This window comes from Microcystis wesenbergii NRERC-220 (assembly GCF_032027425.1).
Lineage (GTDB): Bacteria > Cyanobacteriota > Cyanobacteriia > Cyanobacteriales > Microcystaceae > Microcystis > Microcystis wesenbergii_A.
In genome coordinates this window covers 4,454,552-4,511,367 of sequence record NZ_JAVSJA010000001.1, presented here as the reverse complement: position 1 = coordinate 4,511,367, position 56,816 = coordinate 4,454,552, and the positions used below count along the sequence as shown (strand labels likewise).

53 protein-coding genes and 8 pseudogenes (2 of these 61 running past the window's edge) are annotated in these 56,816 nt (G+C 43.6%); 47 read left to right on the top strand and 14 right to left on the bottom strand.

Translation table 11 applies throughout. The features are described 5' to 3' along the window. From RAM70_RS21890 to RAM70_RS21865, 6 genes are all read left to right on the top strand, one after another. Positions 1–234, top strand: partial view of a DUF427 domain-containing protein gene (locus RAM70_RS21890; protein WP_045360724.1) — the 3' portion only. It extends 51 nt beyond the left edge of the window; 234 of the gene's 285 nt are visible here — the last part of the coding sequence; the start codon falls outside the window, past its left edge; its stop codon occupies positions 232–234. Beyond that, positions 231–704, top strand: coding sequence for a pantetheine-phosphate adenylyltransferase (gene coaD, locus RAM70_RS21885; protein WP_002779868.1), 474 nt, complete (start codon positions 231–233; stop codon positions 702–704). Before RAM70_RS21890 ends, coaD begins: the two co-directional genes overlap by 4 nt. Positions 705–740: 36 nt before the next feature. Next, positions 741–1,400: a F0F1 ATP synthase subunit B gene (locus tag RAM70_RS21880; RefSeq protein ID WP_045360727.1), complete on the top strand. Its 660-nt coding sequence runs from the start codon at positions 741–743 to the stop codon at positions 1,398–1,400. 396 nt (positions 1,401–1,796) lie between these two features. Then, entirely contained in the window at positions 1,797–2,594 is a 798-nt protein-coding gene (locus tag RAM70_RS21875; protein ID WP_045360728.1) for a hypothetical protein, read from the top strand. A 94-nt stretch (positions 2,595–2,688) separates the two neighbouring features. After that, a complete protein-coding gene (gene folP, locus RAM70_RS21870) occupies positions 2,689–3,531 on the top strand; it encodes a dihydropteroate synthase (RefSeq protein ID WP_045360729.1) in 843 nt (280 codons plus the stop codon). Positions 3,532–3,579: 48 nt separating this feature from the next. Next, on the top strand, positions 3,580–4,038 hold the full coding sequence (locus tag RAM70_RS21865; protein ID WP_002758047.1) for a cupin domain-containing protein: 459 nt from the start codon (positions 3,580–3,582) through the stop codon (positions 4,036–4,038). Between the two features lie 17 nt (positions 4,039–4,055). Here the strand turns inward: RAM70_RS21865 and RAM70_RS21860 are convergent, their stop codons facing one another. The 3 genes from RAM70_RS21860 to RAM70_RS21850 all read right to left on the bottom strand — a co-directional run bounded on the left by RAM70_RS21860 (position 4,056) and on the right by RAM70_RS21850 (position 6,365). Further along, on the bottom strand, positions 4,056–4,256 hold the full coding sequence (locus tag RAM70_RS21860; protein WP_045360731.1) for a hypothetical protein: 201 nt from the start codon (positions 4,254–4,256) through the stop codon (positions 4,056–4,058). 315 nt (positions 4,257–4,571) lie between these two features. Further along, positions 4,572–5,432 carry an Rpn family recombination-promoting nuclease/putative transposase gene (locus RAM70_RS21855; protein WP_045360732.1) on the bottom strand — a complete coding sequence of 287 codons (861 nt, stop codon included), beginning with the start codon at positions 5,430–5,432 and terminating at the stop codon, positions 4,572–4,574. Between the two features lie 96 nt (positions 5,433–5,528). Beyond that, a complete protein-coding gene (locus RAM70_RS21850) occupies positions 5,529–6,365 on the bottom strand; it encodes an Rpn family recombination-promoting nuclease/putative transposase (RefSeq protein WP_312675619.1) in 837 nt (278 codons plus the stop codon). A gap of 58 nt (positions 6,366–6,423) precedes the next feature. On the opposite strand from RAM70_RS21850, the gene RAM70_RS21845 reads away from it, so the two are divergent. The 14 genes from RAM70_RS21845 (at position 6,424) to RAM70_RS21780 (ending at position 18,911) form a co-directional block, all read left to right on the top strand. After that, positions 6,424–7,314: a S66 peptidase family protein gene (locus RAM70_RS21845; protein WP_190381725.1), complete on the top strand. Its 891-nt coding sequence runs from the start codon at positions 6,424–6,426 to the stop codon at positions 7,312–7,314. Between the two features lie 61 nt (positions 7,315–7,375). Next, complete coding sequence (locus RAM70_RS21840; RefSeq protein ID WP_190381726.1) at positions 7,376–8,353, top strand: SDR family oxidoreductase; 978 nt, start codon at positions 7,376–7,378, stop codon at positions 8,351–8,353. A 23-nt stretch (positions 8,354–8,376) separates the two neighbouring features. Next, positions 8,377–9,294, top strand: a complete 918-nt coding sequence (locus RAM70_RS21835) for an NAD(+) kinase (RefSeq protein WP_045360739.1) — start codon at positions 8,377–8,379, stop codon at positions 9,292–9,294. Between the two features lie 79 nt (positions 9,295–9,373). Continuing rightward, a complete protein-coding gene (locus RAM70_RS21830) occupies positions 9,374–10,162 on the top strand; it encodes an ion transporter (protein ID WP_045360740.1) in 789 nt (262 codons plus the stop codon). Positions 10,163–10,682: 520 nt separating this feature from the next. Beyond that, positions 10,683–11,045, top strand: a complete 363-nt coding sequence (locus tag RAM70_RS21825; protein WP_002739749.1) for an ATP synthase subunit I — start codon at positions 10,683–10,685, stop codon at positions 11,043–11,045. 58 nt (positions 11,046–11,103) lie between these two features. Then, a complete protein-coding gene (gene atpB, locus RAM70_RS21820; protein ID WP_002739857.1) occupies positions 11,104–11,853 on the top strand; it encodes a F0F1 ATP synthase subunit A in 750 nt (249 codons plus the stop codon). 230 nt (positions 11,854–12,083) lie between these two features. Continuing rightward, complete coding sequence (gene atpE, locus RAM70_RS21815; protein WP_002740068.1) at positions 12,084–12,329, top strand: ATP synthase F0 subunit C; 246 nt, start codon at positions 12,084–12,086, stop codon at positions 12,327–12,329. A 230-nt stretch (positions 12,330–12,559) separates the two neighbouring features. Next, on the top strand, positions 12,560–12,991 hold the full coding sequence (locus RAM70_RS21810; protein ID WP_002769600.1) for a F0F1 ATP synthase subunit B': 432 nt from the start codon (positions 12,560–12,562) through the stop codon (positions 12,989–12,991). A gap of 126 nt (positions 12,992–13,117) precedes the next feature. Then, positions 13,118–13,660 carry a F0F1 ATP synthase subunit B gene (locus RAM70_RS21805; RefSeq protein ID WP_002800069.1) on the top strand — a complete coding sequence of 181 codons (543 nt, stop codon included), beginning with the start codon at positions 13,118–13,120 and terminating at the stop codon, positions 13,658–13,660. After that, complete coding sequence (gene atpH, locus RAM70_RS21800) at positions 13,661–14,209, top strand: ATP synthase F1 subunit delta (RefSeq protein ID WP_045360743.1); 549 nt, start codon at positions 13,661–13,663, stop codon at positions 14,207–14,209. It begins immediately after the preceding gene. A 68-nt stretch (positions 14,210–14,277) separates the two neighbouring features. Beyond that, the gene (gene atpA, locus RAM70_RS21795) at positions 14,278–15,786 is read left to right on the top strand and encodes a F0F1 ATP synthase subunit alpha (protein ID WP_002750072.1); all 1,509 of its coding nucleotides are present in this window, start codon (positions 14,278–14,280) and stop codon (positions 15,784–15,786) included. A gap of 237 nt (positions 15,787–16,023) precedes the next feature. Next, positions 16,024–16,971, top strand: a complete 948-nt coding sequence (locus RAM70_RS21790) for a F0F1 ATP synthase subunit gamma (protein WP_002739849.1) — start codon at positions 16,024–16,026, stop codon at positions 16,969–16,971. Positions 16,972–17,684: 713 nt separating this feature from the next. Continuing rightward, on the top strand, positions 17,685–18,323 hold the full coding sequence (locus RAM70_RS21785) for a MotA/TolQ/ExbB proton channel family protein (RefSeq protein WP_080754329.1): 639 nt from the start codon (positions 17,685–17,687) through the stop codon (positions 18,321–18,323). A gap of 18 nt (positions 18,324–18,341) precedes the next feature. Then, the gene (locus tag RAM70_RS21780) at positions 18,342–18,911 is read left to right on the top strand and encodes an ExbD/TolR family protein (RefSeq protein WP_045360745.1); all 570 of its coding nucleotides are present in this window, start codon (positions 18,342–18,344) and stop codon (positions 18,909–18,911) included. Here the strand turns inward: RAM70_RS21780 and RAM70_RS21775 are convergent, their stop codons facing one another. Continuing rightward, positions 18,912–19,262, bottom strand: coding sequence for a hypothetical protein (locus RAM70_RS21775; protein ID WP_002793181.1), 351 nt, complete (start codon positions 19,260–19,262; stop codon positions 18,912–18,914). Positions 19,263–20,203: 941 nt separating this feature from the next. On the opposite strand from RAM70_RS21775, the gene RAM70_RS21770 reads away from it, so the two are divergent. Then, positions 20,204–21,397, top strand: a complete 1,194-nt coding sequence (locus RAM70_RS21770) for an NAD(P)/FAD-dependent oxidoreductase (protein WP_312675607.1) — start codon at positions 20,204–20,206, stop codon at positions 21,395–21,397. A 216-nt stretch (positions 21,398–21,613) separates the two neighbouring features. On the opposite strand, the pseudogene RAM70_RS21765 reads toward RAM70_RS21770, so the two are convergent. Both RAM70_RS21765 and RAM70_RS21760 read right to left on the bottom strand, forming a co-directional pair. Continuing rightward, a pseudogene (locus RAM70_RS21765) lies at positions 21,614–22,201 on the bottom strand (IS630 family transposase); the annotation flags it as partial. Continuing rightward, complete coding sequence (locus RAM70_RS21760; RefSeq protein WP_312673188.1) at positions 22,186–22,581, bottom strand: helix-turn-helix domain-containing protein; 396 nt, start codon at positions 22,579–22,581, stop codon at positions 22,186–22,188. The gene RAM70_RS21760 and the pseudogene RAM70_RS21765, both read right to left, overlap by 16 nt. Before the next feature lie 108 nt (positions 22,582–22,689). On the opposite strand from RAM70_RS21760, the pseudogene RAM70_RS21755 reads away from it, so the two are divergent. Together RAM70_RS21755 and RAM70_RS21750 are read left to right on the top strand one after the other, a co-directional pair. Next, positions 22,690–23,924 (top strand): annotated as a pseudogene (locus tag RAM70_RS21755) (RNA-guided endonuclease InsQ/TnpB family protein). 24 nt (positions 23,925–23,948) lie between these two features. Next, the gene (locus RAM70_RS21750) at positions 23,949–24,719 is read left to right on the top strand and encodes an FkbM family methyltransferase (RefSeq protein WP_312675606.1); all 771 of its coding nucleotides are present in this window, start codon (positions 23,949–23,951) and stop codon (positions 24,717–24,719) included. Here the strand turns inward: RAM70_RS21750 and RAM70_RS21745 are convergent. After that, positions 24,716–25,129: a GAF domain-containing protein gene (locus RAM70_RS21745; protein WP_312675605.1), complete on the bottom strand. Its 414-nt coding sequence runs from the start codon at positions 25,127–25,129 to the stop codon at positions 24,716–24,718. The two genes, RAM70_RS21750 and RAM70_RS21745, sit on opposite strands and share 4 nt — an antisense overlap. A gap of 299 nt (positions 25,130–25,428) precedes the next feature. On the opposite strand from RAM70_RS21745, the pseudogene RAM70_RS21740 reads away from it, so the two are divergent. The 3 genes and pseudogenes from RAM70_RS21740 to RAM70_RS21730 all read left to right on the top strand — a co-directional run bounded on the left by RAM70_RS21740 (position 25,429) and on the right by RAM70_RS21730 (position 28,645). Further along, a pseudogene (locus RAM70_RS21740) lies at positions 25,429–26,574 on the top strand (RRXRR domain-containing protein). Positions 26,575–26,633: 59 nt separating this feature from the next. Next, on the top strand, positions 26,634–27,968 hold the full coding sequence (locus tag RAM70_RS21735; protein WP_312675603.1) for an AAA family ATPase: 1,335 nt from the start codon (positions 26,634–26,636) through the stop codon (positions 27,966–27,968). Then, complete coding sequence (locus RAM70_RS21730; RefSeq protein ID WP_312675601.1) at positions 27,965–28,645, top strand: Rho termination factor N-terminal domain-containing protein; 681 nt, start codon at positions 27,965–27,967, stop codon at positions 28,643–28,645. The genes RAM70_RS21735 and RAM70_RS21730 overlap by 4 nt, the downstream gene beginning before the upstream one ends. Before the next feature lie 404 nt (positions 28,646–29,049). Here the strand turns inward: RAM70_RS21730 and RAM70_RS21725 are convergent, their stop codons facing one another. Next, on the bottom strand, positions 29,050–29,766 hold the full coding sequence (locus RAM70_RS21725; protein WP_045360752.1) for a lysophospholipid acyltransferase family protein: 717 nt from the start codon (positions 29,764–29,766) through the stop codon (positions 29,050–29,052). Between the two features lie 153 nt (positions 29,767–29,919). Between RAM70_RS21725 and metG the strand changes: the two genes are divergently transcribed. From metG to RAM70_RS21695, 6 genes and pseudogenes are all read left to right on the top strand, one after another. Beyond that, the gene (gene metG / locus RAM70_RS21720) at positions 29,920–31,533 is read left to right on the top strand and encodes a methionine--tRNA ligase (protein ID WP_045360753.1); all 1,614 of its coding nucleotides are present in this window, start codon (positions 29,920–29,922) and stop codon (positions 31,531–31,533) included. Between the two features lie 98 nt (positions 31,534–31,631). After that, the gene (locus RAM70_RS21715) at positions 31,632–32,237 is read left to right on the top strand and encodes a LabA-like NYN domain-containing protein (protein WP_002743578.1); all 606 of its coding nucleotides are present in this window, start codon (positions 31,632–31,634) and stop codon (positions 32,235–32,237) included. A 318-nt stretch (positions 32,238–32,555) separates the two neighbouring features. Continuing rightward, complete coding sequence (locus tag RAM70_RS21710) at positions 32,556–33,260, top strand: transposase (RefSeq protein ID WP_312675596.1); 705 nt, start codon at positions 32,556–32,558, stop codon at positions 33,258–33,260. 36 nt (positions 33,261–33,296) lie between these two features. Further along, on the top strand, positions 33,297–33,737 hold the full coding sequence (locus RAM70_RS21705; RefSeq protein ID WP_312672026.1) for an IS630 transposase-related protein: 441 nt from the start codon (positions 33,297–33,299) through the stop codon (positions 33,735–33,737). Then, a pseudogene (locus tag RAM70_RS21700) lies at positions 33,683–34,168 on the top strand (IS630 family transposase); the annotation flags it as partial. The gene RAM70_RS21705 and the pseudogene RAM70_RS21700, both read left to right, overlap by 55 nt. A 12-nt stretch (positions 34,169–34,180) precedes the next feature. Next, on the top strand, positions 34,181–34,699 hold the full coding sequence (locus RAM70_RS21695) for a transposase (protein WP_312675594.1): 519 nt from the start codon (positions 34,181–34,183) through the stop codon (positions 34,697–34,699). A 313-nt stretch (positions 34,700–35,012) separates the two neighbouring features. Here the strand turns inward: RAM70_RS21695 and RAM70_RS21690 are convergent, their stop codons facing one another. Together RAM70_RS21690 and RAM70_RS21685 are read right to left on the bottom strand one after the other, a co-directional pair. Beyond that, a complete protein-coding gene (locus tag RAM70_RS21690) occupies positions 35,013–36,209 on the bottom strand; it encodes a DNA double-strand break repair nuclease NurA (protein ID WP_045360755.1) in 1,197 nt (398 codons plus the stop codon). A 108-nt stretch (positions 36,210–36,317) separates the two neighbouring features. Beyond that, positions 36,318–37,481: a HigA family addiction module antitoxin gene (locus RAM70_RS21685; RefSeq protein ID WP_312675592.1), complete on the bottom strand. Its 1,164-nt coding sequence runs from the start codon at positions 37,479–37,481 to the stop codon at positions 36,318–36,320. 91 nt (positions 37,482–37,572) lie between these two features. On the opposite strand from RAM70_RS21685, the gene RAM70_RS21680 reads away from it, so the two are divergent. Next, positions 37,573–38,760, top strand: a complete 1,188-nt coding sequence (locus RAM70_RS21680) for an RNA-guided endonuclease InsQ/TnpB family protein (protein ID WP_312675590.1) — start codon at positions 37,573–37,575, stop codon at positions 38,758–38,760. A 38-nt stretch (positions 38,761–38,798) separates the two neighbouring features. Here the strand turns inward: RAM70_RS21680 and RAM70_RS21675 are convergent. Beyond that, positions 38,799–39,122: pseudogene (locus RAM70_RS21675) on the bottom strand (type II toxin-antitoxin system RelE/ParE family toxin); the annotation flags it as partial. Positions 39,123–39,540: 418 nt separating this feature from the next. Here RAM70_RS21675 and rpsL point away from each other — a divergent pair. From rpsL to rpsJ, 5 genes are all read left to right on the top strand, one after another. After that, positions 39,541–39,924: a 30S ribosomal protein S12 gene (rpsL, locus tag RAM70_RS21670; RefSeq protein WP_002740176.1), complete on the top strand. Its 384-nt coding sequence runs from the start codon at positions 39,541–39,543 to the stop codon at positions 39,922–39,924. A gap of 156 nt (positions 39,925–40,080) precedes the next feature. Then, positions 40,081–40,551, top strand: a complete 471-nt coding sequence (gene rpsG, locus RAM70_RS21665) for a 30S ribosomal protein S7 (RefSeq protein WP_002758831.1) — start codon at positions 40,081–40,083, stop codon at positions 40,549–40,551. 143 nt (positions 40,552–40,694) lie between these two features. Beyond that, positions 40,695–42,770 carry an elongation factor G gene (gene fusA / locus RAM70_RS21660; RefSeq protein ID WP_045360758.1) on the top strand — a complete coding sequence of 692 codons (2,076 nt, stop codon included), beginning with the start codon at positions 40,695–40,697 and terminating at the stop codon, positions 42,768–42,770. A gap of 152 nt (positions 42,771–42,922) precedes the next feature. Then, entirely contained in the window at positions 42,923–44,152 is a 1,230-nt protein-coding gene (gene tuf / locus RAM70_RS21655; protein ID WP_190381438.1) for an elongation factor Tu, read from the top strand. A 92-nt stretch (positions 44,153–44,244) separates the two neighbouring features. After that, complete coding sequence (gene rpsJ, locus RAM70_RS21650; RefSeq protein WP_002740287.1) at positions 44,245–44,562, top strand: 30S ribosomal protein S10; 318 nt, start codon at positions 44,245–44,247, stop codon at positions 44,560–44,562. A gap of 159 nt (positions 44,563–44,721) precedes the next feature. On the opposite strand, the gene glyQ is transcribed toward rpsJ, so the two are convergent. Beyond that, on the bottom strand, positions 44,722–45,597 hold the full coding sequence (gene glyQ, locus RAM70_RS21645; RefSeq protein WP_190381437.1) for a glycine--tRNA ligase subunit alpha: 876 nt from the start codon (positions 45,595–45,597) through the stop codon (positions 44,722–44,724). Between the two features lie 197 nt (positions 45,598–45,794). Then, entirely contained in the window at positions 45,795–46,718 is a 924-nt protein-coding gene (locus tag RAM70_RS21640) for a serine/threonine protein kinase (protein ID WP_312675586.1), read from the bottom strand. Between the two features lie 189 nt (positions 46,719–46,907). On the opposite strand from RAM70_RS21640, the pseudogene RAM70_RS21635 reads away from it, so the two are divergent. Next, positions 46,908–47,727, top strand: a pseudogene (locus tag RAM70_RS21635) (Uma2 family endonuclease). 844 nt (positions 47,728–48,571) lie between these two features. Here the strand turns inward: RAM70_RS21635 and RAM70_RS21630 are convergent. Next, positions 48,572–50,938: an SUMF1/EgtB/PvdO family nonheme iron enzyme gene (locus RAM70_RS21630; protein ID WP_312675584.1), complete on the bottom strand. Its 2,367-nt coding sequence runs from the start codon at positions 50,936–50,938 to the stop codon at positions 48,572–48,574. Positions 50,939–51,513: 575 nt separating this feature from the next. Here RAM70_RS21630 and hemC point away from each other — a divergent pair. The 8 genes and pseudogenes from hemC to RAM70_RS21595 form a co-directional block, all read left to right on the top strand. Next, the gene (hemC, locus tag RAM70_RS21625) at positions 51,514–52,473 is read left to right on the top strand and encodes a hydroxymethylbilane synthase (RefSeq protein WP_045360767.1); all 960 of its coding nucleotides are present in this window, start codon (positions 51,514–51,516) and stop codon (positions 52,471–52,473) included. A 628-nt stretch (positions 52,474–53,101) separates the two neighbouring features. Continuing rightward, entirely contained in the window at positions 53,102–53,311 is a 210-nt protein-coding gene (gene thiS / locus RAM70_RS21620) for a sulfur carrier protein ThiS (RefSeq protein WP_190381410.1), read from the top strand. Positions 53,312–53,344: 33 nt separating this feature from the next. Further along, the gene (locus tag RAM70_RS21615; protein WP_312675580.1) at positions 53,345–54,481 is read left to right on the top strand and encodes an anhydro-N-acetylmuramic acid kinase; all 1,137 of its coding nucleotides are present in this window, start codon (positions 53,345–53,347) and stop codon (positions 54,479–54,481) included. Continuing rightward, positions 54,478–55,248: a peroxiredoxin-like family protein gene (locus RAM70_RS21610; RefSeq protein WP_312675579.1), complete on the top strand. Its 771-nt coding sequence runs from the start codon at positions 54,478–54,480 to the stop codon at positions 55,246–55,248. The genes RAM70_RS21615 and RAM70_RS21610 overlap by 4 nt, the downstream gene beginning before the upstream one ends. A 291-nt stretch (positions 55,249–55,539) precedes the next feature. Next, entirely contained in the window at positions 55,540–55,833 is a 294-nt protein-coding gene (locus RAM70_RS21605) for a ferredoxin (RefSeq protein ID WP_045360774.1), read from the top strand. A gap of 211 nt (positions 55,834–56,044) precedes the next feature. Next, a pseudogene (locus RAM70_RS21600) lies at positions 56,045–56,422 on the top strand (MBL fold metallo-hydrolase); the annotation flags it as partial. Between the two features lie 63 nt (positions 56,423–56,485). Beyond that, positions 56,486–56,542: a helix-turn-helix domain-containing protein gene (locus RAM70_RS23120; RefSeq protein ID WP_072024880.1), complete on the top strand. Its 57-nt coding sequence runs from the start codon at positions 56,486–56,488 to the stop codon at positions 56,540–56,542. An 89-nt stretch (positions 56,543–56,631) separates the two neighbouring features. Further along, a pseudogene (locus RAM70_RS21595) lies at positions 56,632–56,816 on the top strand (RNA-guided endonuclease InsQ/TnpB family protein) (its annotated part continues 915 nt past the right edge of the window); the annotation flags it as partial.

Below are 56,816 nucleotides of genomic sequence, written 5' to 3'. Positions count from 1 at the left end.
GAAATTGTCGAGGGAAACTACTATTTTCCCCCCGATACCATCAAAGCTGAATATTTTCAATCCAGTAACACCCATACCATTTGTTCTTGGAAAGGAGAGGCTAGTTATTATACTCTCAGGGTAGATGGACAGGACAATAAAGATGCCGCTTGGTATTATCCCGATCCTAAACCAAAAGCCCAAAATATTAAAGGATATATCGCTTTTTGGCGAGGTGTGCAGGTTGAGAAATGATCGCCATCTACCCCGGCAGCTTCGATCCAGTTACACTCGGTCATTTAGATATTATCGAACGCAGTGTGCCACTATTCGAGCGAGTAATCGTGGCAGTTCTCTGCAATCCCCATAAAAACCCCTTATTTAGCGTCGAAAAACGCATAGAACAGATCAGTTACTGTACAAAACACCTGAAAAACGTTGAGATAGACAGTTTTTCAGGATTAACAGTTGAATATGCCAGATTAAAAGGAGCTAAGGTACTTTTGCGGGGGTTGCGGGTTCTCTCAGACTTTGAAAAAGAACTGCAAATGGCACATACCAATAAAACTCTCTGGGAAGGGATTGAAACGGTTTTTTTGGCCACCACTAAAGAATATAGTTTTTTAAGTAGTAGCGTGGTTAAAGAAATCGCTCAATTCGGTGGCTCTGTCACCCATCTAGTCCCAGAAAACGTTTCTAGAGATATTTACTCATACTATAGTTAACATACTAGAATACAGGAATGAGGACGATCTGAACCTATGGCGCGCCGAGAACCTAATGATCGCAGAAAAGCAGTACCTAACACTTCTAATAGTGGGGTTCCCAGTCCACCCGTCGATTTCGATATCTATCAGGATTTGGCGCGTCTGCAAGAGATGATTTTTGAGAGTTTCCATATCCCTCTCACCCGTTGGACAATGATCGATGAGGGACAGATATCCGAACAGATCGAGATCATCTATGAAACCGTGCCACCAGCAGTACAGAAAGCTTTAGCAATTTTGCAGGAAGAAGAAGAAATTATTACTAAAGCGGAAGAATACGCTCAACAAGTCCTTCGTTCCGCTCAACAAAGGGCAGCCCAAATTCTCGATCAGTCCGGTATTATTCAACAAGCAGAACGGCAAGCAGCCCAAATTCGTCAACAGGTTCAGCAGGAGTGCGAATCTGTGCAACAACAAACCCTCGATGAAATCGAACAGATGCGTCACAGCGCCCTACAGGAAGTGCAACAGTTACGACAAAAAACCCAAGCTGAATGTCATGAAATTCAAAAAGGCGCTGACGACTATGCCGAAGCGGTTTTAGAACATCTCGATCGACAATTAGGGGAAATGTTACAAATTATCCGCAACGGTCGTCAACAGGTAAGATCGAAACCAACATCGTCAAAAAATCTACCCGGAGAACGTCCTTAATCAGTGATCAGTGATCAGTTATCAGTGATCATACTAAATCCGTTGAGTATAGGCTACATATCAGGACAGGCACTCATGCAAGAGGCACTCATGCAAAAGGGAGAATAAATAATCAGTTTTTAATAACCGGATTTAGTATCAGATGTAAGTTTTAAGTTAATTAAGTGGTCGGACAAAAGTAAAGTTAACCGTGGGAGTCAGGAGTCAGGAGTCAGCAGGAATTGCCAGAATTACATTTCTTAAGACAGACGACAGAATTTATGTCCGACTACTTAGTTAGTTAGTTATCTTCATCTTTATCCCTGATTACTGTTTACTGATTACTGTTTACTATTTACCGCTCACTGAAAAGCCAGCAACCTCCAATCCCTCACTGATAACTGATAACGGAATTTCATGAATAACCCCTCCTCGAATTACCATCTATTCGGACGCTTTCTTAGCGGGTTATTCAGCTGGAAAATTTGGTTATTTGTCCAGATATTTCAAGGCAGTAAAAGCTTTTATCGATTCCTGTATCATTATTTATATCGTCGTCCTAAAATCGATCGCATTCTCAGTAGCGATGTCATCTATATTCCTGAGAAAAAACTTTATAGCATTCCCCTCGATGTGCTGAAAATGGAGCAGCAAATGGTTAATAGTGATCGCCAGCAGTTGACTTCTATTACTACTTGGAAAGTTAAAACGATTCATCCCACCATAACCGAAACCGAGATACAATTCCACGATATTACCGTCGATTTACAACAGGTACACCTGATTAAATCAGACCTTAATAACTACGATTATACTAATACTCGCCGCTTGGCTCCTCTGGTGAAAACCTTACTTTTTGAAATTAACCCCAAAATTGCCAGTTTAGTAGAAAAGAAAAATCAATTACATAGACTGCGAAATCTAGCCGCATCTTCCGAAATTTTTCATTCACAAACTCCATTATATGATCGAGCAATTAATCAAGTCCAGCTAATTATTGCTCAAGCGGAAGCTTTGAGACAGGAATGTTTAAAATTTATCCGAGAAACCCTAATCGAACGGGAATTATTGCAATCCGATATCGATAGCAATCTCGTTGATTGTAACCTCGATTTTGCCAGTCAATATCAACTAATTCAAGAAAAATATCAACTCTGGAAAGAAGAAGTACAAGCTTATTTTGAATTAAAAGATTCTTCCCTACCTAAAAATTAACTATGGTTATCAGTAATCAGTTATCAGTTCACTGTTTACTGTTCACTGAAAAAACTTCCCACTTTCCCATACTTTTTCAACAGGATTTAGTATTATGTCTAATTTAACGGCAATTCGTGAACATATTTTTGCTTGGGGAAAACGCACCTATATCATGGGTGTTTTGAACGTTACTCCCGATAGTTTTAGTGATGGGGGAGAATTTGACACCGTTGAAAATGCCCTGCTACAGGCGATGAAAATGATCGAGGCCGGGGCTGATATAATCGATATCGGTGGTCAATCCAGCCGTCCAGGGGCGCAAGAAATTAGCCTAGAAGCGGAATTATCGCGAGTTATCCCCGTAATCACCGCTATTCGACAACAAAGTTCTATTCCTATCTCTCTCGATACCACTAGGGCGATCGTAGCAGCCCAAGGTATCGCCGCCGGGGCCGATTTGATCAATGATATTTCTGGGGGAACCTTCGATCGCCTATTATTGCCCACGGTGGCTAAATTGGCTGTTCCCATCATCCTCATGCACCTGCGGGGCAATCCGCAAACGATGCAATCCCTAACACATTATGATGATTTAGTCAAGGAAATTAAAGAATTTTTACAGAATCGCGTTAAGGAAGCTGTACAGTGGGGCATTGCTAGGGAAAATATTATCATCGATCCGGGGATTGGTTTCGCCAAAACCGGGCGACAAAATCTTGAGTTATTGCGAGAATTAGGGCAATTTCGGGATTTAGATTTACCTATTTTAATTGGATTGTCGAGAAAACGCTTTATCGGCGAGATTACAGGCAAAGATGACCCAAAAGAACGAGTTTTCGGAACGGCGGCGGCCTGTGCTATAGCGATCGCTAAGGGGGCCGATATCCTGCGCGTCCATGATGTGGCCGCGATCGTAGATGTGAGTAAAGTGGTGGACGCAATCGAGCGAAGTTGAAAATTTTTGCTAGTCTTAGAATCATCCACAGTTCGATCGAGATCAGCGATGAATAGCCAACTAACCAGCGATCATTGTATGTTACCCGTGATTCGATCTCCCCGGGATTATCAAGTTTTTCGCATTAGCGCTGGGGATACGAATCGTTTAGCGATCGTCTTTGATTCTACCGTAGCGGGGGATTCCTTGACCGTCTGTGTGGAAATTTTCGATCCCCACGGTCGCACCCCTACCCATCGTCATCATTTTGCCGTAGAAATGTTTTTTATCCTCAAAGGGGAAGGAATGGCTATCTGTGATGGTAAACCAATTCCCCTAGGTCCAGGGGATAGTTTATTAGTCCGTCCCACGGGTATTCACGAGATTAGAAATGTGGGGGACGGAAGACTGTATGCACTATGTTTTATGGTTCCCAATGAGGATTTTTCGGAATTAATTCGTAATGGTATCCCAGAGGAGTTAGACGCGGAAGATTTAGAGGTGTTGATGGGAACTATTAAAGGATAATCAAGCCATGTTATACCTTAAATTTTGGCCTTTTTTTCTAGAAAGAGGGCGATAAAAAAGGTAAAGGTTCCTCCCAGAAGTCCGAAGATTAGCCAATTTAATCTTGGATAGCCTTTATTGATAGCGATGACTGTAGCAATGCCACCGATGAGACAATGCCAGAAAAAAAGCAACAAGAATAAATCCAAGCTCGGGGAAATATCACCAATTAGTTTCATATTTTATCAGTAGAGCGATAGAGTTAATTATTTAGATAGCAAATCTCTAGAATCTTTCCAATGACCGAATCCCTGACCCTATTTTATGTTTATTAACCTCTATAAGTATTTCTATTTTTTTGTCCAAGGCCATTTTGTTCCCATCTCGGTTAAAGCTGAAAAAACTAGATAGAGAATGAGAAGGGCAACACAAACGAGAAAAGTCAATAAGTCGTTATTCATCGAGTTATCGCTGATAGCTTAAAGGTCACTAATTCACTACTATCCATTCTACTTAGCAATTGCTGCTTTTCTAGACTGTTGAAACAGGATTGATCATTGTTGCTGTTGTGCCAAATAGTTAAGCACTGTTTCTAGAGTCAAGTCTAAGTGTTCCGAGATTTGTTGCGGGGTTAAACCGAGGTCTTGTAGTAGCGGAATTGTTTTCAATTTTTGCAAGTTTATTCCCCGTTCAATTCCCTGTTCAATTCCCTGTTCAATTCCCCGTTCAATTCCCTGTTCAATTCCCTGTTCAATACCATCTCCAAAAGCTTCTTGATAGAAACGAGTTTGTTTTAGGTCTTGTAGTTCCAACATAGCTTCAATTTCCTCTCGACTTTTTTGGGGTAATTTATAAATGATGATCGTTTCGATTAAATCAATGACATTTTTCTGTACTAAGCGATCGCTGAGTTCTCTTTGAGCCTGTTTAATTAAAATCTTAGCAGAATTAACAGCTTGACTCTCACTTTCCGTAACCAATTTGATCAGGGCGATCGCTAAGGAAGGAGTCTCATCATTTGCCAATTCATCCAGATAGATTCTTTTAATCCTGTCCAAGGCTAACAAATCTGCAAATTGCTGGGGATGTTCTCGCTCAATTTCTCGACTAGGATAAATAACAACTATCTGCCAGGGTGACAAAGGTTTATACTGTCTAAGATACAGGAAAAGTTCCGAAAATAATCGATAATATAGGTCTTCATCCTTTTGAAACTGCACTTCTACCAGATAAAAAGGCAAATTTTCCAGATTATCGAGCGGCAAAAATAAACCATCCAATCGAAAAGCTAGTTGTTTAACTTCTTGGGAAGTAAATCGATAATTGCTTACGATAACATCGGGTCGTTCGATTAATTCAAAGAACGAATCGGGAAAATCGAGAAACATTCGATAAAATATGCTGTCAGTTTTCATGTCATCGCTGATAGCTTAAAGGTCACTGATTCGCTACTATTCATTTGCCCACTACTTAGCAATTGCTGCTTTTCTAGACTGTTTAAACAGGATTGATTATTGTTGCTGTTGTGTCAAATAGTTAAGCACTGTTTCCAGAGTCAAGTCTAAGCGTTCCGAGATTTGTTGCGGGGTTAAACCGAGGTCTTGCAGTAGAGGAATTGTTTTCAATTTTTGCAAGTTTATTCCCTGTTCAATTCCCCGTTCAATTCCCTGTTCAATTCCCTGTTCAATTCCATCTCCAAAAGCTTCTTGATAGAAACGAGTTTGTTTTAGGTCTTGTAGTTCCAACATAGCTTCAATTTCCTCTCGACTTTTTTGGGGTAATTTATAAATGATGATCGTTTCGATTAAATCAATGACATTTTTCTGTACTAAGCGATCGCTGACTTCTCTTTGAGCCTGTTTAATTAAAATCTTAGCAGAATTAACAGCTTGACTCTCACTTTCCGTAACCAATTTGATCAGAGCGATCGCTAAGGAAGGAGTCTCATCATTGGCCAATTCATCCAGATAGATTCTTTTAATCCTTTCCAAGGATAACAAGTCAGCAAATTGCTGGGGATGTTCTCGCTCAATTTCTCGACTAGGATAAATAACAACTATCTGCCACGGTGACAAAGGTTTATACTGTCTAAGATACAAGAAAAGTTCCGAAAATAATCGATAATATAGGTCTTCATCCTTTTGAAACTGCACTTCTACCAGATAAAAAGGCAAATTTTCCAGATTATCGAGCGGCAAAAATAAACCATCCAATCGAAAAGCTAGTTGTTTAACTTCTTGGGAAGTAAATCGATAATTGCTTACGATAACATCGGGTCGTTCGATTAATTCAAAGAACGAATCGGGAAAATCGAGAAACATTCGATAGAATATGCTGTCAGTTTTCATGCTGTCACAAAATTACCTGTAATTTCCGCTTAATCCGCCAACAAAAGAGAATTAATCTATGATCATCCCATCGTTTCTGCAACCCGGTGCTAAAGTTTCTCTGGTGGCCACCAGTGGAGCCGTCAAGGAATTAGCCGCCCTAGAAAAAGGCGTAGAAATCTGGCGATCGAGGGGTTATCAAGTGGAATTTAGCGAGAATTGGGCCAATCGTCTCGGTTATCTCGCTGGTAGCGACGAGCAACGTCGTCAAGCTTTAGCCCAAGCATGGCAAGATGCCGATTGTCAAGCAATTCTCTGCGCTAGGGGGGGTTACGGTAGCGCTCGCCTCTTGGAAAATTGGACATGGGCAAAAACTAACCCCAAATGGTTAATCGGTTTTTCCGACGTGACGGGGATTTTATGGAGTTTAGCGAAACAGGGCATTTGTAGCGTTCACGGGCCAGTTTTAACCACCTTAGCCCAAGAAAGTCCCCAATCAATCGATCGCCTCTTTTCTCTCCTGGAAGGTCGTCCTTTAGCCCCTCTTGTCGGTCAAGGTTGGGGTGGGGGCAAAGTGCGGGGACGCTTATTACCAGCTAATTTAACCGTAGCCACCCATCTCCTCGGAACCTCGGTTCAACCCACCCTAGAGGGGGTAATTTTAGCCCTAGAGGACGTAACCGAGGCCCCCTACCGGATCGATCGAATGTTAACTCAGTGGCGAATGCTGGGCATTTTCTCCCAAATTAAAGCCATTGCTCTCGGTCGTTTTAGCCGTTGTCTGGCGGCCCCCGGTAGTGATAGTCAAACCGTAGAGGAAGTCTTAAAAGAGCGTTTGGGCGATTTGGGTATTGCGGTTATTGCTGAGTTACCTTTCGGTCATGATGGCGATAATGCCGCTTTACCGGTGGGAACAATGGTAGAACTGGACGGGGATCGGGGAATCTTAGAATTTTTCTATCCCCAATGATCCACTTTTTTGATAGTATCTTAGAGAAGTGTTAACAAATGTAACAAAAAATTAATTATAGATGAAAGTATTAGTTGTCGGTGCGACAGGAACCCTAGGGCGACAGATCGTGCGTCATGCCATCGATCAGGGACATCAAGTGCGTTGTTTGGTCCGCAGTCAGAGAAAAGCGGCTTTTTTGAAGGAATGGGGCGCGGAATTAGTCGGGGGAACCCTGCGGGATAAAAGTACGATTATTACTGCTTTAGAGGGAATGGACGCGGTGATCGATGCCGCTACTGCCCGGGCGACGGACTCAGCCAGCATTAAACAGGTGGATTGGGATGGTAAAGTTAATCTGATTCAAGCGGCCAAAACTGCCGGAGTTGATCGCTTTATTTTCTTCTCGATTCTCAATGCCGAAAAATATCCCAACGTGCCTTTGATGGAGATAAAACGCTGTACCGAGAAATTTCTAGCAGAATCGGGTTTAAAATATACAATTCTCCGTCCCTGTGGCTTCATGCAGGGGTTAATCGGTCAATACGCCATCCCGATGTTAGATAATCAAACGGTCTGGATCACGGGGGAAAGTACGGCGATCGCCTACATGGACACCCAAGATATCGCTAAATTCGCCGTTCGCGCTTTAGAAGTCCCCGAAACCGTCGGTCAATCCTATCCCGTAGTCGGCAGCAAAGCTTGGAAAGCTGAAGAAATTATCGAAGTTTGCGAACGCTTATCGGGTAAAGAGGGGAAAATTTGGCGTTTACCCATGGGATTACTGCGTTTTATGCGAGGAATAAGCCGTTGTTTCCAATGGACTTATAATATATCTGACCGACTAGCTTTTGCGGAAGTTCTCGCTAGTGATCAAGCTCTTGATGCCCCCATGGCAGAAGTTTATCAAGTATTTGGCCTTGATCCGAGTCAAACAACTACTTTAGAATCCTATTTACAAGAATACTTTAGCCGCATTCTCAAGAAGCTCAAGGAAATCGACTTCGAGAAACAAAAAGCTCAGAAGAAGAAGAAAACTCCTTTCAAAAAGAAAGCGTGATTCAGCAGTAGGAAAATTTGTCAATGCCCAAAATCGGCATTATTTACAACGATATTAAGCCTATCGCTTGTAAAACAGCCCATCAGATACAAGATCAGCTACTTTCTTTAGGTTGGCAGGTGTTTATGGCCACCGGCAGCGGTGGCCTGCTAGGCCATTCTAAACCCTCTCGTCCAGTTTGTTTTACCCCGATCGATCAGTTAGTCCCCCCCCACTTCGAGCAAGATTTAAGTTTTGCGATCGTGTTGGGGGGCGATGGTACAGTCCTATCGGCGGCCCGGCAGTTGGCCACCCTCAATTTGCCCCTGTTAACGGTCAATACGGGACACATGGGCTTTTTGACCGAAATTTACCTAAATCAGCTTGAACCCGCCTTAGAACTGGTTCTAGAGGGGAATTACACCATCGAAAATCGCTCGATGATCACGGTGCGACTGTTTCGCGAAGATACCCTCCTCTGGGAGGCACTTTCTCTCAATGAGGTGGTCGTCCACCGGGAACCCCTCACCAGTATGTGTCATTTTGAGATTCAAATTGGTGAACACGCACCCGTCGATATCGCTGCCGATGGGGTGATTCTCTCCACTCCTACCGGTTCTACTGCCTATGCTCTCAGCGCCGGTGGCCCGGTAATAACTCCCGATGTGCCGGTATTACAATTAGCCCCCATTTGTCCCCATTCTTTAGCTTCCAGATCCTTGGTATTTTCTGACAAGGAAACTGTGAATATTTTCCCAGCAACTGCCAACAGGATGGTGATGGTAGTGGACGGTAATGGCGGTTCTTATATCTTGCCAGAAGATCGAATTAATGTGCAGAAATCGCCCCACCAAGTCCATTTTATTCGTCTGCAATCTACGGAATTCTTCCGCATCCTCCGGGAAAAATTGGGTTGGGGTTTGCCTCATATTGCTAAACCAACTTCGGTGGAATTACCTTAATCAGTGATCAGTGATCAGTGATCAGATGGTATTTTTCATTTCACTGATTACTGGTTACTGTTTACTGATAGCTGAATTTATGCTCTCTTTTCGTGCCAAGATAGCTTTTTATTTAGAGGATGTCACCACGGCGATCGGACTGACGGTAAATCTGCTTATCTTGGCATTAATTTTACTATCTTTGGGGATTTATGTGGCTCAAACCTATCCCTTATCCGCCATTTGGCAAATGTGGTTACGTCAGCTTGATTGGGGAATTTTAAGCTTATTTTCCCTAGAGTATTTAATTCGGTTTTGGTGTGCGGAATCAAAACTAGGCTTTGTTTTTAATATTTTTTCCATCCTAGATTTATTGTCAATTCTGCCTCTATTTTTTGGATTTTTTGATATTAGGTTTTTTAGAATTTTTCGCTGGTTTAGAATTTTGCGAGTGATTCGTTTTTTTGGTTCCGATCTTTCTATTTTTCGGATTAAAACTTCTGATCAAATAGTATTTACTCGCATATTACTAACTCTATTTTCGATTATTTTTGTCTATGCGGGTTTAATTTATCAGATCGAACACCCGATTAATCCTCAAGTCTATCGGACATTTTTTGATGCTTTTTACTTCGCCGTTGTGACTATGACTACCGTGGGGTTCGGGGATGTGACCCCCCTTTCTGATGGGGGCAAAATGGTGACAGTTTTAATGATTTTAACGGGAGTTTTGTTAATTCCCTTGCAAATTAGCACTCTGACTAAACAAATATTAAAATCTGGCACTCAAATTGATTATCCTTGTCCAGATTGTGGTTTACCCCGTCACGATATAGATGCCAATTTTTGTAAAAACTGTGGCGCAAAACTCTTAAAAAAACCTGATTGAGAGTAATTCTGGACAAAGGGAGGGTGGGGATCTTTTCAGTGATCAGTAAACAGTAATCAGTAATCAGTGAACTGAAAAGGCTCTCTTGGATATTGGCTGAAAAATGTTCACATTGTTACATTATGGGCGCAAGCAGTTCGATAAACTCACTGACCACGTTGCGCCCCTACATTGCACCTGTGTGATTGGTAGAGACCTATAGCCTACGCCCTTTCTTCGATAAGATTTGCTCATCACTATAACCCCAAGAGAGCCACTGATAACTGATAACTGATAACTGTCTCGGAGTCTCCTGACTCCTAACGACCGACGACCGATGGCCGACGGAATCATGACAATTTACAATTGCTTAATAATTGTTGCCACTGCCGTGATAATATGTCTTGTGGCTCACCTGAGCGTCATAGCTCGGAAAGCAATCCAGATATTGAGATTAGTCTATCGCTGATTTAGGTGTACCTTGTCTGACCCATCGATCGAATCTCCCCCAACCCCAGAAACCAACCCGCCGTCAGATCCGATGCGGGAATACTATCAACTACAAAACACCTTATTGATCACCACCCTGATCTTAAGCGGTCTGATCTTTATACCCGTGTGGCTGTTTTATTCCCTCAATACCGCCCTTAATTACCTATTAGGGGCAATGGTGGGAGTTGTTTACCTAAAACTCCTCGCCGGGGAAGTGGAAAAATTGGGGGTAACGAAAAATCGCGTGGGCAAAAAAGGATTAGCCCTATTCGCCGGATTAATCATCATCGCCAGTCGTTGGCAAGAACTGCACATAGTGCCAGTTTTTTTGGGGTTTTTGACCTATAAAGGGGCGATCATCGTCTATACTCTGCAAACCATCTTCAAGCTGGAGCAGAAAGCCGATTCCTAAACCCTTTGACCGTTAAAAATAACCCTGATTTGCGAACCCGAATCTCTCTAAGGTAGAAATGTTAGACAGTTTAAGTGTGCTTAATTTTTATAGCCTCGCTTCCCTGGAAGTGGGACAACACTGGTACTGGCACATCGGCGGACTAAAAATTCACGGGCAAGTGATCGCGGTCTCCTGGATCGTCTTCGCTATCTTAATCATCGCCTCGATCGCCGCTACCCGCAAAATCCAGAAAGTCCCTAGCGGTATTCAAAACCTCATGGAGTACGTTCTGGAATTTCTGCGCGATTTAGCCAAAAACCAGCTAGGAGAAAAGGAATATCGACCCTGGTTGCCCTTCATCGGCACCCTATTTTTATTTATTTTCGTTTCTAACTGGTTAGGGGCCTTGATTCCTTGGAAGTTAATCGAACTGCCCGAAGGAGAATTAGCCGCCCCCACTAACGACATCAATACCACGGTGGCGTTAGCCCTACTGACTTCCCTCGCCTACTTCTACGCAGGCATCAGTAAAAAAGGACTCGGTTACTTCGCTCACTACCTAGAGCCGATTCCCGTGCTATTACCGATCAAAATTTTAGAAGACTTTACCAAACCCCTCTCCCTCAGCTTCCGTCTTTTCGGAAACATCCTCGCGGACGAGTTGGTAGTGGCCGTATTAGTCTTCCTTGTCCCCCTAGTCGTACCCCTACCCCTGATGGCTCTCGGTTTATTTACCAGCGCTATCCAGGCCCTTGTCTTCGCCACCCTTGCTGGGGCCTATATCCATGAGGCCCTGGAATCGGAACACGAAGAAGAACACGCTTAAAAGCGAGGGACGAAAACAGAAAAATTTCTTAGGAAAAAGTGTCCAAATAATAGGATAATAACTAAGAAATTATTGGTCGAATTCAGGATGAGCAACTGAATTCTAGGATCGTTCTTTCCCAAAAACTCTTTCGGGAGTTTTGAGCAGAAAACCAGCCATTTTTTGAGGCTGAGAACGCGCTCTGTAAACAACAGATTGAAATTGATTAGTAAATAGAGGAAAAAATCACCATGAACCCCACAGTAGCTGCCGCTTCCGTTATCGCCGCCGCCCTCGCCGTTGGTTTAGCCGCTATCGGCCCCGGTGTTGGTCAAGGTACCGCTTCTGGAGAAGCTGTTTCCGGTATCGCCCGTCAACCCGAAGCTGAAGGAAGAATTCGTGGTACCCTTCTCCTCAGCTTGGCATTCATGGAATCCTTAACCATCTACGGTTTGGTTATCGCTCTCGTTTTACTGTTCGCTAACCCCTTCGCCTAATTAAAAAAGCAGTGGGCTATCAGCCCCCAGTCCCCAGCTTGGCAGCGGAGTTTTCAAAACTCTCAAAAAACGCCCAAGCAGCCAACTAAAAAATCTAGTTTTTGGGACGGAAGGCTGATAGCTAATTAAGGGAATTTTAGTGATTCCCCCTGACTGTTTATTGTTAAATCAGGGGGATCGTCTTCCTTTTTTGAACCTGCCTATAGCTTCTATTTATCAGGAATAAATCAATGTTTGATTTCGATGCCACCCTGCCAGTGATGGCACTACAGTTTATTCTTTTGGCAGTGATCCTGAACGCCGTTTTTTATAAACCCCTCAGTAAAGTTTTAGATGAACGGGCGGAGTATATTCGGCAAACGGAAGGCGGAGCCAAAGAACAACTAGCCAAAACCGAAGCACTGGTACAAGAGTACGAATTGCAATTAAGTTCAGCGCGTAAACAATCCCAAGAGATTATCGCCCAAGCGCAAGCCGAGGCCCAAAAACTAGCCAGCGAACGAGTTGCCGCAGCCCAAAAAGAAGCGATCGCTCGTAAAGAAGCCGTCGCCGCCGAAATTGCCCAACAGAAAGAAGAAGCCTTTCGTTCTCTAGAAGGACAAGTGGCCTCTCTTTCCCGTCAAATTCTCGAAAAACTCCTCGGCCCCGAACTCGTTCGCTAAACCCCAGCCATTGGTTAATAACAGTGATCAGTAAAAAGATAGAACTCAGTCATCAGGAGTTAGAAGACTGGAAACTTACCTCCGATAACTGATAACTGAACAACCTACTCCCCGCCCTCAATAATCATGATCATCGACACAATTTTATTATTAGCCACGGAGGCGAAGGAAGCGGCAGCAGAGGGATTCGGCATCAACACCGATATCTTAGGAACTAACCTATTTAACCTCTCGATTCTGCTCGGTTTAGTCATCTTCTACGGCCGCAAAGTTCTCGGACAAATCCTCGGAGAACGTCAGTCGAAGATTGCTGAAGCTTTAGCCGAAGCTGAAAACCGGAAAAATATTGCCGCTACCGCCCTCGCCGAAGAACAGAAAAAACTCGCCCTGGCAAAACAAGAGGCGGAAAAAATTATCGATAACTCTCGATCTAGAGCTAAAGCTGTCACCGCCGACATCGCCGCCCAAGCCGAACTCGATATTCAAAGAATGCGCGAAAGTGCCGCTAAAGATCTCTCGGCGGAACAGGATCGCGTTTTAGTAGAATTACGCCAAAGAATTACCGCTTTAGCCTTAGCTAATGTGGAATCCCAATTAAGCGCCGGCCTGGAAGAATCGGTACAACAAACCCTAATTGATCGCAGTTTGGCCAACCTAGGAGGTAAATAGATGCAGGGAAGTTTAATCAGTTCAGAAATCGCCGAACCCTACGCCCAAGCATTACTTTCCGTCGCCCAAAGCAGCGGACAATTAGAAGCGATCGGCGGCGAAATTAAATCCCTCTTAGAATTGTTGGAAAATGCCCCCGATCTAAGAGCTTTTATCGGCAATCCCGTCATCAAAGAAGAAGCTAAAAAAGCCGTTCTTTCCCAAGTAATGGGGAGCAGCGCCAACCCCTATTTAACTAACTTCATGATGTTATTGGTCGATAAACGTCGGATTCAATTTTTAGAACCCGTTTGTCAACAATATCTCACCCTGGCTAGAGTGCTGACTAACACCGTTTTAGCGGAAGTTTCCTCGGCCACCGAATTGAACGATAGCCAAAAACAAATCGTCATCGACAAAGTGAAAACCCTAACCGGGGCAAATGTGGTCGAACTGAAAACTAAAGTTGATGCCAGCCTCATCGGTGGTGTGGTGATCAAAGTCGGTTCTCAGGTCTTTGATGCCAGCATTCGCGGTCAACTACAACGCCTCAGCCTCTCCCTGCGCTAAGGTCATCTAATCTCCCTTTTTTGCCGTTTTTTCACCTCCCAATTTTTTACCTTTTCCCAGATTAAACTATGGTAGCTATCAGACCCGACGAAATTAGCACGATTATTCGTCAACAGATCGAATCCTATAACCAAGAAGTACAGGTCTCCAACGTGGGAACCGTCCTACAAGTAGGTGACGGTACTGCCCGCATCTACGGCCTACAACAGGCCATGTCGGGAGAACTATTAGAATTTGAAGATGGAACCGTCGGTATCGCCCTTAACCTCGAAGAAGATAACGTCGGCGCGGTGTTAATGGGTGACGGTTTCGGGATCAAAGAAGGCGGTACGGTGAAAGCTACCGGTAAAATCGCTCAGGTTCCCGTGGGTGAAGCCTTAGTCGGCCGCGTGGTTGATGCTCTCGGTCGTCCCATCGACGGGAAAGGGGACATCCTCGCCAGCGAAACCCGTCTGGTGGAATCCCCCGCCCCCGGTATTGTCGCTCGCAAATCCGTCTGTGAACCGATGCAAACCGGCATTACCGCTATCGATGCCATGATTCCCGTCGGTCGTGGCCAACGGGAGTTGATTATCGGTGACAGAAAAACTGGTAAAACAGCGATCGCCATTGACACGATCATTAACCAGAAAAGCGAAGACGTGATCTGTGTCTATGTCGCCATCGGTCAAAAAGCCTCCACCGTCGCCCAAGTAATCGACACCCTCACCCAAAGAGGCGCCATGGATTACACCGTGGTGGTGGCCGCTAACGCTAACGACCCCGCCACCCTCCAGTATATCGCCCCCTACACCGGAGCTTCGATCGCCGAATACTTCATGTATAAAGGCAAAGCGACCCTAGTTATCTATGATGACCTCACCAAACAGGCTCAAGCTTATCGTCAGCTATCCCTGCTCATGCGTCGTCCTCCCGGTCGGGAAGCTTACCCCGGCGACGTTTTCTATCTCCACTCCCGTTTACTAGAACGTGCCGCTAAACTCAGCGATGCCCTCGGTGGTGGTAGCATGACCGCCCTGCCGATTATCGAAACCCAAGCCGGTGACGTTTCTGCCTACATTCCCACCAATGTAATTTCGATTACTGACGGTCAGATATTCCTCTCCACCGACCTCTTTAACGCTGGTTTCCGTCCCGCAATTAACGCTGGTATTTCCGTATCCCGCGTCGGTTCGGCGGCCCAAACGAAAGCAATGAAGAAAGTTGCTGGTAAATTAAAACTCGAATTAGCCCAGTTTGACGAATTAGAAGCTTTTGCTCAATTCGCTTCTGACCTTGATGCGGCCACCCAAGCACAACTCGCTCGCGGTCAACGTCTGCGTCAAATCCTGAAACAGCCCCAAAACTTCCCCCTCTCCGTTTGGGAACAGGTGGCGGTGGTTTATGCCGGTTTAAACGGTTATCTCGACGATATCGCCACCGATAAAGTTATCGATTTCTGCACCGGTTTACGCGAATACCTGAAAACCAGCAAACCTCGCTACGTTGAGATCGTCAGCACTGAAAAACAACTCAACGACGAAGCAGAAGGCCTGCTCAAAGATGGCATCAACGAGTACAAACAGGCTTTCAAGTAAACTTCTGTGAGCTTTAAGCTGTCAGCCTTTTCAGTTATCAGTGACCAGTAAACAGTGATCAGTAAACAGTGATCAGTAAACAATGAAAAGATGGCAAGAAACTGCTATTTAATACTGCTCACTTAACACATACTGCTCACTTAAAACTCCAATCTGATAACTGATAACTGATAACTGATAACTGATAACTGATGACTGATAACTGATAACTGATAACTGATAACTGATAACTGAATTATGCCTAATCTCAAAGCGATTCGCGACCAAATTCAATCGGTCAAAAATACCAAAAAAATTACTGAGGCCATGCGTCTGGTGGCGGCAGCAAAAGTGCGCCGCGCCCAAGAACAAGTTCTCTGTACCCGTCCTTTTGCCGATGCCCTCGCTCAGGTACTTTATAATCTTCAAGGTCGTTTAGCCTTTAGTGATGTTAATTTACCCCTGCTGGCCCAACGGGAAGTAAAAACCGTGGCTCTGTTGGTAGTCACAGGAGATCGAGGCCTTTGTGGCGGTTATAATACTAACGTCATCCGTCGTGCCGAACAACGGATGAATGAATTAAAAGAGCAAGGGATTAACTATCAATTAGTTATTGCCGGCCGGAAAGCGGCACAGTATTTCGAGCGCCGCAATGCTCCCATTGCCGCTAAATTTATTAACCTCGAACAGATTCCCACTGCTGATGAAGCTGGCACTATTGGGGATGAATTGCTTTCCTTATTTTTATCGGAAACAGTTGATCGCGTCGAGTTGGTTTATACTCGTTTTATCTCCTTGATCAGTGCCACTCCGGTGATTCAAACCCTGTTACCTTTAACTACCCAAGGTTTAGCGGTACAGGATGACGAGATTTTCCGTTTGGTGACTAAAGAGGGAAAATTTAAGGTACAACGGGAAAAAATGGCCAGCCAACCAGCGCAGGTTTTTCCCCAAGACATGATTTTTGAGCAGAATCCGGTCCAAATCCTGGATTCTCTCCTACCTTTGTACTTAAATAACCAATTACTGCGCGCCCTCCAGGAATCGGCAGCTAGTGAATTAGCAGCCCGGATGACGGCGATGAGTAACGCCAGCGAGAACGCCAGCGAGTTAATTGGGACTTTAAGCCGTACCTACAACAAAGCGCGTCAAGCCGCTATTACCCAAGAATTGTTAGAAGTAGTAGCGGGGGCAAACGCTCTCTAGATTTAAGCCAGTTTTTCTTGTGATTATCAGTAGGAGTGATTATTTTCACTCCTTTTTTTTATATTAGCTGGCGTAATACTAAATCCGGTTATTAAAAACTGATTATCTATTCCTCCTAAGTATCTAAGCACAATTAATTACACATCTAAGCCACTACTCCGTCAGACTTCTGATGTGAGGAAACAGTGAACTGAAAACTCAAATCCGATCCCTAATAGCTGTATCCCGTCTCCCGTCTCCCGTCTCCCGTCTCCCGTCTCCCGTCTCCCGTCTCCTGACGACCGTCTCCGTTCGGACCTCGGCGTGAGCTTTTGTCGAACGCAAAAGCTCACGGCCGAAGCCTGTCTCCTGTCTCGACTAGGAAATTAATTTTGCACGACTACTTATTGCCTATTGCCTATTGCCTATTGCCTATTGCCTATTGCCTATCCTGATATGTAGCCTATACTCAACGGATTTGGTATTAGATAGCCGTGGTTTAGACTTCTCAGGCCAGAATTAGGTTCAAATGGAGTCAGGGCAATCCCTTTTTTGACATCTTCTGGCCCCTTGAAAAGCCCCATCTCATCCTGTATTGTAAGTCAGCGTAAGGACGATAAATGTCAATCTATAAACCTAAATCCTAAACTATAATCATTACCCGATCGCCCGGTATTGGAGGGACAAAACAACTCGTGAGTATAACTGATTTAATCCAAAAAGGCGGAGTGGCCATGTGGCCGCTGCTTTTTCTGTCTATTTTAGCTCTTAGCACTATTATCGAACGAATTTGGTTTTGGAGTCGCACCCTCCTCAGTGAAGGCCAGATTTTAAACCGGATTATGGAATCGGCCATCCGTAATTGGGATTTGGCGACAAAAGTCGCCAGAGATTCCCGCAATCATCCCATTGGTAGTTATCTTTATGCACCTCTTCGCTTAGAAAATCCAGATCCAGAGGTTTTTCACTTTGCCCTCGAATCGGCTGCCGATGAACAGTTATCCCTAATGAAACGGGGCGATAAAATCCTTGAGGCAGTCATCGCCCTTTCCCCCCTGTTAGGATTATTAGGGACGGTACTCGGTTTAATTACCTCTTTGGCCAATATTCAATTAAGTGACCTGGGAACTTCCTCTACAGCTGGGGTAACTTTAGGTATTAGTGAAGCTTTAATTTCCACCGCTACCGGCTTAATTGTCGCTATTTTTAGCCTCGCTTTCTATCGCATTTTTCAGGGACTCTGGTTCAATCAAGCTAGAATTTTTCGCAAGGCCGGCAGTGATTTAGAAATTATCTACCGTCAACGTTGGCTAGATGGAGAAGACCAACAATACGCCCTCAGTGCTAACCTAGAAAAACCGCTCGATCGCTAAATCTCTCCCTTATCAGCCATGGCCGAAACTAAAATCCAGCAACCCAAAACAACAAAAAGCAGCCATATTACGGCTCGTCCCCTGAAATTATGGCATGATCAACACCGCATTCAAGAGGATGTGCAGGTTAATATCATTCCTCTGATCGATGTAATTTTCTGTATTCTCACTTTCTTTATTCTCGGTGCAGTGGGATTATCTCGGCAACAGGCGATCAGCCTCGATTTACCGAAAGCTAGTACCGCCACCACCCCGATGCGGGAAATGTTGGTGGTTAGTCTCGATGATTTCGGACAACTCTACGTCGAAAAGCAGATGGTGACTCGCCCCCAGTTATTCGAGGCAATCAAGAATTATCATCAATATAGTCCCAATGGACTGATGGTACTGAATGCCTCCAGAAATGCCAGTTATAACGAAGTGGTAGGGGTTTTAGACCTGCTGCGACAGGTGGGCGGCGATCGCGTGGCTTTAGCGACTCTATCGGGGGAGGCTAACAATCCCACCCTGGAAAATAGCAATCCTTTGCCCAATTTGCCGACTAATCCCACCTCACCCGGTTTACCCAATCCTCTGGGCAGAAATTAACTAGGAATGGATGCGATAGCTGAGTAATTGTTCTTCGAGAGCAGCAATGCGATTGTAGGCCGCCGTCAATTGTGCCGTTAATCGGCGAATTTGGATTTCATCGGAAAAAGAATTTTCTCCATTGACAGCCGGGGATTGTTTGCCACCGTGATCTCGGAGAATATCTTTATGATCGTAGAGGCTATTATCGGATAACTCGGAAAAACCGACCATTTCCAAAGATTCACGCGGAGAACGACTCGATTTATCCCCAGCTAGGATAGCAATTTGCCGGCTGAGGCTCTCGACAATATCCTGTAGATGATCGACTTTCCGATCAAGACTGATAATCTGTTGTTGTAGTCCATTCATGCAATTACCTGGGTATAAAGGAGGCTTCCCCTCTATGCTAGGCTCTGGAGGAAATGGACTATGACAATTTATGATTGATTTAACGATTCCTTTACTGCCCTTAACTAATCTTAATAGATTGGCAGAGTCAACCAGCCATAGCACTTCTAAGTATATCTGGCTGCATAAATCTAAAAACCTTGTTGGGTAAGACTTTTAGACCTTTTGTCAATCAAAAAGTACCGGACATGGGAGTGATCGGGGGGAAAATTCAGGGACTTTTTCCCTGAAAATTAGGTAATTGACCCCCTCAAAATCGCTAAAACCCCACACCCGTTCGGCTGAGCTCACGGCCGAAGCCCACACCCCACACCCTACCCCCACGAAAAACTTTTTCAGCCAACCCTAAGTAGGGAGGCACAATTATTTGTAGGATGGGTTAGCGGTAGCGTAAACTATGCGGGCGTTGGGTTTCATACTTCAACCCAACCTACGTTTAACTAATCTTAATATATTGCCAGAGTCAACCAGCTGCAGCCAATAGCACTTCTATCAGAAATTAAGGTAAGCTGTTGAGCGGTAAGCCTCGATTTTAAGGAACTAAATATGTTTAAAAATTGGTCTTTCGACGATTGGATGAATCATATCCTTTTTCTGGCTACAATTGTGGCTTTGTTGACGATTTGGCTGGGTAGATAAATATAAAACTATTTTTCTTTCCTCGCTTTGCCGAAAATTTGGGTTTAAGTTTCCCCGTCCATTTTACGGCTCTCTTAGGTTTGGTGGGTAAAATGTATTCTAAGATACAGTCTTGCTGGCGAGTGCGTGGAACGAACCACAAAGGCACAAAGGACACAAAGATTGATCGCTTCTATATCAGTTAAACTGATCACACAAAGAATAAGAGAGCCATTTTACGGCAGGGAGTGTCAAAATAAGAAACAAAACCCTCAGCGATCGATATGACTGACTCAATCCCAAAAATTTGTATTCTCGGTGGTGGTTTTGGTGGACTCTATACTGCTTTACGTTTGAGTCAATTGCCTTGGCCCGATCAACACCCCCCTCAAATTACCTTAATTGATAAAAACGATCGCTTTTTATTTTCTCCCCTTCTCTACGAATTAGTCACCTCAGAACTGCAATCCTGGGAAATTGCTCCCCCTTTCAGCGAATTGCTCGCTAATACCCCCGTTGACTTCCAACAGGGAACCGTCACGGCGATCGATGTTAATAATCATAAAATAACCCTTGACAATCAAAACGATATATGCTACGACCGCCTCGTGATCGCCCTCGGTGGTCAATCTTCCCTTGACTTCCTACCCGGGGCCAGAACCCACGCTATCCCCTTTCGTAGTCTAGAGGATGCCTATCGTCTTCGGGATCGACTCAAAACCCTAGAACAATCCGATCGCGATAAAATTCGGGTCGCCATTATCGGGGGCGGTTATAGCGGCGTAGAATTAGCCTGTAAGCTGGCCGATCGCCTCGGAGAAAGGGGAAGAATTCGTCTGATCGAAAGAAATAGCGATATTCTCGGACCTTCAACCCAATTTAACCGCGACACCGCCAAAAAAGCCCTAGAAAAACGTCTGGTTTGGTTAGACCTAGAAACCACCGTCGCCGATATCCAAGCGGATCGCCTCTCCCTTGACTACAAGGGACAGATAGACAATATCCCCGTTGATCTAATTCTCTGGACCGTTAGTCCGATCGCCTCCCCACTGCTCGCTAATTTGCCTTTAGCACATAATGAGCGCAAATTACTAAAAGTTAATCAATATTTACAAACTGTCGAAAACCCCAGTATCTACGCGATCGGCGATGCGGCCGATAGTCGCGATCAAGAGGATAAACCCTACGCTGCCACGGCCCAGGTCGCCCTTCAACAGTCCGACTACTGCGCTTGGAATATTTGGGCGAGTTTCCACGATAAACCAGCTTTACCCTTCCGTTATCAACCTTTAGGCGAAATGTTGACCCTCGGAGTCGATGAAGCTACCATTAGCGGTTTAGGACTAGAATTAGCCGGTCCCCTTGCCCATCTTACCCGTCGCTTAGTCTATCTCTACCGTCTGCCCACCCTCAACCATCAAATCGCCGTAGCATTCAACTGGATTACCCAACCGCTTCTATCCCTCATTTCTGAGTAACAGTTGCAGGGACAGAGGATAATTAAAGTGACTTTTTTTACTCTAGTTACTTGTCCCTTCGACTGCTATATTGGCTGTATCAATTACCCTCCTAATTTACCGAAATTTTGGGTTAAAGCCCCGTCCTTTTAGGACGGCTTTTTAAACTATATCTTGTTAACTTAACTTTTATTGTGCTATAGCGGGTTTCAGTTGAATGAGGTACAGCATGGATGACTAGGTAGGCTCTTTAAAAGGGGTATCGCAATAGCAACAATGGGTAAACCAGTGATGGATGTCTCGCAATGTAATCTGACTAAAGGCTTGAACGAGCGCTTTTTCTAGATCAGCATAGGTACGAGGTGACATAGAACGAATCAGTATTTTCACTTTCGACCAACAGTTTTCAATGGGAGAAAAATCGGGAGAATAGGGAGGTAAAAACTCCAGTCTAGCACCGACTTCTTGAAGAATTGGTTCGAGGGTTTCTTTTTGATGAATCGAAGCATTATCCATTAATACACAAGCTCCTTTCCACAAGTTTGGAACTAATAATGTAGCAATAAATGCTTCAAATATTAAACCATTTGCGGCTCCAAATACATTGATAAAAGCCAGCAAGCCTTTGAGCGCTATCGCTCCAATTATCGTGACGTTTTTTCCTCGGTTTAACGGAACTGAATCATACACTCTCTGACCTTTTTCAGCCCTGCCATAAAGTCTTGTCATCCCTAGATTAGAGCCAGACTCGTCAACGAAAACCAAATCTTCCGCTCTAACATCTCGGATTTTCTCCCAATATTCTTCTCTTAATTTTTGCACTCTTTCCGTGTCTCTTTCCCTAGGGTGTAAGCTTTTTTTTTTTGAGTTAAATTTAGCCGTTTTAAAATTCTACTGATTGTTGAGTTACTCACCACCGTCTGTGTTTTTTCCTCAATTTGTTTTCTTAACTCGTCTAAGGTGGCATCTTTCTTTTCTTGGACTAAATCGCCCAGCAAGATAATTTCGTCGCTCTTAAGCTTGAGTTTTTGTCCTCCACCATGCGGTCGGGGATTTAGATTTCCTGTTTCACGCCACTGCTTGATTAGTTTCTGGATAAAGCTTAAAGCTACTCTAAATCTTTTGGCTAACTCACGTTGTGAGAGGTTATTCTCCTCGTAGGTCTCGATGATCTTTTGTCGCAAGTCTAAAGAATAGGGCTTCATCGGGTCGTGGCTCCTGCCTAGGTCTATAATTTATTGTCCTCTTCTATTGTACCTCATGCAAGTGCATACCGCTATATACTGATTTTGTCTAAGTCCCCCCTGCGTAAAATGTTTGTCTTAGAGTTTAAAGTTAAAGCTAAAACTCAACAGTATCAAGCCATAGACGATGCTATTCGTACTGCTCAATTCATCCGTCACAAATGTGTAAGGTTATGGATGGATACAAAAGGTACGGGTAAGAACGATTTATACCGATATTCTCAAGAATTAGCTCAGGACTTTAAATTTGCCGATGAACTTAATTCAACTGCTAGACAGGCAAGTGCTGAACGTGCTTGGAGTTCAATTAGTCGTTTTTACGACAACTGTAAACGTAAAGTATCAGGCAAAAAGGGGTATCCTCAATTTAAAAAATCTCGCTCTGTTGAATACAAACAATCAGGATGGAAGCTTCTTAGCCCTAAAACTGTTAAGTTCACTGACAAGAAAAACATTGGTGTTCTTAAGTTGGTAGGAACTTGGGATTTAGGGTACTTTCAAGAATCCGATATTAAACGGGTTAGGTTGATTCGGAGAGCGGACGGTTATTATTGTCAATTTGTCCTTTCTTGTGACGTTAAAGAAGATGTTAAACCATCAGGTAAGTGTATTGGCTTAGATGTAGGTTTGGCTTCTTTCTATACAGATCACAATGGCGACAAGGTTGATAATCCTCAATTCTTGAGAAAGTCTGAGAAACGATTAAAACGACTTCAAAGGCGATTATCTAAAAAGAAAAAGGGAAGTAAAAATCGTCAAAAAGCTAGACAAAGATTAGCTAAAGCTCACCTTAAAGTAAGTAGGCAACGTAAAGACTTTGCTGTGAAATTAGCAAGGCTTCGGCCGTGAGCTCAGCCGAACGGTGCGTAGTTCACTCTAGCGATGTGATAGCCTACGAGGATTTAAGAGTTAAGAACTTAGTCAAGAATCATTGTCTAGCTAAATCGATCAATGATGCGGCCTGGTATCAGTTTCGGGAATGGATAGAGTATTTTGGGGTTAAATTCGGCAAGATAACGATTGCTGTCTCACCGAATTATACAAGCCAAAACTGTTCAAACTGTGGTGAAATTGTTAAGAAATCTTTATCGACTAGAACCCATCAGTGTAAATGTGGGTGTGTTTTAGATAGGGATGAAAACGCCGCTATCAATATCCTTAAAAAAGGGTTAAGTACCGTAGGGCATACGGGAACTTTCGGGCTAGATCCGATAAACGCTTGGGGAGAGAATACCTCTACTTTTTCAGAAGCGATTCTGTCTAAGCAAGTAATCTCTTTGAACCAAGAATCCCCGTCGCTTTAGCGCGGGGAGTGTCAAAAAACAATTATGAGCATTAAAAGCCGGCTGAAAAATTTGATTCATGAATTGAGTCTTCAGACTTACAAGAAAGTTTCCCCCGATTCCTTCCCTGCTGGTTGGGATGTGGCCTCAGATATAGAAAGAATTTGTCATCACCAGCAACCAAGGATTATTTTTGATGTCGGGGCCAATATTGGACAAACAGGTAGTTACTTTCATCAAAAATTTCCTCAAGCTGATATTCTTTGTTTCGAGCCAATCAAGGAAACTTTTGCCCAATTATCTCAAAAATTTGCTGATAATCAGCGAATTCGCTGTTTTCCGATCGCTTTAGGCGAGCAACCTTCAGAAAAAACAATTATCTTAAACTCTAATTCTCAAAAAAACTCCCTCACCGATGCCTTAAACCGGCCCATAGGCGAGAATCAAGGCCAATCCACCGACAAAACAGAAGCAATTACAATTGATAGCTTAGATAATTTTTGTCAAGCTCAGGGGATAGATAGGATAGACCTGCTTAAAATGGATACAGAGGGTTATGAGCTACAGGTTTTAGCTGGAGCAACCAATTTTCTAGAAGAGAGAAAAATTGCCATGATTCTTTCAGAAGTTGGGTTTCGTCCCTCCGATTTTCGCCATACATTTTTTACAAAAATTTACGACCAATTGTATCAAAAAGGCTTTCGTTTTAATGGTCTATACGATTTATCCTATTGGTCTCCCTATCCCTATGAAGGACTAATTTACTGTAACGCTTTATTCGTCAATGCCAATCTGATCAAAAATCGCTTTTACTAAGAATCTGGCCAAGAACAAAGATATTCCTCCACTAACAAACTATCTCGATCGGTCAATTCCTGACCATCGAGACGGTTTAAAAGCATTACTGCGCCAAATAACTGATTATTAACCCTAATTGGCACAGCTAAAGCCGTTTTTATCCCCAAAGCCACCGCTATATCCTGACGAATGCGATTATCTCCTAGGGTTTGTCCCACCACCACCGGACAACTACCCTGGTAAACCACCGTACACAATCCCGACGTGGCAATATCACCCCTTTTGCCGACAATTGCCCCGGTGTTTTTACCCGCACCCGCGCAATAATCAATACTATCACCGTCAAATAGGGCAATGATAACCGTTTCTGTTGGAATTAAACCTAAAATTTCTTCAGCCAAGCGATCGAGATTAGTTAATTTTTCCATAATGGGTTAGGGGTTGAGGAAATAGAGTGTTATACTCAAAAAAACAGCAATTCATTAACTTTAGTCTATAGTTTGTGAACTGAAGTCACTAACCCCGCCCTAAAAGGGACGGAGCTTGCCTAAACCAATTTAGGCGACGCAAGTAGAGACTACCGCACCGAGACACAATCTGGCACAGACTTCCGAATGCTTCCCTAGTTCGGATTCCCTCTCAGCTTTATTGGTAAAGCGTTGTTAGACAAGACATCTTGATTGTGTTGCGGTAAGGGACATTAACTTCACTCTTAAGGATTATCTCCATGGCAAGAGTTCCTGTTATCTCAAAAGACGGAAAACCGTTAATGCCCACCAAACCTAGTCGGGCCAGACGGTGGATTAAGGAAGGAAAAGCTATCGGTAAATTCAACGACTTAGATATTTTCTATGTCCAGCTAACCGATGAACCTTCCGATAGTAAAACCCAACCGATTGCTATTGGTATTGACCCGGGTAAATTATTCTCTGGAATTGGCGTTCAATCCTCTCTTTTTACTCTTTGGAAGGCTCACTTAGAACTTCCTTTTAAACGAGTAAAAGAGCGCATGGACAATAGACGGTTAATGCGAAGAGGACGTAGAAAAAGACGGATTAACCGCCAACTTTCTTTTAATCTAAGAGCGCATCGACAAAAACGATTCTCAAATAGAAGAACAGGAAAATTAGCTCCCTCAATCAGAGCTAATCGTCAACGTCTCGACTTCGCTCGACGTTGACCCTGAGCGAAGCCGAAGGGTCAACTTGAACTTCGAGTCGTTTCCGAACTAACCAAAATCTATCCAATTACCGATATTTACTTTGAGTACATCAAAGCCGATATTGATCTAACTTCTGGTAGAAAAGGAGCTAAGTCTGGAAAAGGTTTCTCGTCGGTTATGGTCGGACAGAAATGGGCTATTGAGCAACTATCTCAATTGGCAACAGTCCATACTCGCTTTGGTTGGCAAACCTCTAATCTTAGAAAACATTTGCGACTAGAAAAGTCCAAAAATAAAGCAGAACAATCACCAGAAAGTCATGCTAACGATGGAATTGCTCTTGCCTGTTTTCAGTTTTTAGATTATTGGCCATTTCATGCTTCTAATAGTCATGGATACGATTGGAAGGGTTCTGTTAAAGTAACGAACGCTCCCTTTGCTGTCATCAAACGTCCTCCTATTAGTCGTCGTCAACTTCACCTGATGGTTTTTTCTAAAGGTGGTAAACGACGTAAATATGGTGGCTCTACCACAAGACATGGGTTCCGTAAAGGAGATTTAGTTTCTTCTCCCAAAGGGATTGGTTATGTAAGTGGAGATACCGAAAAACAGCTATCTGTAAGCGATACCAGTTGGAAACGATTGGGACAGATAGCTGTTAGTAAGATTCAGTTAATTCGTCGTTCTAACGGTTTAATTGTTTCTCGCTAACTCATATAAAGCTGCCCTCCGCTATCGCTAAAGGGCGGGGTTTCAGACCCATTTTTTCGATGAAAGATAACACCCCCAAAGTAAAAAGTCTCAAATCTTATCTTCAGCATTTGCCTCAAAGTGCGTCTGAAGCGATTGTTAGCACAAACTTTGCACCTTACCTGATATCATATTTAGGATTTTCAACCACGGAGATAATTCCACAGTACGACACGGGAGGCGGTGGGATTACCGACTTTGCCACTCGGAGAAACCTAGGAAACGATATTTTTTTACAGACAAAGAGTAATCCTTTTCTGCTGATAGAGTTAAAGGGTAGAGAGATTAACCTAACTGAAAATAGTCCAAAGTATGCGTCAACTGTCAATCAGTTAAAGCGTCAGTTATTAGGGACTAACTGTAAAGCATCCCAATGGGGAATTATCACTAATAGTTTACACATCCAGTTATTTAGAAAACACGGTAAAACAATTTTTCCTGCTACTACTTGCATACAGCTAACCCCTGATAACATTGATGATACTATAGCTCTGATCAAGACAAAAATTGACAAGACTCCCAAAGCATTAACGGTTACTGTTTACAATAATAAAGGCGGTGTAGGCAAAACCACCACAACCATAAATCTTGCGGCTATTCTTGCTTTTTTAGGTAAAAAAGTTTTAGTTTTAGACTTTGATTTTAATCAACGAGATTTAACTAGCTCTCTCCTAAATATAAAACCACAAAATGGACTACTAGAAAAGGCTTTAACTGATAAGAATATTGATCTAAAATCAGTGATTATTCCTTATATTTTTAAAAATACAAAACTCCAAATCACCTTCGATGTTGTTCCTGCTGATCCTAAAATAGCAGGGCTGACGGAATTTGAATATCATTCTAAAATGAAAATATCCACTCTCCATAGAAAATTAGACTTAGCTAGATATGAATATGATTACATCTTTATAGATGCAGCTCCCAATTGGCGATTTACTAGCCAGCTGGCTGTTTATGCTGCCGATGTTGTCCTCTTACCCACAAAACATAACAATTCATTCTCCCTTAATAATGCAGCCACTGCCATCAAGGAGTTTCTGCCGGAAATGCAAAAATCAAAAAAAGATGGGACTCCCATAGCCTTACCAATTTTTTTCAACGGTGAGAAGATTACTCAACCACAGTTACAGCTTGCCCAAAAAGAAATTAATCAAATACTAAAAAATGACAAAAACCTTGTACCCTATTTTTATCCCAAACTCGCTCCTGCCAAAAAAGATTTACATATTCACCACCTGCCAGAATACGCTATTATAGCCAGTGCTGCTTTTGAGCGCGTGCCTGCCGTTTATAAACATATTTCCGTTTATTACTACTACCAAGACTTAGCAAAGGAGTATTTTTTACAATGATGGAATATACCGATATTGGTACTTTAAAGTATCTATACCTAGATGAAATAGAAATTACCAATGGGACCGATGCTGATAGTTTTTTAATTGAAGTTACTGCCAAACTATTACAGCAGACAGGTGGACGCAATTGGCTGCCTGTAATCGTCAAAGAATTATCAGAGGATCGCTATGAAGTTATCGGCAACTCATTTGTTTATGCTGTGGCTGAAAGGGCTGGACTAGAAAGAATTTGGTGTATTATTGCCGATGGAACAGAAGATGCTAGGAATATATCCAGAGTTTTGGCAAGAGAAGAAACCCCAAAACTAAATCTTTCAACAGCTTCAAGAGAAGAAATTAAATCTGCTTTACAGTTCTTAATTGAACAACCGAATAGCCCCCTAAAAACAGTTAAATTAGCTACTGCTACTGCTAGGATTGATGAGGCTCCCCGTCAATTCTGGAAGAGTTTAGACTCAATTGTTGCCCTCAAGTGTGGAATTACAAAAGGGAAGGGATTAGATTTACTCAAAACTGTCTTTTATCTCACTCCTCAACCAGTGATTGAGGAATTTTCAGAAGAAACTCTCAAACTCAAGACTGTTTCTGAATTAAAGACTCTAGCCAAAGAAAAGGGAATCGTTGGTTTAAGCAAGATGAAGAAAGCAGAGCTAGTCAGAATATTAGCGCAATAAGAAAAAGGATTATGAATTATGAATTATGAATTATGAGTTAGGAAGTGGGAAGTATTTTCAGTGAACAGTAAACAGTCGGGGTAGGGTTGATTCATGAATCAACCCTACCTTGAATCAACCCTACCTTGAATCAACCCTACCTTGAATCAACCCTAGAACGTAGGTTGGGTTGAAGCATGAAACCCAACGCCCGATCATGTTAGGCTACCGCTAACCCATCCTACAAATAATTGTGCCTCCCTACTTATAACAAATCACTCCAGTATCAATTATGAATTATGAGTTAGGAAGTGGGAAGTATTTTCAGTGAACAGTAAACAGTAATCAGTGAACTGAAAACTCACATCTGATAACTGATAACTGATAACTGATAACTGATTCAAGGCTGTCTCCTGTCTCCTGACTTACCCTTTCAGCAATAAATCGCTAATTTCCGACTGACAATGACCAATTAAACGATTAATCGCTTTTTTTCCTTGTTTACCTTGATAATCTGAGCGATCGCTTTCAGTAATTCGGTAGGGACGACCGATCGCCACCTTGACACGATGATAAAATACAACGGGATGCCAACCATCTTGATCGAATAAAGGTTCCGTGGTATCTAACCAGCGTAGCAAACGCACGGGAAAAGGACTAATAGCAGTTTCCGACTCAGAGAGAATAGCCACAGGTAAGACCGATAGATTCTCCACGGGACAACGCAGAGCTAAATGGGCAAATCCGCTTTGAAAACGGCTAATTTGACGAGGAGGAGTCAAATTTAACATCGGCGAGCCACCTTCTGGAAATAAACCGATCCATCGTCCGGACTGTAAAAAATCCGTTGCTTGCCGAAAAAAAGTCTGGTGGCGTTTTTCGGGGGTATCAAAGGGAAAACAGCCCAATTCTCCGATTAATTCCCGCAAAAGCGGCGTTTTTCCCATGTAGTGATGACAGGCGATCGGGAGAGTTTTGCCCAAAGCTTGAATTAAGATCGGCGCGTCCAAAAAGCTGCGATGGTTACTTACCACGATCGCCACTCCTTGGCTGGGTAGATTTTCTTGACCGACGGTAAACAGGCCCGTGCGTGTGGTATCAAGAATTAAACGAGAGGTAGATAGGGGGGTAAGCAGAGTCATAAAAAAAAAATCGGCCTTAAGATTGTTTTTATTGACTTAGACCACAATTAAAGGATAAAACGGAATTAAAGTATCATAAAATATGGACATTATGTCCTAATCATCCACAGATCAGCCTTAGGGCAGCCTCATCTATTTAAAAAAATAAATTTCATGAATGATTTAAATGAGCGAAAAACATTTGCTTTAACAACACCTCTTTATTATGTCAACGATATCCCTCACATCGGTAGTGCTTACACAACGATCGTAGCGGATGTTATGGCACGATGGCAGCGGTTACAGGGCAATTCTGTCCTCCTAATTACAGGAACCGACGAACACGGACAGAAAATCGAACGGACTGCGGCAGCCAAAGGACTCAATCCCCAGGAACACTGCGATCGCATCGCCACCAGTTTTGCCAATCTCTGGGCAAAGCTACACATCCAGTACGATCGCTTTAGTCGCACCACTGCCCCCCGTCATCAGGCAATTGTTAACGAATTTTTTGAAAGAGTCTGGGAAAAGGGCGATATCTATCTTGATCGCCAACAGGGTTGGTATTGCGTCGCCTGTGAAGAATTTAAGGAAAAAAGAGAACTGTTAGATAATGGCTGTTGTCCCATTCATACTAATCTGGCCGCCGAATGGCGCGACGAGGAAAACTATTTTTTCCGTCTCTCTAAGTATCAGGCACAACTAGAACAACTTTACCAAGAGCAACCCGATTTTATTCAACCAGAAAGCCGACGTAATGAGGTTCTCAACTTCGTCAACCAAGGACTACAGGACTTCTCCATCTCTAGGGTTAATGTGGCTTGGGGGTTTCCCATTCCCCACGATGGTCAGCATACCATCTACGTTTGGTTTGATGCCCTTCTTGGCTATGTTACCGCCCTTCTCGACCCCGAAGACGAACCCACCCTAGAAAATGCCTTGGCCAAATGGTGGCCGATCGATCTGCATCTGATCGGTAAAGATATATTAAGATTCCATGCCATTTATTGGCCGGCTATGCTAATGTCGGCGGGTTTACCCTTGCCCAAAAGAGTATTCGGCCATGGCTTTTTGACCAAAGACGGGCGGAAAATGGGCAAAAGTCTCGGTAATACCCTCGATCCCTTCGATTTGGTTGAGCGCTATGGGGCCGATGCCGTCCGTTACTATTTCGTCAAAGAGATTGAATTAGGACAGGATGGCGATTTTCAGGAAACCAGATTTGTTAATATTCTTAACGCGGATTTAGCCAACGATTTAGGCAACCTCCTCAATCGCACCCTAGGCATGGTTAAAAAATACTGCCAAAATATCCCCCCCCAGTTGACTGGCGTAGATATCCCCAACGATAATCGTCTTAAGAATATGGGGATCAATCTAGGGGGCATTGTTGAACAGAAGTATGATGCGCTACAATTTAATCAAGCCTGTGAGGAAATACTGGCGTTAATTCGTGCTAGTAACAAGTTTATCGATGAAAGTGCGCCCTGGAGTTTATTTAAACAGAAACAACAGGCAGCAGTAGAACAAGTCCTCTACGCAGTTTTGGAATCCGTAAGACTCTCTGCCTACCTACTCTCACCGATAATACCGACCTTGAGCAGTAAAATTTATCAACAACTAGGTTTTGTTATTGATTTTAATACTTTCAGGTCGGAGGACGGGGAAAACTCCCCTGATCGTGTCTCTTTTTCCAAACACTGTCAATGGGGATTACCCACAAATCCACAACTAGGAACACCTGAACCGATCTTTTCTAAACTAGAACTGCCGTTAAACGATTCCTAAAGGAATTTTTTAATAACTCTATTTTTTAAGGTCTGTTGTCCTTTGGGATACAACTGGCAAACACTCAACACTAAACTTTTAACAAACGAGGGAAAAAAATGTTTGATGATTATGACACAGCCCCAGTCTTCACCCCCGAACAAGTGCTAGAAAATCGCGGTCGTGTGGCGATTTTTATCGATGGTTCCAATTTATTTTATGCGGCTCTGCAATTAGGTATCGAAATTGACTACACCAAATTACTTTGTCGTTTAACTGCCGGTTCTCGTCTCTTGCGCGCCTTCTTTTATACTGGAGTTGATCGCACTAACGAAAAACAGCAGGGATTTCTCCTCTGGATGCGTCGCAATGGTTATCGAGTCATCGCTAAAGACCTAGTACAATTACCCGATGGTTCCAAAAAAGCCAATCTCGACGTGGAAATTGCCGTAGATTTAATGGCGCTAGTGGGTTCCTATGATACCGCAGTAATTGTCAGTGGTGATGGGGATTTGGCCTATGCTGCCGATTCCGTCAGTTACCGTGGTGCGCGAGTGGAAGTGGTTAGTTTGCGATCAATGACCAGTGATAGTTTAATTAATGTAGCCGATCGCTATGTTGATCTAGATCAAATCAAAGAAGAAATTCAAAAAACTAGCAAACATCACGTTAGTTATAATAATTTCCCCGTCAGCGTCTTAGACCAAGATCGGAGCAGTCGCTAGAAAAATTCGGCAAAAATCAAGTTTAAGGTGGGTAATTCCCACCTTTTTCAGTCATCAGTTATCAGTGACCAGTTATCAGTTATCAGTGACCACTCCCCCCGCAACGCGCACGAAGTGGTCTCCCATCTCCCCGCTCCCCTGCTCCCTGACTTGAAAATAGAAGCTGAAATAACGCAAATTCGTCAATCATACTAAATCCGTTGAGTATAAGCTACCTCAAGGGGTGACAAAGGGGTTCAAAGGTAATCAAGATAAAGACTCTAGCCAAATGAACCCAAAAGAAATAGAGTGGTTGAGACAACCACCCAAAATTTCAATATGTTACCATCATTCTATCAGGCCTGTTTACAAGCTAGCTTGACACAAGCACAATATCTGACTCTACAAATTCTTATACTGCTCCTACAAAGCCATAGAACAGTACAATTGGAGAGATTGGCCGCCTTATTTCCCCAACCAATTACCTTTGAAAGCAGAAGAAGAAATTTACAAAGGTTTCTCAAGTTACCGCAATTAAGTGTAAAATTGTTATGGTTTCCGCTAATTAAACACATTATTAAGCAAGAGTTTAGCGAAAAAAATAAAAATCGACATCAAAGAAGAAAACTGAAAAAACTTAAGCATCTGGGACATCTATTATTGGTAATTGACCGAACAGATTGGAAAGGAAGAAATTTGTTTGTAGCTAGTGTTATTTGTGGAAAAAGGGCGTTACCTGTGTACTGGATATTGTTAGATAAACAAGGAAGCAGTAATTTAGGGAACCAAAAAAACTTTCTCAAGCCGGTATTAAAATTTTTGAAATCCTACCCAGTTGTCGTGATAGGCGACCGAGAATTTCACAGTGTTCAACTAGGAAAGTGGCTAGACGAAAAGGGGATAGCCTTTATTCTGAGACAAAAGAAGGGAACATCTTTGCTATTATCAGGTGAAGAAAACTATCAACCTCTAAAAGCTCTAGATATTCAACCGGGGACTCAGCATTTTTTTTCGGATATTTATAGCAAAGAGCGGGATAGTTAGGACATAATAGAGAAAAAGAAATGAGGAGAAGCTTTCATGGCAGCACCCTATAGTGATGATTTAAGACAGAAAGCAGTGAGTGCCGTAGAGCGAGGGGAGAAAAAAAGCCATGTCTGTCGCACCCTCAATATTAGTCGTAATACATTAGACCTATGGCTGAAACGGAAGAAACAAACTGGGACGGTGGCCGCTAAAACTAACTATCGTCGAGGGCCGAAGCCCAAAATTGACGATTTAGAAGCCTTTCAAAAGTTGGCCGAACAATATGGGCATTTGACCCAAGAAAAAATGGCGCAAAAATGGGCTAACCCAGTCAGTAGGATGAGAATTGGTCAAGCGCTCAAAAGAATTGGATTTACTAGAAAAAAAAAACTTATGGCTACAGAGAAAGAGATGAAGAAGCCCGAAAAGAGTTTCTCCAAAAAATCAGAGGTTATGCCCCGGAAAGATTTGTCTATATTGATGAAGCTGGAATAGATAACACCATCGATTATCCTTATGGATATTGTCACAAATCAGAAAGATTTGAGGCTTTAAAGTTAGGTCACTGTAGCGAACGAGTTAGTGTGATCAGCGGTTGGTGGCGTGGTTCCACGATCGCGCCAATGGTGTTTGAGGGGTACTGTAATACAGAGTTGGTGTGTGAGTGGATAGAACAATTGCTATTACCCGAACTACTACCCGGTCAAATTATCATCATTGATAACGCCAGTTTTCATCCCAAAGAGAGAATCAAAAAATTGTTAGCTAAAGCGGGATGTGAAGTGCTATTTTTACCCGCCTATTCTCCAGACCTCAACAAAATTGAAAAGTTCTGGGCTAGATTGAAAAACTATGTTAGTCAGATTATCAATGATAGTGAAAACCTTGTGGATGCTGTGAGTAAAGCCTTCAGGCATCTGTCCTAACTAACTCGTTCTATGCCATATCATACATCTGCTCATAAACTTGGCCCTTTTAATTTGGCCACTCGCTGGAAAAGACGCTACCGTAGTAAACAAGCCGAAGCTCCTTGGTATCTTCTTACTAATCTTGACTCTTTGGATGAGACTTTAAATTTATATGAATCTCGTTTTGGCATTGAAGCAATGTTCAAAGATTGTAAAACGGGAGGTTATAATATCGAGAAAACTAAAGTTAGCGAACCGCGTTTTTTAGCTCTTGTTTTATTAATTGCTATCGCCTATTCTTTAAATACAATACGGGGTCAACAACTCAATATTTTACCCCACCGTGTTTATATTTGTCGCCTCAAAGAATCTAATCGTTCTGCTGAAAGACATAGTGATTTTTGGATAGGGACTTATGGTACTTTTTGGGTTGAGTCGATGGATATTTTTTCGGAACTTGCCCTTTCTTTGATACGCCTCAAACCCCAGAAAAACCCTTATTTCTCCAAAGGGTTAACGGCTATGAGCCTTATCAAGCAAGCTCTTTAACCTTTCTGTCACCCCTTGAGATAAGCTACATATCAGGAGAGGCACTCCTGCAAGTGGAGTGACTGTTAAATTGTGACAGATGTATTAGCAGCTGCGTGTAAGCATCCCACCGAAAAACTAATGCGCGGGGGGTTTGGGGGCGGCGCCACGCCCCCAACGGGGGGTTTGGGGGGTAGAACCCCCCAAAGACTTGGATTGAGTGATCAAGTGGGAAGTAATACGGCCATCCGTTGAGTATGGGCTACATATCAAGAGAGGCACTCACGCAATAACTGGATTTAGCATAACCACTCCCCACTCCCTGTCTCCTCAATTAAGCGATACTACTGCGCTTTCTCGCTTCCTTATAAGATGTTCCCACATCCTGTAAACCGACTTTAATCATCTGTTGTTCCAAAAGGGCAAAAAAACGCAAGCGATCGCCACCTTTAATCACCGCTAAATTGTGCGCTTCCGCTAAGGCGATCGGATAACCATAACCTTTTAACACCTGGGCCAGTAAAATACTCAAAGAGCGATCGAGTAATTCGCGCTCCTCCACCACCCAAGCAGGAACCTCTACCCTAGCGATTTCCGTCCCCACATGGAGATAACAGAAGTAAATGCGATGCTCATCCCCATAAAAATCGAGTATCTTCAAAGAACTGCGCCAAAAAGGACTTCTTTGCCCCGGTTCCAATAAATAACCCCAGAGAGAAGCATCCCGGAGAGGATCGACAACGCGACAAGGGGTTTTTTCTGGGTCTAAATCACCGCAATTGATCAAGCAATTGGGAGTATCATGGGGACAAGATTGTAAACGCAGGAAATTTAAACTTTCCGTGCTACGAGAAGCACTAATATAACCTATAAGCGGGATTCTAGCTGATTTTAAATCGTCCCAAGACTGAAAAATCGGTGGCAAAATTAAATCTTTTGCTTCCGGGGGGAGACTATCGATAAACCAATAGATCAAAGAACCATCCACGAGGGCTAAATTTGGCTCATAATGGGCCCCGGGGGGTTTTACCCAACGAGTAGCCATTTCCGCTAACATTTGGCTTTCTAATACCGTCCGACGATAACTCATCCACTCATCCACGCGAATACCCCACTGTTTAGAAATGTAGAGGTCTTCTGATTTGTAATAGACTTCGGGAATGCTATCGAGGAGAGGGTGCAAATTTTGACCATAGTGCAACATAATCCTACCGATATTAATTAGATAACAGTAGGCGATTTCGTGGTGAGAAGGGGCAATTTGGGAACCATCCGTGGCAAAAACGCTATGACTTTCGGGAGGGGGAAGGATACTAACGCGGGTGTCGAGAGGTTCGATCGGTAGCGCTACGGAGAAAATTAGGCGATCGTGCCAGTTATGATAGAGTTCTAGCAGTTTTTCCTGTTGCTGTTGAGCTTGTTCTAAAAGAATTTTAGCCCGTTGCACTCGCTCGCGACTAGCTGTCACTTCCTGTTGAAAATGTTGACTGATCCCTGGCATTTTTGCCGCTAATTTCGCAAGATCAAGCATAGCTATCCTCTCCCTGACTTTTTTTGATGTTATCGCAATTTCCTGTCTCTAAGGCTAATTTTGTCAATTATTGCCAAATTTATCCTTAGTAATCTCCGCTTACAGCAGTTATCTTAATGGTGAGATAGGAAGTTTTCCTTTTGGGGAGTCGCTCGTCAATACCAAAAAGGAATCCTGCGTATTTAGACAATATTTCTCCTTAAGATCATTATAGTTTTGATAAGAAGTAATTTGCTCATGTTGCATTCTACCAACAATAATACCAGGGTGTATTCCTAGTTGTTCGGCAAATTGATTAATAGCTTTTCTATTCAGAGAATTATTGGCGATAAATCTCTGCCAATCTCCAGGATCAATTAAGAAATTAGCCGCAAAAACATCCGCCTCTTTTTCTTTAATTTTATCTCGAATATCTTTATCTTGCCCCTCTAAAAATAAAGTTCGTTTCCCATGTAATAAAATATGACCAGCTTCATGAAAAAAAGAAAACCAAAAATGATCATTTGTTTTGTATCGATCGCTCAATTGAATTAAAGCTCTGTGAGAACCTAACCAACGGGTAGCACCGTGTACCCTTGTTTTCGGAAGTTCAGGGACAAAGGCTAAGGCAACCCCCGCTGCCGCACAAAGCTCGATCATTTGCGGTTGAAATACCTCGATAGACTTAATAGTTAACGAACGAATTTGTCGCAAGGCATCTCTGAATTTCAACTCGTTGTAATCAGCACAATTAATTTTCGATGCTTCTATTTCTCCTTGACGTAACCATGCCGTTATTGCCCCTCGATCGCTATCAAATGCTTGAGACTTTCTAAAATCAATCGATAAATTTCTCCCCCAAATCTCCTCCCATTGCTCAGGGGAGACAACGGCAAAAAAATTCAAGCTCTCTCGTAATTGCTCTATTTTATCCTCATCAAACTTGAGCCAGCCTAATTCAGTCATCTGCCGATAAGGAATTTGTTTTAACCAGCCTAAATAACCTTTTAATCTTTGATTCTCATTTTTTCTCGCTAAATATTCCCGATAAAGTCTTTCGCGCTCTATCCAGAAACTGGCGGGAGTTCCTAACACTAACTCTATCTGTAAGGCGGTATCGATAGTAATCTCCGCTTTACCTTTTATGATCTCATTGATAGTCTTTTTTGGTCTGCCCATGCGTTGGGCGAGTTCCGATTGAGACATATTTCTTTCTTCTAGGATTTCGGCAAGGGTTTCTCCCGGTGGAGAAATAAAATCCGGTGCATATCTGTTCTCAATAGTATTAGTCATCGAAAATTTGGGTCTGAAACCCCGTCGTTCTACGACGGCTTTACTGTTAAATATGAGCATCGTTTACGAAATATATGCTAAAATGTGAGGTATGGAAAAAGCCTATTCGTTTCGATTTTACCCCACACCAACACAAGAGTCGCTATTGCGGCGCACATTGGGCTGTGTAAGATTAGTTTACAACAAAGCTCTCCACGAACGAACACAAGCTTGGTACGAAAAGCAAGAAAGAGTATGCTACGCTCAAACTTCTTCAATGTTGACCGATTGGAAAAAACAAGAAGAATTAGACTTTTTAAACGAAGTTAGCTGTGTACCTTTACAACAAGGGTTAAGACACCTACAAACAGCTTTTACTAACTTCTTTGCTGGTCGGACTAAGTATCCTAACTTTAAGAAAAAACATCAGGGAGGAAGTGCCGAATTTACCAAATCTGCTTTTAAGTTCAAAGACAAACAAATCTATTTAGCCAAATGCACAGAACCTTTACCTATTCGATGGTCAAGACAAATACCAGAAAGCTGTGAACCAAGCACAGTAACAGTCAGATTACATCCTTCTGGACGTTGGCATATTTCAATAAGATTTGATGACCCAACAATCCAGCCATTACCCCCAACCGATAAAGCCATCGGAATTGACTTAGGAATTAGTAGCCTAGTAATTACCAGCAATGGCGATAAAGTATCTAATCCTAAGCACTTTAAAAAGCATTATCGGAGACTGCGAAAAGCGCAAAAAAATCTTTCTCGAAAACAGAAAGGGTCAAAAAATCGGGAAAAAGCAAGAATCAAAGTAGCCAAGATTCACGCTCAAATCACCGATAGTAGAAAAGACCATTTACATAAGCTAACCACTCAATTAGTTCGTGAAAACCAAACGATTGTGGTTGAGAACTTAGCCGTCAAGAATATGGTCAAAAACCCGAAATTATCTCAGGCAATATCTGACGTTAGTTGGGGAGAAATCACTCGACAATTAGCCTATAAATGCCGTTGGTATGGCAGAAATTACATCGAAATAGATAGATGGTTTCCCAGTTCTAAAAGGTGTAGTAATTGCGGGTATATTGCTGAGAAAATGCCGTTAAATGTTCGAGAATGGGATTGTCCAGACTGTGGGACACACCATGACCGAGATATTAACGCCAGTAAAAATATTTTGGCCGCAGGGCTTGCGGTGTCAGTCTGTAGAGCGACCATAAGACCAGAACAGAGTAAATCTGGGGCGGCAGGTGCGAAAAATCCTTCGGGAAAGAAGCAGAAACCCAAATCGTGAGGTTTGGGAATCGCCGTCCGTTTTACGGCGGCGAGGATGTCAACTATGCCAATAATTACGACTGCGGTTACTTTCTGCCAATCAATTCCCCCGTCTGCTTTTCGAGGAATCGGTATATTAGCTGGCTCAAAAATTAGTCTGAGAGGATGAACTAAATCTAGAGATAGTTGTCCAGCACGGTTATGTAACAATTCGTGGCAACGTCCCGGCAGCGATCGCATTTCCTCCAGGACAATAACTGCTTTTAAGTCATCGAGTCTTTGCCTGATTTTCTTAGCCATCTTCTCTCCATACTGTTTTTTCAGTAGTCTTTGGCTATTGCATTCGTTCTCAAATTTTTTTTCCTTAAATACAATATCCATTGTAGATGACCCTTGTAATATTGTTAACCTTTGAGGTTAACAATATTTTATGGTAGCCTGTGGTGCATCCAGTACAAAAGCTCTAAATATAGCGTTAAGAGCTAATAGTCTAGACACCAGTTCTAAAAATGAGGTTAGCTAGAGACAGTTTTTCAGACATTAGCCGATTAATCAGGTGATAATTATTGCTAGAATCGCATAACCAAGCCAAAACAACGAAGCTGTAATTTTATCGCCTAATAACGCCCGAATTGAGTGCCGCCGCCGCCCAAGAAAAAGACAATCTCTAACATCTAAACCGGAGAAAAGCACAATCGCGGACTTGACAACAAGAGCGACAATTTGCTATAATGACCTTTTGTCAACGATTTGACCTTCGGTAATAGGAGTTCAGAGTAACCTTAGATACAGCCCTATCATGCCCACCATTCAGCAATTAATACGCGACGAAAGATCCAAAGCGAAAAGAAAAACCAAATCTCCCGCCCTCAAACAATGCCCCCAACGCCGGGGAGTTTGTACAAGAGTATATACCACCACACCGAAAAAACCCAACTCAGCCCTACGGAAAGTGGCTAGGGTACGTTTGACCTCTGGATTTGAGGTGACAGCCTACATCCCGGGCATCGGTCATAACCTACAAGAACACTCGGTCGTCCTGATTCGGGGCGGTCGGGTCAAAGATCTACCCGGAGTCAGATATCACATCATTCGCGGCACCCTCGATGCCACCGGGGTGAAAAACCGTCAAAAGGCGCGGTCTAAGTACGGAACCAAACGCCCCAAACCCGCCGCTAAATAAACAGGGGATTGATTAACCAAAAAAAATACTCCCACCGAGTCGGTCAAGGTTAACCCAAGAGACTGAAGACTCGCAGGAGAGGGTTTGAGATGGGCTGTAATCATCCGACTGTCAACCAAAAGTTAAAGTTAACCTAGAAAATCAAGGAATATTCCGATGTCTCGCCGTAAAAACGTCAAAAAACGTCCTATTCCCCCCGATCCCGTCTATAATAGCTGTTTAGTCAGCATGACCATCCGCCGGATCATGCGCTCGGGTAAAAAATCCCTAGCCGCTAACATCGTTTACGATGCCCTGAAAACCGTCGGCGAACGTACCGGTCAAGAACCCCTAGAAGTATTTGAAAAAGCCGTTAAAAACGCCACTCCCCTAGTGGAAGTGAAAGCCCGCCGGGTCGGTGGAGCCACCTATCAAGTACCGATGGAAGTACGCAGCAACCGTGGCAGTACATTAGCACTACGTTGGTTAGTCCATTATGCCAGAACCAGAGGTGGCAAAACCATGGCAGGTAAACTAGCCAACGAGATCATGGATGCGGCCAATGAAACCGGCGGCACGATCAAAAAACGGGAAGAAACCCACCGGATGGCAGAGGCAAACAAAGCCTTTGCCCACTATCGTTACTAAGAAAGATACTTTAAAGATACTTTAAGGGCGGTGGACCACACCGATGCCGCCAAAAAACTGTCAAGAAAAGTATAGAATTGTAAATAGTGTAAAAAATCCTAGAACAAAATCCCATCACTGGCAAGCAAAGCAAGGAGGTTGCTGTGGCACGGACTATCCCGCTAGAGAGAGTGCGAAACATCGGAATCGCCGCTCATATAGACGCGGGCAAAACAACGACAACAGAAAGAATCCTGTTCTACACGGGAGTCGCTCATAAACTGGGCGAAGTCCACGACGGAACGGCAATTACCGACTGGATGGAACAGGAACGGGAGCGAGGAATCACCATCACCGCCGCCGCCATCAGTACCAGTTGGCAAGATCATCGCATCAACATCATTGATACCCCCGGCCACGTCGATTTCACCATTGAAGTGGAACGTTCCATGCGGGTACTCGATGGCGTGGTGGCAGTTTTCTGCTCTGTTGGTGGTGTACAACCCCAATCGGAAACCGTCTGGAGACAAGCCGATCGGTACAAAGTACCCCGGATTGCCTTTGTCAACAAAATGGACAGAACGGGAGCGAACTTCTTCAAAGTTTACGAACAATTAAGAGATCGCCTCAGAACTAACGCCGTTCCCATCCAAATGCCGATCGGCGCAGAAAGCGAACTGAGCGGGATCGTTGATCTCGTCAAGATGCGCGCCTATATATATAAGGACGATCTAGGGAAAGACATAGAAGAAACCGACATTCCCGAAGACTTATTGAAAAAGGCCGAAGAATTCCGCCTGCAGCTGGTGGAAGCTGTAGCGGAAGCCGATGAAGAACTCCTAGAAAAATATCTAGAAGGTGAAGAACTCACCGAAGCCGAAATCAAACGCGGTCTCAGAGAAGGGACGATTGCAGGTACAATTGTTCCCGTCCTCTGCGGCTCGGCTTTCAAAAACAAAGGGGTACAACTGCTCCTTGATGCCGTGGTAGATTACCTACCCTCGCCATCGGAAGTAGCCGCCGTTAAAGGGATTCTTCCCGATGGCAGCGAGGCAATCCGGGAAGCCAAGGACGATGCGCCCTTCTCCGCCCTCGCCTTCAAAATCATGGCCGATCCCTTCGGTCGTTTGACCTTCCTGCGGGTCTATTCCGGTGTGTTAGCCAAAGGCAGCTACGCCTACAACTCCACCAAAGGAACCAAAGAACGGATCGCTCGCCTGATCGTCCTCAAATCCAACGAACGGATCGAAGTGGATGAACTGCGCGCCGGTGATCTAGGAGCAGCGATCGGACTGAAAAACACCATTACCGGGGATACCCTCTGTGATGAGAAAAACCCAGTTATCCTAGAATCCCTCTTTATCCCCGAACCGGTGATCTCCGTGGCGGTGGAACCGAAAACCAAACAGGACATCGAGAAACTCAGCAAAGCTCTGCAAGCTCTCTCCGATGAGGATCCCACCTTCCGGGTCAAAGTTGATCCCGAAACCAATCAAACGGTAATCGCCGGGATGGGAGAACTGCACCTGGAAATCCTCGTCGATCGAATGCTGCGGGAATACAAAGTCGAAGCAACCGTGGGCGCTCCCCAAGTTGCCTATCGGGAAACCGTGCGGAAACCCGTGCGCGCCGAGGGTAAATTTATCCGTCAAAGTGGCGGTAAAGGACAGTACGGCCACGTCGTCATCGAACTCGAACCGGGGGAACCGGGATCCGGCTTTGTCTTCGTCTCCAAAATTGTCGGTGGTGCTATCCCCAAAGAATACATCAACCCGTCAGAACAAGGGATGAAAGAAGCTTGCGAATCGGGGATCGTCGCGGGTTATCCCGTCATCGACCTGAAAGCAACCCTTGTGGATGGTTCTTTCCACGATGTGGACTCCTCCGAGATGGCCTTTAAGATTGCCGGTTCCATGGCGATCAAGGAAGCGGTGATGAAAGCCGCTCCCGTTCTCCTAGAACCGATGATGAAGGTGGAAGTGGAAGTACCCGAAGACTTCATCGGTAACGTCATCGGTGATCTTAACTCCCGTCGGGGACAAATCGAAGGTCAAGAAACCGAGGCCGGCATCGCCAAAGTGGCCGCTAAAGTTCCCCTAGCGGAAATGTTCGGTTACGCCACTGATATTCGCTCCAAAACCCAAGGACGGGGCATCTTCACCATGGAATTTAGCCATTACGAAGAAGTCCCCCGCAACGTGGCCGAGACGATTATCACCAAAAGTAAAGGGAACGGCTAATCAGTGACCAGTGACCAGTGTGCAGTGAGAATAAACCGATCATTTAAATTTGATCGGTCAACCCTAATAACTGCTAACTTAAAACTGATCTCTGGCGACTGATTACTGTTCACCGACCTGAAGAAGAAAAAAAACAAAGGAACAGAAAGTAAATGGCACGCGCTAAATTTGAACGGACGAAACCCCACGTTAACATCGGTACGATCGGTCACGTTGACCACGGCAAAACTACCCTCACCGCCGCTATCACTATGACCCTAGCGGCCCTGGGTAATGCCCAAGCTAAAAAATACGATGAAATCGATGCCGCTCCCGAAGAAAAGGCCCGCGGGATCACCATCAACACCGCTCACGTTGAGTACGAAACTGCTGATCGCCACTACGCTCACGTTGACTGCCCTGGCCACGCCGACTATGTAAAAAACATGATCACCGGTGCGGCACAGATGGACGGTGGTATTCTCGTGGTCTCGGCCGCTGATGGCCCGATGCCCCAAACCCGGGAACATATCCTGCTGGCTCGTCAGGTGGGTGTACCTAACCTCGTGGTCTTCCTCAACAAAAAAGATATGGTGGACGATGAGGAGTTACTGGAACTCGTAGAACTGGAAGTACGCGAACTTCTCACCAATTACGACTTCGCTGGCGACGAAATCCCCATTATTGCCGGTTCTGCTAAAGAAGCCCTCGATTACATGACCAAAAACCCCAAGGCCCAAAAAGGCGATAACGAGTGGGTGGACGCAATTTATGAATTAATGGAAGCGGTAGATAGCTATATCCCCACCCCTGAACGGGATATCGATAAACCCTTCCTGATGGCGGTAGAAGACGTATTCTCGATTACTGGTCGGGGGACGGTGGCTACCGGTCGGATCGAACGCGGTATTGTGAAAGTGGGTGATAACGTGGAATTGGTGGGGATCAGAGATACCCGCGCCACCACCGTCACCGGGATCGAAATGTTCAAGAAAAGTCTTGACCAAGGGATGGCCGGTGACAACGCTGGTATCCTCCTGCGTGGTATCCAAAAAACCGACATCGAGCGCGGCATGGTTATCGCTAAACCGGGTACAATCAAACCCCACACCCAGTTTGAAGGTGAGGTGTATGTGTTAAGTAAAGAAGAGGGTGGTCGTCACACTCCTTTCTTTAAAAACTATCGTCCTCAGTTCTATGTACGGACAACCGACGTAACTGGCACTATCCAAGACTACACCGCCGATGATGGCAGCACTGTAGAAATGGTCATGCCGGGAGACCGGATCAAAATGACCGTGGAACTGATCAACCCGATCGCTATTGAACAGGGTATGCGCTTCGCTATTCGCGAAGGTGGTCGCACCATCGGTTCCGGCGTTATCTCGAAAATTATCAAGTAGGCTAATCTATTAATTAACGGGGCAGTTAATGATAAAAAACTGCTCCGTTACTGTCTTTATTTTGTACCTTGACAATTGCAATAGGTGAAATTATGGCTACGTTACAACAACAGAAAATTCGCATTCGTTTGAAAGCTTTTGACCAGCGCTTACTTGACACTTCCTGCGAGAAGATTGTCGATACTGCCAATAGAACTAACGCCACAGCGATCGGACCGATTCCCCTACCGACAAAAAGAAAGATTTATTGTGTCCTGCGTTCCCCTCACGTTGACAAGGACTCCCGTGAACATTTTGAAACCCGCACCCATCGCCGCATTATTGATATTTACCAACCCTCTTCTAAGACAATCGATGCTTTGATGAAATTAGATTTACCCGCAGGGGTTGATATTGAAGTTAAATTGTAAATGCCAAAAAGATGTTAGCGATAACATCTTTTTTTCTTTCCCACTATCCTATACTTTTTAAACAAGATTTAGTATAAATAGGATTTTTTATAAAAAAAAGTTATTAAACGAGGGCCAATACAATTGCTAGGGGTGCATCGCCAAAGATGCACCAGATTGCTAAACCCTTTGTAGGGGAAAACCTAAAGCTTCTCGTTGCTGTAAATACAATTGAGCAACCTGTCGAGCTAAATTGCGAATTCTGCCGATATAACGGGTTCTTTCGGCTACAGCAATCACACCTCTAGCATCGAGTAAATTAAAAGTATGGGAACATTTGAGAACATAATCTAGACTGGGAATCACCAGAGAGCGATCGATTAATTGTTTGGCTTCCTGTTCATATAAACTGAATAAACTAAATAATAACTCAGGATTAGAAGCCTCAAAATTATAGGTACATTGTTCGATTTCATTTTGCAGAAAAATATCACCGTAGAGGATATTTTCATTCCATTGAATTTTATTAATTGCCTCTACATCTTGCAGATACATGGCTAATCTTTCTAAACCGTAGGTAATTTCGATCGCCACGGGACGACAATCGATGCCCCCACACTGTTGAAAGTAGGTAAACTGAGTGATTTCCATACCATCTAACCACACTTCCCAACCCACACCCCAAGCACCGAGGGTGGGAGATTCCCAGTTATCTTCCACGAAGCGAATATCGTGATCTTCTGGGTGAATTCCTAACACCCGCAGGGAGTCTAAATAGATTTCCTGAATATTATCAGGAGAGGGTTTAATTAGGACTTGATATTGATAGTAATGCTGAAAACGATTGGGATTTTCGCCATAACGGCCATCCGTAGGACGACGACAGGGTTCCACATAGGCAACTGCCCAAGGTTCCGGACCAATTGCCCTTAAAAAAGTGTGGGGACTCATGGTTCCCGCACCTTTTTCTGTATCATAGGGTTGAGCAACTAAACAACCGCGATCGGCCCAAAATTCATTTAATTTAGCGATAACAGCTTGGAAAGTTAGAGACATGGGAAAAAGTAAAAAAGCAGATTAGGGGTTGGGGAAGTGGGAATTATAAATTATAAATTATGAATTATAAATTGGGAAGTGGGGAAGTGGGGAAGTGGGGAGCTTTTCAGTGATCAGTAAACAGTAAACAGTGAACTGATAACTGATAACTGATAACTGATAACTGATAACTGATAACTGTCTCCTGACGGTTAAAGTCATTGACTTACTTTTAACTGCAAGCGAAAGTGAACGGGGGTAGAAGATTGGGGGAGAATAACTAATTCATAAAATCCCTCTTCGGGTAATTGACCGGACCATTGCCGATCGCTAGACTTGTCTAAAAGGGTAATATTACCCGTGGGAGAGTAGAAAGATAGTAAAACTTCGCCTTCCGTCTCTAAATTTAAGTCTAACCGATCACTGGAACGCAATTTTATTGCATAGGCTTTTCCTTGTCCCTCGCTGAGAATTGCCTCGATCACTTCCTCTCCCCCCGCGTCTAAACTTTCGATCGCTTGGTAGGATAGGCCCGACTGTAAAGATTGTAACTGATTCCAGGCCAAACCACTCCATAGTTGACCTAAGCCGCTATCAAAATTTGGTCTTTCTGTCAATTCGGGAAATAGCCGAAAAAAAGCAGTATCAGTGAGTAAATTAAGGACTCTACTGCTTAAACGTAACTGATTCACTTGTTCTCGCCATTTTTCTCGCTGTTGCTCATCGTAGCTACCTAATGCTTCTCTAGTGCCAGAATCGAGACGGTCTAAGCGATCGAGGATTTCTGCTGCTAAAATATCTCTTTGTTCCTGTTTCTGTTTTTCCTCTTTGATATCCCCATAGCGGAGGCTAAACAATTCATTGACGAGATTTTTAAAAAACTGACCATCAATTCCCAACTCTAGACGGCGCTTTCTCATCTCGGCTTTCCGTTGCCATGCCCGATCTGTGGCAGAATTAAAATTATTTTCCTCCGTGGCAAAAACGGGTTTAACGGTTTGGGTTTGATTGCTGTGTTTAACCCACTGTTTCCCGATTAACCAGCCTATTGCCGCCGATAATAACATCAAGAGGCAAAAAATAGCGATCCTGCCGGAACAGCCGAGAAAAACGGGCGATTTATTCCGAGAATTGGCGGCCATTGTCTCCTTAGACGATTGAGGGTTTTGATCTGTAAAGATGAGATTAACACAAATAATAGGCTAAGACGCATTTTAACCGCCTATCCTTAGATTAGCTGAATCTTAGCCAATACCTTTACTGTTGCCCCTTGTCTCATCTCAACAAGCAGTTTAAATACACGGACAGCTTATTATTCATAGCAGATAACCATGACTACAACTCAACCCCTATCCCCTAGCCAAACCGCCCAAAAAGATGAGATAATCTTCCCCAAGGGCGAATTTTGGAGTGATGAACCGCCATTGGAAAGTAATTTACATCTAACTCAGATTATTTTATTGATAAAATGCCTAGAATGGTTATGGCAAGATAGAGAAGATTACTTTGCAACCGGGAATTTAACCATCTACTACAGTCCCAATCAGAAAAAATCAGAATACTTTAGAGGACCCGACTTTTTTGTAGTATTGGGAACAACTAGAAACCAAAACCGGAAAAGTTGGGTAGTATGGCAAGAAGAGGGAAAATATCCTAATGTGATTATAGAAATCCTCTTTTGAAAGTACCGCTAAGACTGATAGGGAAGAAAAGAAAGAAATTTATCAAAATACATTTAGGACTCCTGATTATTTCTGGTTTGACCCCTATAGTTTAGAGTTTGAAGGATATACGTTAATTAGGGGAAAATATCAACCGATTGAACCCAATCAGCAAGGCTTGCCCTGAGCCAGGCCGAAGGGTTGGTTATGGAGTGAAGAATTGGGCTTATATTTAGGGATATACGCCGATAAATTGCGTTATTTTAGTCCTAGGGGTCAGTTAATCCCAACACCTGAGGAAGCCGCTCTTCTGGAGAAACAGGCCAAAGAATCTGAACGTCAACAAAAAGAACTGGCTTTACAGCAACAAGAATACGAACGTCAGCAAAAAGAATCTGAACGTCAACAAAAAGAACTGGCTTTACAAAAAATTGAGCAATTAACGGCAAGATTAAGAGAATTAGGCATTAATCCCGATGAAACCTTGTAGGGGTGCAAGGTGGTCAGTGGCATCTCTTGGGTTTGGTGGGTAAAATGTATTCTAAGATACAGTCTTAGGGCAGTGAGTGGAAGGAACCACAGAGACACAAAGGACACAAAGATCGATCACTCTTATATAATTTAAATTTATCACACAAAGTCGAGAAGAGCCAGACGTAGGGATAGTTCATGATTTATACTCCGAAAATGTAGGGATAGTTCATGATTTATACTCCGAAAATGTAGGGACATTCATGATTTATACTCCGAAAATGTAGGGATAGTTCATGATTTATACTCCGAAAATGTAGGGATAGTTCATGATTTATACTCCGAAAATGTAGGGACAATTCATGATTTATACTCCGAAAATGTAGGGACAATTCATGATTTATACTCCGAAAATGTAGGGACAATTCATGATTTATACTCCGAAAATGTAGGGACAATTCATGATTTATACTCCGAAAATGTAGGGACAATTCATGATTTATACTCCGAAAATGTAGGGACAATTCATGATTTATACTCCGAAAATGTAGGGACAATTCATGATTTATACTCCGAAAATGTAGGGACAATTCATGAATTGTCCCTACCAAGGGTTTCAGTTCCAAACGCCATCGACAGAAATTGAAAATTGAATCTTCTATGCAAACTCTAATTAAGTAGATCGTAGGTTATCTCGTTCCCAGGTTCTACCTGGGAACGCTCTCTTCAGGTTCTACCTGAATATTGCTTTAAGGCAGAGCCTTAAATATTGTGTTTCAAGGCAGAGCCTTGAAACAAGGGTAAAAAAAATCGACCCGCCTAAGGGCGGGAGACAAAGGGCAAAAGAGCAAAAGAACAAAGGGTTAAAGTCCTGGGGAGACACACGCAACCCGAAAACCGTAGTTGATGTAGTCGCCGAGGGGGTTGCCCCCGCTGCGGTTGGCAGAACGACAGAGATTAGGGTAGTCGTACCAAGAACCGCCGCGCAGACACTTAAGAGACTGAGAACGATTATCGTTCTTGATAAGCCACGCAGATCCATCCTTTGGCGCTCCGATATAGTTATCGTGCCAATCGTCTTCGCACCACTCCCAAACATTGCCACTCATATCATACAGTCCCCAAGCATTGGGCTGTTTCTGGCCCACAGGATGAGTTGTCTTCTGAGAATTTCGGTTATACCAAGCGTCATTTCCTAACTGATTAGCATCATCACCGAAATAATAGCGAGTAGTAGTCCCCGCACGACAAGCATATTCCCATTCCGCTTCCGTCGGTAGGCGATAGGTTTTCCCTGTTATTTGACTCAATTTCTGACAAAAAGCTTGAGCATCGTTCCAACTAACATTTTCTACCGGATTTTGGGGATTGTTTTTAAAGTGAGAGGGATTTTTTCCCATTACCGATTCATATTGTGCCTGAGTCACTGGATATTTACCAATCGCAAAACTGTTGACTTTAACTTGGTGTTGAGGCTTTTCATTATCACTGTCAGCAGATCCCATGAGAAATTGACCTGCTGGTAAGCTCACCATCTTTAGTGTTACTGCCTTGGGCAGTTTTTCGATAAAGTTTGTCAGTGGAGTTGGCGATTCTTTAGGTAGGGGTGTAGATGTTACAGTAGCGATACTTTCCCCCCCCACACCACACACCACCCGAAAACCGAGGTTGTCGAAGTTGGCATGGGGGCCGGTGCGGTCGCGGCAAGCGGAACGGCAGTTATATGGACTGCGCCTCCAACAACTGCTCCGCGCTATTTGAAGACCCTTATCCTTTATCAGCCAAGCACTGCCATCCCTTGGCGCATTCTCATAGCTATCATGCCAATTGTCCTCGCACCACTCGCAAACATTGCCAATCATGTCATAGAGTCCCCAAGCATTGGGCTTTTTCTGGCCCACAGGATGAGTTTTATCCTGAGAATTTCCGTCATACCAAGCGTAATCTCCTAACTGATTAGCATCATCACCAAAATAAAAGCGAGTAGTAGTCCCCGCACGACAAGCATATTCCCATTCCGCTTCCGTCGGTAGGCGATAGGTTTTCCCTGTTATTTGACTCAATTTCCGACAAAAAGCTTGAGCATCATTCCAACTAACCTGTTCTACCGGATTTTGGGGATTGTTTTTAAACTCAGAGGGATTGATTCCCATTACCGCTTCATATTGTGCCTGAGTCACTGGATATTTGCCAATCGCAAAACTGTTGACTTTAACTTGGTGTTGAGGTTTTTCATCACTTGCAGCATTGGGATCACTGTCAGGAGAACCCATGAGAAACTCACCTGCTGGTAAGCTCACCATCTCCAGTGTGACTCGATTGGGTAGTTTTTCGGTAAATAGAGTAGGTGAAGCAATTAGGGGTATTGGTGAAACAGGCTTTTTGACTGCTGCCGGTGCTGGTGGAGGTGACGGGGGAGAATTCCATCCCACAGGTTGTAAGGCATTTAAAACCTGTTGTGCTGTCCATCTTTGTTTTCTATCTTTTTGCAAACACCCTTCAATAATCTGTTTAAACTCTTTCGGTAAACTGGGGATTTGTAGCTCACAATTCATCACCTTGGCCATTAACTGGTGAATATCATTATTAAACTTATAGGGAAGTTGATTAGTCGTCATTTCGATTAACATAATACCTAATGACCACAGATCCCAAGCCGAGGAAATATCCCCCCTAAAGGCTTCGGGAGGCATATAAATAATTGTACCGCTATTGTGGACGGTTTGAGTGTGGCTTTTGTTATTTAAAGTTCTAATTAAGCCAAAATCTGCTAACTTGTATTGTTGATTAACCTTGAGGATATTACCCGGTTTTAAATCTCGATGGACTTTATTTTGTCCATGAAGATAATTTAAGCCCTGGGCGATTTGAGCAGTAATATTTTTAATTTCATCCGATGATAAACCGCCTTTGGCGATGTGATTTTCTAGGCTACCCTGTGCCAATTCCATCACTAAATAAAGCATTTCAGTATTGAGAAAAGTAAATTCCCCCACTGAATAAGCCTTAATTAAATTAGAATGTTCTAACTTTCTGGCATTTTTTAACTCAATTAATTTATCATCGCTACTTTCGGGGATAACTTTAATAGCAACTTCTTGAACCGATGTATTTCTGACCATTTCACTAGCATGAAATACACCACCAAAACCACCCGCACCGAGAAATTTATTAAGATGATAGGGGCCGATTTGTTGCCCTTCTAACATCCTCATCATTTGGTCTAGCATAATAATAACTCCTGAATTAAGTAGGTAGGCGTTAAAAATTATCAGATGCCCCCCTTATTAAGGGGGATCCCCCCGCCTATCGGCACCCCCCTTATCAAGGGGGGCAGGGGGGATCGAACCTAAAATCCATTTTTAATTTAATTATAACCAGCTACTTAGCCAATTTGTCCGTTCAAACATTGTCATTAGTTAGACCCTGTTGCAACGTTTGTCCCTCTATTTTAACCTAGGCTTTCAGCTTTGCTGTCAGTGGGGAATAATGGTTTTGCTATGTTTAATCCAACCTATAGCCGCAAAAACTCTTACCTCATCATCCCATTCTAATAAGCTGCCCGCACATTTAAATTGCTTGTTGAGATGAGGCAAGAGGCCATAGTAAAGGGATTGGGAGAGATTAAACAAACCTATGACTATTTCCCGAAAACCCCATCACCCCATCCCCCTATTTGCCTAAAAATATTAAGAGATGTAACTATTTATGCCTAACCTAGAAAGTGATTACTCAACAGGGGTGAGATCAGGATAGTCTAGATCGAGCAGTCCGATAGATGTTTAGTTAAATTCCTACTTCAGATATGTCCGTTTCTAGTCCTCCTCGTTCCCTGCGTATCGGTTCGCGTAAAAGTCAGTTAGCCCTAGTACAAACCTATTGGGTACAGGCAGAATTGAGTAAACACCACCCCCATCGACAGTTTGAGGTGGAGACGATGAGTACCCAAGGCGATAAAATTCTCGATGTGGCCCTAGCGAAAATCGGTGATAAGGGTTTATTTACCAAAGAACTAGAAGTGGGAATGTTGGATAGATCGATCGATCTTGCCGTCCATTCTCTCAAGGATCTGCCCACTAATTTGCCCGAAGGCTTAATCTTGGGTTGCGTCACCGAAAGAGTTAATCCGGCCGATGCTTTGGTGGTAAATAGCCAAAATCAAGACTATCAATTAGACACTTTACCGGAAGGTGCGGTGGTGGGGACTTCTTCCCTGCGGCGATTGGCCCAGTTGCGTTACCATTATCCTCATCTGACTTTTAAAGATGTGCGCGGCAATGTCAACACCCGTCTGGCAAAACTGGACGCGGGAGAATACGACGCGATTATTCTGGCAGTAGCGGGATTGGAAAGGTTAGGATTAGGCGATCGAGTTCATCAGGTTATTCCGTCGGCAATTTCTCTCCATGCGGTGGGACAGGGTGCTTTAGGGATAGAATGCCGCGATGGAGATGCGGAGGTTTTGGAAGTCCTAAAAGTGTTGGAACACGCCCCTAGTCGCGATAGATGCTATGCTGAACGCGCTTTTTTACGCGAGTTGGAGGGGGGCTGTCAAGTTCCCATCGGAGTGAATACGGCGATCGAGGATGGTATCCTAACTTTAACGGGTATGGTGGCTAGTCTCGACGGTAAGCGCCTGATTAAGGACTCGGTTAGCGGTGATCCTAGCCATGGGGAAGTCTTAGGACGAGATTTAGCCCATAAAGTGCGCGAGGCTGGTGCTGGAGAGATTTTAGCCGAGATTTTCGCTGAAGTGGGACGATAATCAGTGATCATACCATTTTTCTTTATTCTTGGCAGGTATCTTACCCCCCGTTGCCCCCCCGACGTCGGGGGGGTGGGGGTGAGGGCGATTAACCATCTCTGCCATTACTTATGAAAAATGGTATCAGTCTTAAGTAGGGTGGGCTGAATCAATCTAAAAATCTTCTTGGATAAGACTTTTAGACTTTTTTCCCATCAAAAAGTGCCAGCCGAGAGTGATCGGGGGGAAATTTCAGATACTTTTTCCCTGAAAATTAGGTAATTAACCCCCTGAAAATGGCTAAAACCCGACACCCTACAGCCCACGAAAAACTTTTTCAGTAAACCCTACTTAGTTTCTAACCTTCTTTTTAGGGAGGAGAATTGCCAGATTCTTTCTTTTGCCTCTTGTATGAGTGACTCTTGCCTTCAGAAGCTGATCACCGAAAAGTCTCCCTATCACCCCTTTTTACTTGGCTCTCTCGACATCATGGTGTAAAGTATTGGTGAACATTACATTGTGGGCGCAAGCATTATGCCCCTACATTACCCTAGGTTAGTAGTTCTGTGGGGACTTATGGCCTAAGCCCTGCCTTAGATAACTTTTGCTTATCACCACAAGTACGGGAGAGCCTTTTACTTTCAAAACTATGTCAGAAATAACCCTGCAAATTAACGGCAAAACTCAAACCTGTTTACCGGAAACTAAACTACCGCAAATATTAGAAAATTTGGGCATGAATCCTCGGTTAGTTGCAGTGGAATATAACGGGGAAATCCTCCATCGTCAGTATTGGGAAAACACGGAAATCAAGGAGGGAGATAAATTAGAAATTGTTACTATTGTCGGAGGGGGATAAAATAATCAACAATCGACAGTTGAGGGAAAAAACTTGTTAGTTATCGGTTTAATTAGTGGCACATCGGTGGATGGCATCGATACCGCTTTAGTGGAGATTAGCGGTACAGTGGAATCTCCACAGGTGCAGTTATTAGCTGGAGAAACCTATCCCTATTCCCCCCGATTACGAGAGACAATTTTACAAGTCTGTGGGGGAGAAAAGCTCGACCTTGAAGCTTTAGCCAGCTTAGATGATGATATCGCCGAAGAATTCGCCCAAGCCGCTTTAAATATCCAAAAAGAAACCCCAAAAGCCCAATTAATCGGCAGTCACGGTCAAACCGTTTTTCATCGACCCCCCGCCAACGATCGCCTCGGTTACACGGTACAATTAGGACGGGGAGCGGCGATCGCAAAAAATACCCGTATTCCCACCATTAGTAATTTTCGCGCTGCCGATATCGCCCAAGCTGGTCACGGTGCGCCCCTAGTGCCGAAAATTGACGCTTATCTGCTTTCTCACCCCACTAAAGCCCGCTGCGTCCAAAATATCGGCGGTATTGGCAATTTAACCTATCTACCCCCCCGAAAAACGGAAAATTGGCAGCAAAACATTTTCGGTTGGGATACCGGCCCCGGCAATGTCCTCATCGATTTGGCTGTACAATTTTTGAGCCAAGGCCAACAAACCTACGACCATAACGGTCAATGGTCGGCCCAGGGTCAACCCTGCTCCGAATTAGTTCATAAATGGCTACAGGAGCCTTATTTTCAACAATATCCCCCTAAATCCACTGGCAGAGAGTTATTTAGCCCCGCCTATCTAGCCCAATTGCACCAGGATGCCCAAGCTTATTCCCTGAGTGATGCCGACTGGTTGGCGAGTTTAACCGATTTAACCGCCATTTCGATCGCCCACAGCTATCAAACCTTTTTGCCGGAAATGCCCGCGGAGGTGCTGCTCTGCGGTGGTGGCGCTCGTAATGCCTACCTGCGGCAACGACTCTTAGCACATTTGGGGTCAAATGTCAAGCTTTTGACCACCGATGAGCTAGGATTAAATAGCGATTTTAAAGAAGCGATCGCTTTTGCCCTCTTGGCCTATTGGCGCTGGCACAATTTCCCCGGTAATTTACCGCAAGTCACGGGGGCAAAAGCAGCGGTTTTATTAGGAGAAATTTATCTATGAGCAGCATTTATGAAATATTTTCAACAAGTCAACGCCAAAGGGTCAGCGATGGGCAAATAGTGCCAATTTTAAGCGATTGTACTGGGTATAAACGTCTTTTAATTCTTGTTTGGCCGCAATTGGGAGATTTTGATAGTCTCGAATACGCTTGGTGGTTAGAAAAAGAGGCAGCCCTTTGGCAAAATGCCGGGATAACCATTCGTGCCATCGGTATCGGCGATCGCAATTCAGGTTTAAAATTCGCTGAATATACGAAATTTCGGCAAGATTGGCTTTTTGTTGACCCCAAAGCCGAATTACACAATTTATTAGGACTTTATCGGGGTTTATCGTTAAAATTACCTGGATTTTCCCCCGGGCAAAATGCTTGGTTAAATCTAATGTTGATGTGTGCGGGTGTGGGTAGTCCGGGTACTCTGGCCGAAGTGCTGCGGGGTTATCTTGGCGATCGCAAAGCCCCCCAATTAATTGCCGAGGAGGAAACAATGCAAGCGCGGCCTTTACCACCTTTCCGGGGTTCCCTATTCAATTTTGCCGGGGGTCAAGGTTTTCAGCGACCTTTTGAATTAGCCACCCTGAGACTGCGTAATATGGGTCAAGTTTTGGGCAATTGGTCAACATATATCCCCGATAGTAGTTATCTCACCCAACGGGGAGGGACCTTTTTATTTGATAATCAAGGAAATTTACTCTATGAGCATCGCGATCGAGGTATCTTGGGCTTTGCTGAGAATATGAGTTATCCCCCCGCTTTTTTGCGGGATTAAGCTTTTTGCTTCTCCATCTCGCCCACTCCCAACTCTGGCCTTTTATCTTTTCTAGCTGATAGCTAAAAAACTTTAATGTTGTCCGACTACTTATTACCTAAAGAGAGATAAGTAAATATTATTTTAAGTTTATTTAAGGCTGTCATTACTAATGGTAAGTTGATCCGGGTAAATTTTCGCGTAGTATCAAAAAGGAAACTGATTCGACCCGTTCAGTCTAAACGGCGAGAGAAGGCATTTTAAGACTGCCGTTTTCACTAGATTGATTAAATTGATTAAGAGGAACAACCTATGGCAACTTATAAAGTCACCCTGAAAACACCCGATGGCGTCCATATAATTGATGTTCCCGAGGATGAATATATTCTCGATATAGCAGAAGAACAAGGATTAGATCTACCCTCTTCTTGCCGTGCTGGTGCTTGCTCTAGTTGCGCTGGTAAAATCGAATCCGGTAGCGTTGAGCAATCCGATCAATCCTTCTTAGATGACGATCAAATTGAAGCGGGTTATGTCCTCACCTGTGTCGCCCATCCTACTTCTGACTGTGTGATCGTCACCCACCAAGAAGACGCTTTGTACTAATTTAACTCAATATTCGGGCGTTAGACAGTCCAACAATACAACAGGAATAAAGCGGGAACTGCAAGAGCGACAGTTCTCGCTTTATTTGTATTTTTGCCTCTTGACTCAACAGTGAGATACAGCCCAAAAATTAATCCTGCCAGAGGTCTCTCCCAAATTTATAATTATATGGTAGTATAGCTATTAAGTTATACAAAGAGAGTCAGAGATCATGCTATTCCGTCAGATGTTCGATCCCGAAACCAGCACTTATACTTATTTGATTGCCGATCCCGTCAGCAAGGAAGCGGTATTGGTGGATCCAGTGCGGGAACAGGTGGAAAGGGACGGTCAGCAATTACGGGAGCTAGGATTAACGCTAAAATATTGTGTAGAAACCCATATTCACGCCGATCACGTCACAGGAACTGGAAAGTTAAGGCAAATCACAGGCTGTCAGGGTATAGTTCCCGAAAATGCTCAAGTAGCCTGTGCTGATCGCCATCTGGCGGATGGAGAGGAATTGTTGCTAGGAAATATCACCATCAAAGCGATCGCTACTCCTGGCCACACCGATAGTCATCTAGCCTATTTAGTCAATAACAGTCATCGAAAATTTGGGTCTGAAACCCCGCCGTTCTAGGTTGGCTTTACCGTTAAATACTAGTGAGACATGGAAAAAGCCTACTCGTTCCGATTTTACCCCACACCCGAACAAGAGTCGCTATAGCGGTAAGCGCTTGAGTGAGATACAAACCAAGCTTTGCCTAGCATGGTTTATAGCTCGTGACACTGTACCTCATACGACTGCACACCGCTATATTGCGGCGCACATTGGGCTGTGTAAGATTGGTTGACAATAAAGCTCTCCATGTCAGAACACAAGCATGGTACGAAAGACAAGAAAGAGTAGGATATGCTGAAACGTCTTCAATGCTAACCGATTGGAAAAAGCAAGAAGAATTAGACTTTTTAAACGAAGTTAGCTGTGTACCTTTACAACA

What these genes read in the sequence shown, in the direction of transcription:
- RAM70_RS21780 (WP_045360745.1), top strand. Translation starts at nt 18,342, where the DNA reads ATGGCCGAAACTAAAATCCAGCAACCCAAAACAACAAAAAGCAGCCAT.
- atpA (WP_002750072.1), top strand. Translation starts at nt 14,278, where the DNA reads ATGGTAGCTATCAGACCCGACGAAATTAGCACGATTATTCGTCAACAG.
- metG (WP_045360753.1), top strand. Translation starts at nt 29,920, where the DNA reads ATGAATGATTTAAATGAGCGAAAAACATTTGCTTTAACAACACCTCTT.
- RAM70_RS21705 (WP_312672026.1), top strand. Translation starts at nt 33,297, where the DNA reads ATGGCAGCACCCTATAGTGATGATTTAAGACAGAAAGCAGTGAGTGCC.
- hemC (WP_045360767.1), top strand. Translation starts at nt 51,514, where the DNA reads ATGTCCGTTTCTAGTCCTCCTCGTTCCCTGCGTATCGGTTCGCGTAAA.
- rpsL (WP_002740176.1), top strand. Translation starts at nt 39,541, where the DNA reads ATGCCCACCATTCAGCAATTAATACGCGACGAAAGATCCAAAGCGAAA.
- RAM70_RS21875 (WP_045360728.1), top strand. Translation starts at nt 1,797, where the DNA reads ATGAATAACCCCTCCTCGAATTACCATCTATTCGGACGCTTTCTTAGC.
- RAM70_RS21680 (WP_312675590.1), top strand. Translation starts at nt 37,573, where the DNA reads ATGGAAAAAGCCTATTCGTTTCGATTTTACCCCACACCAACACAAGAG.
- atpE (WP_002740068.1), top strand. Translation starts at nt 12,084, where the DNA reads ATGAACCCCACAGTAGCTGCCGCTTCCGTTATCGCCGCCGCCCTCGCC.
- RAM70_RS21805 (WP_002800069.1), top strand. Translation starts at nt 13,118, where the DNA reads ATGATCATCGACACAATTTTATTATTAGCCACGGAGGCGAAGGAAGCG.
- RAM70_RS21790 (WP_002739849.1), top strand. Translation starts at nt 16,024, where the DNA reads ATGCCTAATCTCAAAGCGATTCGCGACCAAATTCAATCGGTCAAAAAT.
- RAM70_RS21860 (WP_045360731.1), bottom strand. Translation starts at nt 4,256, where the DNA reads ATGAAACTAATTGGTGATATTTCCCCGAGCTTGGATTTATTCTTGTTG.
- RAM70_RS21845 (WP_190381725.1), top strand. Translation starts at nt 6,424, where the DNA reads ATGATCATCCCATCGTTTCTGCAACCCGGTGCTAAAGTTTCTCTGGTG.
- RAM70_RS21855 (WP_045360732.1), bottom strand. Translation starts at nt 5,432, where the DNA reads ATGAAAACTGACAGCATATTTTATCGAATGTTTCTCGATTTTCCCGAT.
- RAM70_RS21760 (WP_312673188.1), bottom strand. Translation starts at nt 22,581, where the DNA reads ATGAAGCCCTATTCTTTAGACTTGCGACAAAAGATCATCGAGACCTAC.
- RAM70_RS21710 (WP_312675596.1), top strand. Translation starts at nt 32,556, where the DNA reads ATGTTACCATCATTCTATCAGGCCTGTTTACAAGCTAGCTTGACACAA.
- tuf (WP_190381438.1), top strand. Translation starts at nt 42,923, where the DNA reads ATGGCACGCGCTAAATTTGAACGGACGAAACCCCACGTTAACATCGGT.
- RAM70_RS21735 (WP_312675603.1), top strand. Translation starts at nt 26,634, where the DNA reads ATGAAAGATAACACCCCCAAAGTAAAAAGTCTCAAATCTTATCTTCAG.
- RAM70_RS21605 (WP_045360774.1), top strand. Translation starts at nt 55,540, where the DNA reads ATGGCAACTTATAAAGTCACCCTGAAAACACCCGATGGCGTCCATATA.
- folP (WP_045360729.1), top strand. Translation starts at nt 2,689, where the DNA reads ATGTCTAATTTAACGGCAATTCGTGAACATATTTTTGCTTGGGGAAAA.
- RAM70_RS21770 (WP_312675607.1), top strand. Translation starts at nt 20,204, where the DNA reads ATGACTGACTCAATCCCAAAAATTTGTATTCTCGGTGGTGGTTTTGGT.
- RAM70_RS21610 (WP_312675579.1), top strand. Translation starts at nt 54,478, where the DNA reads ATGAGCAGCATTTATGAAATATTTTCAACAAGTCAACGCCAAAGGGTC.
- RAM70_RS21850 (WP_312675619.1), bottom strand. Translation starts at nt 6,365, where the DNA reads ATGAAAACTGACAGCATATTCTATCGAATGTTTCTCGATTTTCCCGAT.
- RAM70_RS21695 (WP_312675594.1), top strand. Translation starts at nt 34,181, where the DNA reads ATGCCATATCATACATCTGCTCATAAACTTGGCCCTTTTAATTTGGCC.
- RAM70_RS21730 (WP_312675601.1), top strand. Translation starts at nt 27,965, where the DNA reads ATGATGGAATATACCGATATTGGTACTTTAAAGTATCTATACCTAGAT.
- rpsJ (WP_002740287.1), top strand. Translation starts at nt 44,245, where the DNA reads ATGGCTACGTTACAACAACAGAAAATTCGCATTCGTTTGAAAGCTTTT.
- RAM70_RS21640 (WP_312675586.1), bottom strand. Translation starts at nt 46,718, where the DNA reads ATGGCCGCCAATTCTCGGAATAAATCGCCCGTTTTTCTCGGCTGTTCC.
- RAM70_RS21685 (WP_312675592.1), bottom strand. Translation starts at nt 37,481, where the DNA reads ATGACTAATACTATTGAGAACAGATATGCACCGGATTTTATTTCTCCA.
- atpH (WP_045360743.1), top strand. Translation starts at nt 13,661, where the DNA reads ATGCAGGGAAGTTTAATCAGTTCAGAAATCGCCGAACCCTACGCCCAA.
- RAM70_RS21865 (WP_002758047.1), top strand. Translation starts at nt 3,580, where the DNA reads ATGAATAGCCAACTAACCAGCGATCATTGTATGTTACCCGTGATTCGA.
- glyQ (WP_190381437.1), bottom strand. Translation starts at nt 45,597, where the DNA reads ATGTCTCTAACTTTCCAAGCTGTTATCGCTAAATTAAATGAATTTTGG.
- RAM70_RS21835 (WP_045360739.1), top strand. Translation starts at nt 8,377, where the DNA reads ATGCCCAAAATCGGCATTATTTACAACGATATTAAGCCTATCGCTTGT.
- thiS (WP_190381410.1), top strand. Translation starts at nt 53,102, where the DNA reads ATGTCAGAAATAACCCTGCAAATTAACGGCAAAACTCAAACCTGTTTA.
- RAM70_RS21690 (WP_045360755.1), bottom strand. Translation starts at nt 36,209, where the DNA reads ATGCTTGATCTTGCGAAATTAGCGGCAAAAATGCCAGGGATCAGTCAA.
- RAM70_RS21750 (WP_312675606.1), top strand. Translation starts at nt 23,949, where the DNA reads ATGAGCATTAAAAGCCGGCTGAAAAATTTGATTCATGAATTGAGTCTT.
- RAM70_RS21630 (WP_312675584.1), bottom strand. Translation starts at nt 50,938, where the DNA reads ATGCTAGACCAAATGATGAGGATGTTAGAAGGGCAACAAATCGGCCCC.
- RAM70_RS21745 (WP_312675605.1), bottom strand. Translation starts at nt 25,129, where the DNA reads ATGGAAAAATTAACTAATCTCGATCGCTTGGCTGAAGAAATTTTAGGT.
- rpsG (WP_002758831.1), top strand. Translation starts at nt 40,081, where the DNA reads ATGTCTCGCCGTAAAAACGTCAAAAAACGTCCTATTCCCCCCGATCCC.
- RAM70_RS21775 (WP_002793181.1), bottom strand. Translation starts at nt 19,262, where the DNA reads ATGAATGGACTACAACAACAGATTATCAGTCTTGATCGGAAAGTCGAT.
- RAM70_RS21830 (WP_045360740.1), top strand. Translation starts at nt 9,374, where the DNA reads ATGCTCTCTTTTCGTGCCAAGATAGCTTTTTATTTAGAGGATGTCACC.
- RAM70_RS21840 (WP_190381726.1), top strand. Translation starts at nt 7,376, where the DNA reads ATGAAAGTATTAGTTGTCGGTGCGACAGGAACCCTAGGGCGACAGATC.
- RAM70_RS21725 (WP_045360752.1), bottom strand. Translation starts at nt 29,766, where the DNA reads ATGACTCTGCTTACCCCCCTATCTACCTCTCGTTTAATTCTTGATACC.
- atpB (WP_002739857.1), top strand. Translation starts at nt 11,104, where the DNA reads ATGTTAGACAGTTTAAGTGTGCTTAATTTTTATAGCCTCGCTTCCCTG.
- coaD (WP_002779868.1), top strand. Translation starts at nt 231, where the DNA reads ATGATCGCCATCTACCCCGGCAGCTTCGATCCAGTTACACTCGGTCAT.
- RAM70_RS21880 (WP_045360727.1), top strand. Translation starts at nt 741, where the DNA reads ATGGCGCGCCGAGAACCTAATGATCGCAGAAAAGCAGTACCTAACACT.
- RAM70_RS21825 (WP_002739749.1), top strand. Translation starts at nt 10,683, where the DNA reads ATGCGGGAATACTATCAACTACAAAACACCTTATTGATCACCACCCTG.
- RAM70_RS21785 (WP_080754329.1), top strand. Translation starts at nt 17,685, where the DNA reads ATGTGGCCGCTGCTTTTTCTGTCTATTTTAGCTCTTAGCACTATTATC.
- RAM70_RS21810 (WP_002769600.1), top strand. Translation starts at nt 12,560, where the DNA reads ATGTTTGATTTCGATGCCACCCTGCCAGTGATGGCACTACAGTTTATT.
- RAM70_RS21715 (WP_002743578.1), top strand. Translation starts at nt 31,632, where the DNA reads ATGTTTGATGATTATGACACAGCCCCAGTCTTCACCCCCGAACAAGTG.